The 51,997-nt window shown below is 63.6% G+C and carries 44 protein-coding genes and 1 pseudogene; 16 read left to right on the top strand and 29 right to left on the bottom strand.

Annotation, left to right across the window (positions count from 1 at the left end):
• Positions 1 to 6,485, bottom strand: a 6,485-nt coding sequence (locus AXW67_RS17115; RefSeq protein WP_145927671.1) for an Ig-like domain-containing protein, incomplete at its 3' end; no start/stop codon positions are given.
• A gap of 110 nt (positions 6,486 to 6,595) precedes the next feature.
• On the opposite strand from AXW67_RS17115, the gene AXW67_RS41940 reads away from it, so the two are divergent.
• The 3 genes from AXW67_RS41940 to AXW67_RS17105 all read left to right on the top strand — a co-directional run bounded on the left by AXW67_RS41940 (position 6,596) and on the right by AXW67_RS17105 (position 11,440).
• Complete coding sequence (locus AXW67_RS41940) at positions 6,596 to 6,895, top strand: hypothetical protein (protein WP_145927670.1); 300 nt, start codon at positions 6,596 to 6,598, stop codon at positions 6,893 to 6,895.
• A gap of 119 nt (positions 6,896 to 7,014) precedes the next feature.
• A complete protein-coding gene (locus tag AXW67_RS17110) occupies positions 7,015 to 10,914 on the top strand; it encodes an AAA family ATPase (protein ID WP_161491265.1) in 3,900 nt (1,299 codons plus the stop codon).
• 328 nt (positions 10,915 to 11,242) lie between these two features.
• Complete coding sequence (locus AXW67_RS17105; protein ID WP_063678818.1) at positions 11,243 to 11,440, top strand: hypothetical protein; 198 nt, start codon at positions 11,243 to 11,245, stop codon at positions 11,438 to 11,440.
• A 37-nt stretch (positions 11,441 to 11,477) separates the two neighbouring features.
• Here AXW67_RS17105 and AXW67_RS17100 read toward each other — a convergent pair whose 3' ends face one another.
• The 11 genes from AXW67_RS17100 to AXW67_RS17050 form a co-directional block, all read right to left on the bottom strand.
• Positions 11,478 to 12,521 (bottom strand): uroporphyrinogen decarboxylase family protein, encoded by a 1,044-nt coding sequence (locus AXW67_RS17100; RefSeq protein ID WP_201723678.1) that lies wholly within the window; start codon positions 12,519 to 12,521, stop codon positions 11,478 to 11,480.
• A 35-nt stretch (positions 12,522 to 12,556) separates the two neighbouring features.
• On the bottom strand, positions 12,557 to 13,411 hold the full coding sequence (locus tag AXW67_RS17095; protein ID WP_063678817.1) for a fumarylacetoacetate hydrolase family protein: 855 nt from the start codon (positions 13,409 to 13,411) through the stop codon (positions 12,557 to 12,559).
• A 3-nt stretch (positions 13,412 to 13,414) separates the two neighbouring features.
• Positions 13,415 to 14,080, bottom strand: a complete 666-nt coding sequence (locus AXW67_RS17090) for a polysaccharide deacetylase family protein (protein ID WP_245315586.1) — start codon at positions 14,078 to 14,080, stop codon at positions 13,415 to 13,417.
• A 3-nt stretch (positions 14,081 to 14,083) separates the two neighbouring features.
• Complete coding sequence (locus tag AXW67_RS17085; protein ID WP_063678816.1) at positions 14,084 to 14,881, bottom strand: ABC transporter permease; 798 nt, start codon at positions 14,879 to 14,881, stop codon at positions 14,084 to 14,086.
• Between the two features lie 7 nt (positions 14,882 to 14,888).
• The gene (locus tag AXW67_RS17080) at positions 14,889 to 15,695 is read right to left on the bottom strand and encodes an ABC transporter ATP-binding protein (protein WP_063678815.1); all 807 of its coding nucleotides are present in this window, start codon (positions 15,693 to 15,695) and stop codon (positions 14,889 to 14,891) included.
• Positions 15,674 to 16,429 (bottom strand): ABC transporter permease, encoded by a 756-nt coding sequence (locus AXW67_RS17075; RefSeq protein ID WP_063678814.1) that lies wholly within the window; start codon positions 16,427 to 16,429, stop codon positions 15,674 to 15,676. Before AXW67_RS17075 ends, AXW67_RS17080 begins: the two co-directional genes overlap by 22 nt.
• Before the next feature lie 2 nt (positions 16,430 to 16,431).
• Positions 16,432 to 17,397 (bottom strand): ABC transporter substrate-binding protein, encoded by a 966-nt coding sequence (locus tag AXW67_RS17070; RefSeq protein ID WP_063678813.1) that lies wholly within the window; start codon positions 17,395 to 17,397, stop codon positions 16,432 to 16,434.
• Between the two features lie 52 nt (positions 17,398 to 17,449).
• Positions 17,450 to 18,175 (bottom strand): GntR family transcriptional regulator, encoded by a 726-nt coding sequence (locus AXW67_RS17065; protein WP_063678812.1) that lies wholly within the window; start codon positions 18,173 to 18,175, stop codon positions 17,450 to 17,452.
• Between the two features lie 88 nt (positions 18,176 to 18,263).
• Positions 18,264 to 19,073, bottom strand: coding sequence for an N-acyl homoserine lactonase family protein (locus tag AXW67_RS17060; protein WP_063678811.1), 810 nt, complete (start codon positions 19,071 to 19,073; stop codon positions 18,264 to 18,266).
• Between the two features lie 11 nt (positions 19,074 to 19,084).
• A complete protein-coding gene (locus AXW67_RS17055; protein ID WP_027556923.1) occupies positions 19,085 to 19,474 on the bottom strand; it encodes a carboxymuconolactone decarboxylase family protein in 390 nt (129 codons plus the stop codon).
• Positions 19,475 to 19,502: 28 nt separating this feature from the next.
• Entirely contained in the window at positions 19,503 to 20,879 is a 1,377-nt protein-coding gene (locus AXW67_RS17050; protein WP_063678810.1) for an MmgE/PrpD family protein, read from the bottom strand.
• A 227-nt stretch (positions 20,880 to 21,106) separates the two neighbouring features.
• Here AXW67_RS17050 and AXW67_RS17045 point away from each other — a divergent pair, with 227 nt between their 5' ends.
• The 12 genes from AXW67_RS17045 to AXW67_RS16990 all read left to right on the top strand — a co-directional run bounded on the left by AXW67_RS17045 (position 21,107) and on the right by AXW67_RS16990 (position 33,156).
• A complete protein-coding gene (locus AXW67_RS17045; RefSeq protein WP_063678809.1) occupies positions 21,107 to 22,000 on the top strand; it encodes an NAD(P)-dependent oxidoreductase in 894 nt (297 codons plus the stop codon).
• 30 nt (positions 22,001 to 22,030) lie between these two features.
• Complete coding sequence (locus AXW67_RS17040) at positions 22,031 to 23,422, top strand: MmgE/PrpD family protein (RefSeq protein WP_063678808.1); 1,392 nt, start codon at positions 22,031 to 22,033, stop codon at positions 23,420 to 23,422.
• A 79-nt stretch (positions 23,423 to 23,501) separates the two neighbouring features.
• Positions 23,502 to 24,437 (top strand): branched-chain amino acid ABC transporter permease, encoded by a 936-nt coding sequence (locus tag AXW67_RS17035; protein WP_027556927.1) that lies wholly within the window; start codon positions 23,502 to 23,504, stop codon positions 24,435 to 24,437.
• 2 nt (positions 24,438 to 24,439) lie between these two features.
• A complete protein-coding gene (locus AXW67_RS17030) occupies positions 24,440 to 26,212 on the top strand; it encodes a branched-chain amino acid ABC transporter ATP-binding protein/permease (RefSeq protein WP_201723679.1) in 1,773 nt (590 codons plus the stop codon).
• Positions 26,199 to 26,906, top strand: a complete 708-nt coding sequence (locus AXW67_RS17025) for an ABC transporter ATP-binding protein (RefSeq protein ID WP_063678806.1) — start codon at positions 26,199 to 26,201, stop codon at positions 26,904 to 26,906. The genes AXW67_RS17030 and AXW67_RS17025 overlap by 14 nt, the downstream gene beginning before the upstream one ends.
• A gap of 31 nt (positions 26,907 to 26,937) precedes the next feature.
• On the top strand, positions 26,938 to 28,188 hold the full coding sequence (locus tag AXW67_RS17020) for an ABC transporter substrate-binding protein (protein WP_063678805.1): 1,251 nt from the start codon (positions 26,938 to 26,940) through the stop codon (positions 28,186 to 28,188).
• A 34-nt stretch (positions 28,189 to 28,222) separates the two neighbouring features.
• Complete coding sequence (locus tag AXW67_RS17015) at positions 28,223 to 29,458, top strand: ABC transporter substrate-binding protein (RefSeq protein ID WP_063678804.1); 1,236 nt, start codon at positions 28,223 to 28,225, stop codon at positions 29,456 to 29,458.
• A gap of 31 nt (positions 29,459 to 29,489) precedes the next feature.
• Positions 29,490 to 29,870 carry a carboxymuconolactone decarboxylase family protein gene (locus tag AXW67_RS17010; RefSeq protein WP_008557226.1) on the top strand — a complete coding sequence of 127 codons (381 nt, stop codon included), beginning with the start codon at positions 29,490 to 29,492 and terminating at the stop codon, positions 29,868 to 29,870.
• A 15-nt stretch (positions 29,871 to 29,885) separates the two neighbouring features.
• A complete protein-coding gene (locus AXW67_RS17005) occupies positions 29,886 to 30,656 on the top strand; it encodes an SDR family oxidoreductase (RefSeq protein ID WP_063678803.1) in 771 nt (256 codons plus the stop codon).
• 24 nt (positions 30,657 to 30,680) lie between these two features.
• Positions 30,681 to 31,421: an SDR family oxidoreductase gene (locus AXW67_RS17000; protein ID WP_063678802.1), complete on the top strand. Its 741-nt coding sequence runs from the start codon at positions 30,681 to 30,683 to the stop codon at positions 31,419 to 31,421.
• A gap of 22 nt (positions 31,422 to 31,443) precedes the next feature.
• Positions 31,444 to 32,160: a GntR family transcriptional regulator gene (locus AXW67_RS16995; protein WP_063678801.1), complete on the top strand. Its 717-nt coding sequence runs from the start codon at positions 31,444 to 31,446 to the stop codon at positions 32,158 to 32,160.
• A 21-nt stretch (positions 32,161 to 32,181) separates the two neighbouring features.
• Complete coding sequence (locus AXW67_RS16990; protein WP_027556935.1) at positions 32,182 to 33,156, top strand: tripartite tricarboxylate transporter substrate-binding protein; 975 nt, start codon at positions 32,182 to 32,184, stop codon at positions 33,154 to 33,156.
• Between the two features lie 74 nt (positions 33,157 to 33,230).
• Here AXW67_RS16990 and dhaK read toward each other — a convergent pair whose 3' ends face one another.
• The 15 genes from dhaK to AXW67_RS16920 all read right to left on the bottom strand — a co-directional run bounded on the left by dhaK (position 33,231) and on the right by AXW67_RS16920 (position 45,379).
• Positions 33,231 to 34,220, bottom strand: a complete 990-nt coding sequence (gene dhaK, locus AXW67_RS16985; protein ID WP_063678800.1) for a dihydroxyacetone kinase subunit DhaK — start codon at positions 34,218 to 34,220, stop codon at positions 33,231 to 33,233.
• A gap of 39 nt (positions 34,221 to 34,259) precedes the next feature.
• On the bottom strand, positions 34,260 to 34,691 hold the full coding sequence (locus AXW67_RS16980) for a hypothetical protein (RefSeq protein ID WP_063678799.1): 432 nt from the start codon (positions 34,689 to 34,691) through the stop codon (positions 34,260 to 34,262).
• The gene (gene ptsP / locus AXW67_RS16975) at positions 34,688 to 36,286 is read right to left on the bottom strand and encodes a phosphoenolpyruvate--protein phosphotransferase (protein WP_082907923.1); all 1,599 of its coding nucleotides are present in this window, start codon (positions 36,284 to 36,286) and stop codon (positions 34,688 to 34,690) included. The genes AXW67_RS16980 and ptsP overlap by 4 nt, the downstream gene beginning before the upstream one ends.
• Before the next feature lie 4 nt (positions 36,287 to 36,290).
• A complete protein-coding gene (locus AXW67_RS16970) occupies positions 36,291 to 36,605 on the bottom strand; it encodes an HPr family phosphocarrier protein (RefSeq protein WP_063678797.1) in 315 nt (104 codons plus the stop codon).
• The gene (gene dhaM / locus AXW67_RS16965; RefSeq protein ID WP_027556940.1) at positions 36,598 to 36,999 is read right to left on the bottom strand and encodes a dihydroxyacetone kinase phosphoryl donor subunit DhaM; all 402 of its coding nucleotides are present in this window, start codon (positions 36,997 to 36,999) and stop codon (positions 36,598 to 36,600) included. The genes AXW67_RS16970 and dhaM overlap by 8 nt, the downstream gene beginning before the upstream one ends.
• Positions 36,996 to 37,610 carry a dihydroxyacetone kinase subunit DhaL gene (dhaL, locus tag AXW67_RS16960; RefSeq protein ID WP_027556941.1) on the bottom strand — a complete coding sequence of 205 codons (615 nt, stop codon included), beginning with the start codon at positions 37,608 to 37,610 and terminating at the stop codon, positions 36,996 to 36,998. The genes dhaM and dhaL overlap by 4 nt, the downstream gene beginning before the upstream one ends.
• Positions 37,607 to 38,614 (bottom strand): ABC transporter ATP-binding protein, encoded by a 1,008-nt coding sequence (locus tag AXW67_RS16955; RefSeq protein WP_027556942.1) that lies wholly within the window; start codon positions 38,612 to 38,614, stop codon positions 37,607 to 37,609. The genes dhaL and AXW67_RS16955 overlap by 4 nt, the downstream gene beginning before the upstream one ends.
• On the bottom strand, positions 38,607 to 39,704 hold the full coding sequence (locus tag AXW67_RS16950; RefSeq protein ID WP_063678796.1) for an ABC transporter ATP-binding protein: 1,098 nt from the start codon (positions 39,702 to 39,704) through the stop codon (positions 38,607 to 38,609). The genes AXW67_RS16955 and AXW67_RS16950 overlap by 8 nt, the downstream gene beginning before the upstream one ends.
• A gap of 6 nt (positions 39,705 to 39,710) precedes the next feature.
• Positions 39,711 to 39,923: a hypothetical protein gene (locus AXW67_RS16945; protein ID WP_035688347.1), complete on the bottom strand. Its 213-nt coding sequence runs from the start codon at positions 39,921 to 39,923 to the stop codon at positions 39,711 to 39,713.
• On the bottom strand, positions 39,920 to 40,873 hold the full coding sequence (locus AXW67_RS16940) for a carbohydrate ABC transporter permease (RefSeq protein ID WP_063678795.1): 954 nt from the start codon (positions 40,871 to 40,873) through the stop codon (positions 39,920 to 39,922). The genes AXW67_RS16945 and AXW67_RS16940 overlap by 4 nt, the downstream gene beginning before the upstream one ends.
• Positions 40,870 to 41,829: a carbohydrate ABC transporter permease gene (locus AXW67_RS16935; RefSeq protein WP_063678794.1), complete on the bottom strand. Its 960-nt coding sequence runs from the start codon at positions 41,827 to 41,829 to the stop codon at positions 40,870 to 40,872. The genes AXW67_RS16940 and AXW67_RS16935 overlap by 4 nt, the downstream gene beginning before the upstream one ends.
• Before the next feature lie 101 nt (positions 41,830 to 41,930).
• A complete protein-coding gene (locus tag AXW67_RS16930; protein ID WP_027556947.1) occupies positions 41,931 to 43,280 on the bottom strand; it encodes an ABC transporter substrate-binding protein in 1,350 nt (449 codons plus the stop codon).
• A gap of 385 nt (positions 43,281 to 43,665) precedes the next feature.
• Entirely contained in the window at positions 43,666 to 43,986 is a 321-nt protein-coding gene (locus AXW67_RS41935; RefSeq protein WP_145927669.1) for a hypothetical protein, read from the bottom strand.
• A gap of 57 nt (positions 43,987 to 44,043) precedes the next feature.
• Positions 44,044 to 44,733 (bottom strand): hypothetical protein, encoded by a 690-nt coding sequence (locus tag AXW67_RS16925; RefSeq protein ID WP_063678793.1) that lies wholly within the window; start codon positions 44,731 to 44,733, stop codon positions 44,044 to 44,046.
• A gap of 37 nt (positions 44,734 to 44,770) precedes the next feature.
• Positions 44,771 to 45,379 carry an autoinducer binding domain-containing protein gene (locus tag AXW67_RS16920; RefSeq protein ID WP_063678792.1) on the bottom strand — a complete coding sequence of 203 codons (609 nt, stop codon included), beginning with the start codon at positions 45,377 to 45,379 and terminating at the stop codon, positions 44,771 to 44,773.
• Between the two features lie 92 nt (positions 45,380 to 45,471).
• Between AXW67_RS16920 and AXW67_RS41930 the strand changes: the two are divergent.
• A pseudogene (locus AXW67_RS41930) lies at positions 45,472 to 45,591 on the top strand (aliphatic sulfonate ABC transporter substrate-binding protein); the annotation flags it as partial.
• 150 nt (positions 45,592 to 45,741) lie between these two features.
• Here the strand turns inward: AXW67_RS41930 and AXW67_RS16910 are convergent.
• On the bottom strand, positions 45,742 to 46,557 hold the full coding sequence (locus AXW67_RS16910) for a sulfotransferase family protein (protein WP_063678790.1): 816 nt from the start codon (positions 46,555 to 46,557) through the stop codon (positions 45,742 to 45,744).
• Positions 46,558 to 46,587: 30 nt separating this feature from the next.
• Positions 46,588 to 51,918: a beta strand repeat-containing protein gene (locus AXW67_RS44765; RefSeq protein WP_161491264.1), complete on the bottom strand. Its 5,331-nt coding sequence runs from the start codon at positions 51,916 to 51,918 to the stop codon at positions 46,588 to 46,590.
• Positions 51,919 to 51,997: the final 79 nt, after the last annotated feature.

Below are 51,997 nucleotides of genomic sequence, written 5' to 3'. Positions count from 1 at the left end.
CCGGTGGTGACCGTCACATTGCCGGCGCCGTAATTGTAGGCGTTGATGCCGGAGCCGGCCGCAGCCACGATCGTGGCGTCGCTCTGCACCAGCACGTTGCCCGCGACGGCGCCATTGGCCACGTTCTGACCGCCGGGAGAGTAGCCGGCGACGATGCCGCCGGGCGTCGAGCCATTCGGCGTCAGGAGCGTTCCGGAATGGATCGTCCCGTGGGCGATCACGGTCACGCTGCTGGTGGGATCGTCGGTGGCCGACTGATTCTGCGCATTGATGCCCGAGCTGCCGCCGGTGACGTTGTCGCCTGCCGAAGTCGTCACGCTGACGCTGCCGACCCCGTTGACGAAAGCCTGGATGCCGAAGATCGAGCCGCCCGAGATCGTCGCATTGGCCCCGACATTGACGGCGACGCTACCGGTCCCCTTGCTGTTACCGAAGGCGCCGATGCCGTATTGCGCGCCGGAGACGGAGGTGCCGGCGGCCTCGTTCACGGTCACATTGCCGTTGCCGTAATTGTAGGCGTTGATGCCGTAACCCGCCGCGGCGGTGATGTTGCCGTTGTTGTTGACGGTGACAGTGCCGTTGACGTTGGTATTGGCGATGCCGACGGTGCCCGGACCGCCGGTGGTACCGTAGTAGCCGGCGGCAATGCCCTGGGGCTGCGAACCACTGGGGTTGAGAGTCGTGCCCGAATTGATGGTGGCGTTGTTGGTGACCGTGATCACGCTGTTGGCGCCGGTCCCGATCGATGTCGCGAAGTTGACGAGGCTGATACCTGCGCCGCCGGAATGGATGGTGCTGCCGGGGTCCATCACCACCGATGTGCTGCCGGATCCATATTGTTCGGTGCGAATGCCGAACTGCACCGTCGCGGCTACGGCTCCGCCCGCCTCGACCGAAATATTGCCGTTGCCCTTGTTGACGACATCGATGCCGTCAAACGCGCCGCTGGCGCCGCCGGTCGAAGTCACGTTGATGTTGCCGGCATTGGCCGCGTTGAGGTTCTCGGCGAGCAGGCCGATCGAGCCGGTGCCCTGCCCGGTCACGCTGCCGGTCGCATTGACGGTGACGTTGCCGGTCCCGCTCGCGCTCTCTTCCGCAGTCACGCCGTTCCCGGACTGGGTCGTGACGCTGCCACTCGGGATCACCGTGATGTCCCCGGCCCCATTCTGAATGATCTGGATGGAACTGCCGGCAACGTTGAATCCGCTCAGCGTGACCGCGCTCGTGCCGGCCACCGGCGTGAACGAATTGCCGGCCGCATCAGTGTTGACCGCCAGCGAAGACGTGATGGGGCCGTCTGTCAGCGTGCCGAGGTTCGCCGTATAGCTGGTCTGTCCGCCGGAAACGGCGACCGAGACCTTGTTCGCACCGTCGGTGAAGGTCACCGTACCGGTGTCGTTCGGTTCGAGCCCCGCAACGGTGAAGCTGAAGATCGCGGAGCCCGCCGTGTTCACGTTGGTGTTGGTGACGTTCAGCCCGAGTGCCGCCTGCTCGCCAGTGTCCTGATCGACAATATAGGTCGCACCCGTGTGCGTGCTCTGATCCTTGAAAGCATTGCCCGCAATATCCTGAACAGTGCTTCCGGTGAAGCTCAGCGTCAGGGTGCCATCGCCGACGCCGACCCCGGTGTTGACCGAGATGGTGTACTGCGTGCCATTGCTGCCGGCGACCGGCGTGATACCGGCAATCGACGCGCCCACTAACCCCGTCGTCGCGATGCTGAAATCGCTCGCACTCACGCCAGTGACCGGATCGGAGAACGTCAGCGTGTAATGCACCATCGTGAAATTGTTCGGCGAACCATCCGTCGGCGTCAGGCTCACGAATGTCGGAGCAGCCGGCGCGACACTGCCCACATGCTGTTGTGAGGCATCCGACGTCACGCTGGCGGCCGTGGTATTGTTGGCAAGCGTCGTCAAATCAGTGACACCGGACGTCGCCTGCTGAAGCTGCGTTGAGGTCGTGCCCTGCGCCACGATGGACGTGGCGCTGACGCTGGTGAGAAGAGCCGCCGTGGCGGTGGTGCCGGTGCCGCTGTTCGCAGCGGCGGCCTTGTCCGTTGCCACATTGACCGACGTCACGACGCTGGCGATCGCCGCGGTCTGGTCGCTCGTCAATGACGACGTGCCCGAAGAAGCCGAGGCAATCGTGCTGCTGACGACGGTCGACACCAAATCGGTGCTGGACAGATCGAGCGGTGCGCTGGTCGTGGCGATTTGCGCCGCGAGGGCGGAGAAGGCGCTGGCGGCCGCAGAGGAGAAGTCCGACGCACCGGTACCGACAACGGCCGACGCGACCATCGAGACGGTATTGAGCACCTTGCTGGCGGCGACAAAGGCGCTGCTGTCGCCGGCATAGGCGGCCGCGACGGTGTCGAGGTTGGTCAGATTGACCGTCGGATCGAGCCCAAGAGCCTTGGCGACGGACTGCGAAGCCGCTGCGACATCTCCCCCTTTGGCCGCTGCGACCGACTGCACCAGCGTCGTCAGCGGGGTCACCTGGGTCGACCCCGTCGGCGCCGTCATCACTCCCGTGAATGCGAGGCCGGTCGCGGTGTCGGTACCGCCGACCAGCACTAGCGTGCCCGTTGTCGTTCCGGCACCCAGCGTGAAATGACCCGATTCGTCCGTTATTCCCGACGCTTCACCTGCATCAAGCTTGCCATTGCCGTTGGTGTCGGCGAATACGGTCGCACCCGTGATGTAGCCGTCGATGACGTAGCCCGATGCGGGGCTTACGGTCACGACGTGGCTGTTGCCGGCGTCAGCGACGTTGCCGGCCTCGTCGGTCGCCGTTGCGTGCAAGTTGTTGTAGCTGCCCTGCGCAAGGGTCGTGTCCAGCGCCCACGTGCCATTCGAGACGGTCGCCGTGCCGAGTAGCTGACTCCCGTTGAAGACCTGAACCTGGGTTACGCTGACATTATCGGAAACCGCCCCCGACAGGATTATTCCACCGTCGGACGAATTCGTACCGGACGAGTCCGTCGGATGAGCCAGGGTCACGCTGGTGAAGGTGATGATCGGTGCGGCCGTATCGATCTGGAAGCTCGTCGTTGCGCTGGTGTTGGCTGCGCTCGTGCTGTTTCCGGCTTCATCCGTCGCCGTCGCACTCAAATTCGCGTAGGTGCCGTCGGCGAGGTTCGACGTCAACGTCCAGGAGTGGCTGGTGTTGTCGATGACGGCGTTGCCCAGCAACTGAGAGCCGCTGAACACCTGAACCTGCGACACCGTCACGTCGTCCGCGACGGCGCCCGACATCGTCACGAGGTTGTTGCCGGTAATGCCGTCGTTCGCGACACCGGTGTCGACGTAAGACACCGTTCCAAAAGCGATCGACGGCGGCGTGTGATCGACTTGAAGCGTTTGCGTTGCGTCAGTGTTCGCTGCCGTGCCGGTATTGCCGGCCTCGTCGGTCGCGGTCACGCTGAGATTGCTGTAGACCCCCGCCGGCAGGTTCTGTGTGAGGGTCCAGGTGTGGCTGGTGTTGTCGACGGCCGCGTCGCCCAGCAACTGCGCGCCGCTGAACACCTGGACCTGCGACACCGTGACGTTGTCGCCGGTCGTGCCGGAGAGCGTAACCGTTCCGTCCTTGGTGAAGCCGGCTGTGCCGGTGTGGTCGTAGGAAACCGTGTCAAACGTGACCGACGGCGCGGTGGTATCGACCACGACAGTCGCATGGCCGGTGGTGGTCGAGTTGGTCGCTGCGTCCTTGACGAAAGCCGTGAAATCATGGCCGCCCTCCGTCAGGTTGGCGGCCGTGTAGGTCCAGACGCCGGGGCTGCCCTGTGTCGCGTTGGCGAGGAAGGCGCCGTTGTCGTCGATCTCGACGGACGCAACGCCATCGGCATCGCTCGCGTTGACCGTGATGGTCTCGGTCGTGGTGTTGGTCGCCCCGGAGGCCGAGATAGCAATCGTTGCCACCGGCGCCGTGGTGTCGACCGTGACGGTTGCCAGATCGGTCGTCTTGGTCTGGTTGCCCGCGGCGTCGGTGATCACGGCGTAGTACGCGTGCGCGCCATCGCCGAGGCCCGTCGCGTTGTAGGTCCAGGTGCCGTTGCCGGCGCTTCCAGCGCTCAGGGTTGCACTGCCGAGCGGCTGCGCCTTCCCCTCTTCATAGATCGCCACCGAGGCGACACCATTGATGTCGCTCGCACTCACCGTGATCACGTCGGTGGTCGATTGCGTCAGTCCCGAAACGGACTCCGAGTCCGAGATCAATGCCGGCGGCGTGGTATCGACCGTCACGGTCGCAAGATCGGCCGTCTTGGTCTGGTTGCCGGCCGTATCGACGATGACGGCGTAGAAATTGTGCGCACCGTCGCCCAGGCTGCCAGTGCTGAAGCTCCACGTCCCACTGCTCGGAGTACCGCTGCTCAACGTTGCGGCGCCGAGCGGCTGCGCCTTCCCCTCTTCATAGATCGTCACCGAGGCAACGCCGTTCGCGTCAGTCGCGTTAACCGTGATCGTTTCGACGTTCGACTTCGTCAGCCCCGGGGCGGATTCCGAGTCCGATATCAGTGTCGGCGGCGTGGTATCGACCGTTACCGTCGTCAAATCGGCCGTCGTGGTCTGGTTGCCGGCAACGTCGGTGATGACGGCGTAAAACTTGTGCACGCCGTCTGACAGATCGGTCGCGCCGTACTTCCAAGCGCCACCGTTCAAGGTTGCGTTGCCGAGCAATTTATGCGTCGCGTCATCGTAGATCGCCACAGAGGCGACGCCATTGGCATCGCTGGCCAGGATCGTGATGGATTCGACTTTTGATTGCGTCAGGCCCGAGACGGATTCCGAATCCGAAACGAGAGTGGGAGCCGTGGTATCGACCTGAAAATACTGGGTCGTGCTGGCGCTGACCGAAGTGCCCGCGCTGTCGGTCGCCTGGACATTGAGCTGATTGTAATTGCCGTTCACAAGGGTCGTCACCAACGACCACGTATGGTGGACGTTGTCCACCGTCGCCGAACCCAGCAGCGTATTGCCGTTGAAGACCTGAACCTGCGATACGGTCAAATTGTCCGTCACGGTCCCGGACAGCGTCACATTGCCATTGTTGGTGATGTGGTCACCCTGCGCGCCCGTGTCGGTGAACGACACCGTGTCGAAGGTGACCTTTAGCGGCGCGGTCACGTTGAGCTGAATGGTTTCCGTCACCGACGCCGTAATTCCGGCCGTATTCGTCGCCGTGACCGTCAGGCTTGCCGAGGTCGCGCCTCCCGCCTTCAGCGTCAGGCCCGTGAGCTGCGCCGGTGTCAGCGCCCAGCTCCCGTCCGCGTTCTTGGTGCCGGCCGAGAGCAAGGCATCCGAGGGCACACCCTTGATCGTCAGCGAAATGGTATCACGGGAATCGAACGGTGTTTCCGTGATGCCGAGGGCGATCGTGGCGCCGGAGCCGACCGTCAACGACGTCGGTCCCCCCAGCGTCGGGGCGACAGGATTGACCGTCAGCGCGATCGTCTTCGTAACGAAGTTTCCGGTCGACGTGTCCGTCGCCGTGACGGTCAACGTTCCAGCCGTCACCTCGCCCGCCTTCAGCGTCAAGCCGGCAAGCTGGGCCTGGGTCAAGGTTGCGCTGCCGTTGACGACGGTGATGGCGCCGGCGGTGTCGCTCAACGTCACGCCGGCCGGTATTCCCGATATCGTCACCGATATGTTCGAGGTGGAGCTGACAAAGGAGAAATCGCTGGCGGTCAGGCTGGAAAGGCGCACGCCACTGAGGTCGATGGTGTCGGACGCATCGCCGGTGATGATGGTGTCGTTGCCGATCTGCTTTGCCGACGCCATCACGGCCGCGAAATTCGCAAATTGCGCGGTGCTGAGCTGGATCACGTCTTTGCTGGTGTTGAAACCGACGATCGTCTCCTTGCCGAATCCAAAGCCTGACGAAGCGATGCCGAGCGCAAGCGCAACGGTGCCGTCCTCATTGACCGATAGGCTGGTCGGCGCCGTCAGCGCCAATTGTGCCGACGACGGCAGGACGAACGTATCCTTGCCGGTTCCGACGACGACCAGGTCGTTCTGACCAAGATGGATGGTATCGTTGCCGTTGCCGGCGGTGATCACGCTGTTGGCGCCTGCGGTCAGCGTATCGTTGCCATTGCCGACCACGATCACGCTGTTGGCGCCGACGGTCACCTGATCGTTGCCATTGCCGGCCGTGACGATGCTGTTGTTGCCCACACTCAGCGTGTCGTTACCGTTACCGACGACAATCACACTGTTCGCGCCTGCCGTGACATGATCACTGCCGTTGCCGGCGGTGACGAGACTGTTGCTGCCTGCGGTCACCGTATCGTTGCCAGTGCCGGCCACGACCACGCTGCCAGCGCCGACCGAAATGGTGTCCGCGCCATTGCCGGCAGTCACGATGCTGCCGGCGCCCGCTGTCAAACTGTCGTTGCCGTTACCGGCGACGATGACGCTGGAATTGCCGTCGATTACGCTGGCGTTCTGGTTGCCGACGATGCTGATGACGCCGTCATTCGACATGTAATACCCCTAAAATAAATGGATCTTTTCATTTGAGATGCGGCGTTCGCCGTCGCCGAAACGGATGGATGCTCGCCGCGAGGGAGCAGCGGCGAGCATCTGGAAGGCCAATGCCTTTGCAGGTCCGCGCCAAAATCGATCGCGCGGCCTCTCGCCTGGAAAAGACGACGCACAGAAAAAGCGGTAAAATAAAACCGCGCGACTTCGTCGTCGCGGCCGGCAGTCAAAGTTGCAGGCTCGCTTCGAGCGGCATGTTTTGCCAGAAGCGGCAGGTCTTCAGCCGAAGACATCTCTCGGTTGTGGGAAAAAGGGGCGGAAACGCATTGTCGCAGTTCCGAAAACCTTTCGGCGCCGCAAGACGTCATCCAACCCCGCTCCCCAAACGCGCCAGCCCCGGCGCAGCTTTTTGACGTTTGTTAGCAATAGCTTAATTGCCGAGAGGAGCCGTTGTCAGAAATGTAATTAATATGTAACTGTGAGACATTGTGCCGCACCTATGTCGCTCGCGGGGCTCGAGCGGATTGCTGAAATGAAGAAACGCGTACTGGTTGTTGCGCGAGAGACTACCCTTCGCGCCGAAATTGCACGTGCATTGCACCCTGCCGGCTATTCGGTCGAATTGGCCGCCGGCGAAAAACGCGCGTTGGAACTCATTGCCAACGAGCAGATCAGCACAGCGATCGTGGTGTCCGACCCGGGCGCCGCGAGCTTGGCGTTCGTTCGTCAGCTTGCTGACAAAATTCCTAGCCTCATCGTACTGGCGGAGCGGCCGGAGGATATCGCGAGGCTCAAGAACTCGCTACCTGACGTCCCCCTCTACAAGTCACGGCCGCTCGATGAACCCGCACTTCTCAAGCATCTCACCCGGCTCATGCGGCCGCCGGTACATGACGACGTCAGACCCACCCCCGCCGCGTTGAGCCTGGCGGGCTGCAAGATCGATTTTGCCGGGCGCAGCTTCATTCACGCCGATGGACGCCAAGTCGCGCTGACGCGCGCGGAGGCATCGCTCCTGATCGTGCTGGCCAACAGCCCGGGCGCAGTGCTGTCGCGGGATGAGCTAAGTCGCGCGATCGGCGGGAACGGCGTCGAGCTGTATGGGCGCAGTATCGACGTGCTGATCGGCAGGCTGCGGCGCAAGATCGAGCCTGTTCGGAAAGTACCGCGCTTCATTCTCACTGTTTCAGGCGGTGGATACAAATTCGCCGCCAGCATCCCGGCTATCGATGGCGATTCATCGGCAACGGAAAGATCCGCAGAGAGCTCGCCAGCGCAGCAGCCGGCGGGTTATGCGCCCGACGGATCGGCCCCCGGCCTGCCTCACGCCGGTTCAGAGAGACGGCAGGTTACCGTGCTGTCCTTCGAGTTGATCGGTCCGACCGACGGCGCGAGCAGCGGCGACCCGGAACGTTTCGCCAGCACGCTGCAACGCTTCCAGGATGCCTGCGCGAGTGTCATTTCAAATGCCAACGGGTTCACGTCCGGGGTGGCGGGGCACGAAGTCCTGGCGCTTTTCGGCTATCCCAAGGCCCATGAGGATGACGCGGAACGCGCCGTGCACGCCGGACTGGACCTGGTGACAAAGGTAGCCGAGCTCGCATCGTCCTCGGGAGAGCCGGTTCACATCCGGGTTGGAATAGCCACCGGGCTGGTCGTGATCACCGATCAGCGCGCGGTCGGACAGCCCTCGGCGATCGCACCTCGGTTGCGCAACATCGCATCAACAGATTCGGTTCTGGTGGCGGCAAGTACACAGAACCTGATGGGCAACGCTTTCATCTCCGGCGAACCTCGCGCCCATGAATTCGTGGGTGTTCCCGAAAGAGTGACCGCGTGCCTGGTCACCGGACGCAATGCCATTGACAACCGCTTCAGCGCCAAGCGGGGGCCACGGCTCACCAAATTTGTCGGACGGCAGCACGAATTGCGGCAGTTGATGGCGGCCTGGAAAAACGTGAAGGCCGGCAAAGGTCAGGCAGTCCTTCTGTGCGGCGAAGCCGGTATTGGAAAGTCGCGCGTTTGCGAAGTCGTGCTGCAGCGTATTTGCGCCGAGCCGCATACGACGATGCGGTATCAATGCGCGCCGCACCACGCCAACAGCCCGTTTCATCCGATCATCGAGCAGCTCGAACGAGCGGCGCAATTCGAGCCGGGGGATACGCCAGCCGTCAAGCTGAAGAAGCTCGGTGCGGCCCTGTCCAAATCGGGCACTGCGCCGGCCGATATTTCCTCCTGCGCCAACCTGCTTTCGATCCCCACGCGAGAGACAGCCACGGCAGACCAGACCCCGCATCGCAAAAAGGATCTCGCGATCTCGGCCTTGATCCGGCTGATGCTGGGATCTGCACGAAAAGTACCGCTTGTCGTCGAACTTGCCGACGCCCACTGGGCGGATTCAAGCACGCTGGAACTGTTCAGCATTCTCATTGCGTCAATCAAGTCGGCGCATGTTTTCGTCCTGATGAGCTTCAGGCCGGAATTCTTCCCGCCATGGATCGATGCGCCGCACGTCACGATGCTTCGGCTCGATCGGCTGGGACGCGAGCAGACGGAGACCATCATCCTGGACGTGGCCCGGCGCAAATCCCTGCCGCTCGGCATGCTCGAGCAGATCGTCAGCAAGACCGACGGCGTTCCCTTGTTTGTGGAAGAACTCACCAAGTCGGTCATGGAGTCCGGCCTGCTCCAGGACACCATCAAGCGGCCCGTCGCGAGCAACGAGCTGCCAACGCTGGCGATCCCCGCGACACTGCTGGACTCCCTGACGGCCCGCCTCGACAGGCTCGGCCCGGTCAAGAAGGTCGCCCAGATCGGTGCAGTCATCGGCCGCGAATTCTCTTACCCGCTGCTCGCAGCCGTCGCGCCTTTGTCAGGCCCGTTCCTGGAGGCCGCCCTCGCCCAATTGGCCGCTCCCGAACTCGTATTCGTCCGCGGCGAGCCGCCGAATGCGGTTTACGTCTTCAAGCACGCGCTGGTTCAAGACGCGGCATACGGCACCTTGCTGCGCTCCGAACGACAGCAACTCCACGGCCGAATTGCGGATGCAATCGAAGGCGGCTTCCCCGAGATGGTCGAAAGCCAGCCCGAGCTGCTGGCCCATCACTTCATTCAGGCAGGACTGACCGTAAGGGCGATCGGCTACTTGCGAAGGGCCGGTCAGCGCGCGATCGAGCGATCGGCCACCTCCGAGGCCAAGCGCCATCTCACCCGGGCGCTTGAGTTGCTGCAAGCGCACCCTGAAGGTGCAGCACGCAAGCGTCAGGCGCTTGAGCTGGAAGTCATGCTCGGTCAGGCATTGATCGCAAGCCACGGATATGCCGCCCCCGAGACGGGCGAAGCTTTGTTGCGAGCGAAAGCTCTCATTGACGATTCAACGGACCCTGCGCAGAAGCTTGCGATCCTGTACGGCATATGGGCCGGCTACTATGTCGGCGGACAGGTCGCGAGGCAAACGGAAGCAGCCCTCGAGTTTCTGGCTGAAGCCGAGCGTCATCACGACTCCGGCGCGCGATGCGTTGCCCATCGCATCGTCGGAACGACCTATCTGACCAAGGGAGATTTCAACGCCGCGCTTCCCTACCTAACGAAAGCCAAGGCGCTCTACGACCCGCGGCAACATGCACTGTCGCGCTCCCGCTACGGTCAGGACATCGGAGCGGCGGCGTTATGTTATCTGAGTTGGGCATTGTGGCATCTCGGATTGTTCGAACAGGCCTCGCAAATCGCAGACGCGGCGGTGAATCGTTCAAACGAGCTATCCGACCCGCACACTAGCGCCTTCACCATCTGCCATGCGCGCGGCCTGTTTGAAATTTTCGGGCGTAGCGCCCGGCAGATGCGGACTTACGCCGAACTGGTCGTGACGTCCTGCCGCGACCATGGCTTGTCGCACTGGATGGCTTGCGGCCGCATCCTCGAAGGATGGGCGAGCATCTGTGAGGGTGATTTTGATCAGGGAATTAAACTGCTTCAATCGGGCATAGCCAATTGGCAAAAGGCAGGAGCCCGTCTTTGGCTCCCTCTGTTCCTGGCGCTGGAAGCAGAGGCCCATGCCAAGCACGGTGACCTGGCGTCGGCTCGAACAACGATCGAAAAGGCGATTGCCGTCGCCGAGAAAGGCAGTGAACAATGGTTTCTTGCCGAATTGCTGCGCCTCAAGGCAGGCTTGCTTCCCCGGATCAAGGGCACGGCCAAGCAGATGGAGGCTCTCTACATGACGAGTTTGCAGATTGCCGAACGCCAGCAAGCACGATGCTGGGAACTCCGCACGGCCTGCGATCTTGCATCGTTCTGGCGGCGCAGCGGGCGCGCGGTGGATGCGATAGGGCTGCTGCAACCGATCTACGACCAATTCACAGAGGGCTTTAATTCCACCGACCTGCGGCGTGCGCAGCAAATTCTTCATGAACTGAAATCGGAACAAGCTTAAAGGCGGACGACGTTAGCGTGACCCGACGATGATAGTGCCAAACCTTGATCGCACGCGGAGGTTCGGTCGAACAGCGGCTGCTTGTCGAGATCGCTCCTCAGCCGAAATTGCACACGTTTGTACCCGCTTTGACCTCTCGGTGCACACATAGCGCACACGAATTGGGGAGTGCACACGGCCATGGCACGAGGTCGGCCGGCCCTCCCGATGTTGTTTCCGCCCGCCGATCTCAGTTCTTCAACGACTTGCGGAACGCGCGTCTTATGGCCGGCCGCACGCCGGTAAGGTTCAGGCGTGCCAATCCATCGTCGCCAATTCGCGCGCGGCCGTGCTCGTCGCCGACACGACCAAGTTCGGCCGCAACGCGATGGTGCGAGGCGGCGATCTCGACGATTGCCAGCATCTCTTCACCGACGGTCCCCTGCCCTCCGCCTTTGCGGCGATCGTCGCGAAGTACGGCGGTCGCATTCACCCGACCGACGACGCCCGCGCAGGTTTCGAGCGCCCAGCCACGGCTTGGCGGTGACCTGCAAACGAATAATCCTCGCCGGCCGAACGTTTCTTCAGCCAATCTCCTGCCGGACCTTGGCCGCCGCATCGCACATTGCCTTCAACTTTCCGAACGCGGTCGCGCGCGGCATATACTTCATGCCACAATCCGGCGCCGGAACCAGACGGTCCGGCGAGACATATTTCAGACCGTTGCGAATGCGGTCGGCGACTGTGTCGACGCTCTCGATCGCGGGATCTGCGAGGTCGAGCACGCCGAGCATGATCTTCTTCGACGAGAGGTCCTTGAGCACACCGAGGTCGAGCTTCGGTTGTGCCGCCTCGATCGAGATCTGGTCGGCAATGGTTTCGTCGAGCTCGGCAAGGAACGAGTAGCCGGCTGGCTTGTTCGAGCCTGGCACGACTGCCGCATAGCCGAAGCAGAGATGCACGACGGTGGGCACGGTAATGCCCTTCAGCGCGCGGTTAATCGCCTTGACAGCATAGCGCTTGGCGAGTTCCGGATTGTTGCGCACCCAGGGCTCGTCGAGTTGGATCACGTCGGCACCGGCCTTTTGCAGATCGAGCGCTTCGGCGTTGACAGCTTCTGCCAGCGCCATCGCCAGCTCTTCCTCGTCCTTGTAGAACTCGTTCTTGGCCTGCTGGCTCATCGTGAATGGGCCAGGAAGGGTAATCTTCGCGGCGCGCTCCGTGTTCTTGCGCAGGAACTGCATATCGTGCAGCTCGACCGGTCCCTTGCGCTTCACGGGACCAACAATGCGCGGCACCGGCGTCTGGGTGTTGCCTGTGCGCGCCACGATCATCGCCGGATTGTCTCCGTCGATGCCGTCGAGCGCCGTGGCGAAGCGATTGGAGTAGCTCTCGCGGCGGATTTCGCCATCGGTCACGATGTCGATGCCGGCGCGCTCCATGTCGCGGATCGCGACGATGGTCGCATCGTCCTGCGCCTCCTCCAGATGCTCCGCCGGCAACCGCCACATATCGTGCAGACGGGTGCGCGGCACCACCTTCGACAGCATTGCACGATTCACCAGCCATTCCGGCTGCGGATAGCTCCCGACCACCGTGGTCGGAAGAATATGCGTTGGCATGGGCATGGGGTTCTCCTTCTTATTGTTGTCGACCGCGGCTGTCAGGCCGCGCATCCCTCGTCCTTGATGGGATTGCGCAGGATGCCGATGCCGGAGATCTCGATCTCGACGGTGTCGCCGCCCTTCATCCACAGCGGAGGCGTGCGATAGGCGCCGACGCCGCCGGTCGTGCCTGTGACGATGACGTCGCCTGGTGCGAGCTCGGTGAAGGTCGAGCAATAGACGATCAGAGCCTGGACGTCGAAGACCAGATCGGAGATAGGCGCCCTCTGCACCTCGACACCGTTGAGACGGGTGGTCAGCGTCTGCTTGGTGACGTCGGTCAATTCGTCGGTCGTAACCATCCAGGGGCCGAAACCGCCGGTGCCGGCGAAATTCTTGCCCGGCGCGAATTGCGAGGTGTGGCGCTGCCAGTCGCGGATGCTGCCGTCATTGTAGCAGGCATAGCCGGCGACATGGCCGAGCGCGGCTTCGCACGAGATGCGGCGGCCCGCCTTGCCGATGATGACGGCCATCTCGCCTTCGTAATCGAAGCGCTCCGACTCCAGCGGCCGAATCATCGGCTGGCCATGGCCGACCTGGCTATTGGCGAAACGGGTGAAGATCATCGGATGTGCCGGCGTCGGATGACCGCTCTCCGCCAGATGCGTGGCGTAGTTGACACCGATGCAGAAGATCTTGTCGGGATCGGGCACCGTCGGAAGCAGTGTGACGTCGTGCGGCGCGTAGTCGGGCTTCTCGCCGGCGCGCTTCTTCAATTCGCCGAGCGAGCCATTTGCGAGCAGCGCCTTCAGCGTGGGAAAGGCTTTCAGACGCTTGCCGGCATCGATGATCCCGTTGTCGGTGACGATGCCATAGCTCGCGGTGCCGGCGATCGTGAAGCTTGCAACTTTCATCAGTCAAACACTCTCTTCGATGGAGGAAACGTAGTCATTGATCGGAAGTGCGATCTCGCCGCAGCGGATCGGAACGCATTGCGGCGGGAAATCCTGTCGAAAGCGGGCGCCGGCAGCCTCGGCGCGCTCGAGGAAACGCTCGAGATGGTCCATCGCACCGGTCGGGAGATCGTGCAGCACCATCAGCGTCCAGGGCTGCCTGCTGCACTGATCCAGCGCACGGTCGGTCCAGCCATCAGGATCGTCCCAATCGCGCGGGATCGCATTCCAGAGCACGCAGCTGTGCCTGTTGCGGGTGAGATGGTCGACGACGGACGGTTTTAGCAGCCGCGTATCCAGATTGCCGCCGCCCCCGAACGGCCGGAACCAACGCTGGGGATGCGCGAAGTCGCCGATCGCTGCCTGCGTACGGCCGATCTCGTTCTCCGCAGTGTTGCGATCCTTTTGCTCACCAAGCGGAAGGCTGTGCGTAAAGGTGTGATTGCCGATCCAGTGCCCCTGCTCGTGCGCGCGCTTCGCGAGCCTGCGCCGCTCGGGGTCGGCGAGTTTCTCGCCGATGACGAAGAAGGTGGTCTTGATCCCGCGTTCGCCGAGAATGTCGAGCACGCGCGGCGTCACATCGGGATCGGGGCCGTTGTCGAATGTCAGGGTCAGATCGTACACGCTCATACCTCAGGTCGCCGGCTGCATCGCGCCCGACGCCATCTCGTCATTGGCATGGCCGGCGCGGGTGCCGGTCTGCCAGATCGCCGCCTTGCGCTCGATCCAGCGGATCGCGGCGTTGAAGGTGATGGCAAGGAACAGCACGAGCAGCACGCCCGCGAACACGTGGGGGCTGTCGAGGATCGTACGGTAGCGCGAGATGAGATAACCGATGCCGGCCGAGGAGATCAGCATCTCCGAGACCACGACGCCGACGATGACGAGCGCGCCGCCAACGCGCAGGCCGGACAGCACCGTCGGGATCGCTGCGGGCATGATGACGCGAACCAGCCGCTGGCTCAAGGTCGCGCCCATGCTGCGCGCGGCGAGCAGAAGTTGCGGATCGATGGTCTGGATGCCTGCGGCGGTCGCGAGCATCGTCGGCAGGAAGCCATAGATCGAGGCAAACGCGATTTTGGACTCCGAGCCGATTCCGAGCCACACTGTAAAGACGGGATAGAGGATCACAAGCGGCACCGCATAGAGGCTCGACACCATCGGCATGATCAGCACGCGCGGGCGCGGCAGGCTGCCGACGATGGCGCCGAGCAGGATGCCGCCGCCACAGGCGAACGCCATGGACACCACGACCTCGTAGAGGGTCACCGCCAGCGCATGACCATATTCGGCAGCATCGGTCCACCCCGCTATCAGCGTCGACGACAGCGACGGCAGGAACAGCTCTGGAATGAGCCCGGTACGCGGCAGCAGCTCCCACAGCACGATCAGGCCGATCACGATCAGATGTCGCAGCGTCTTGGCGCTCATCTCTGCCTCACGCCGATTTGCGGATGTGCCGCCAGATGCGGTCGCGCAACGCGCCAAAGGCGTCGCCGCTCAGCATCTCGTAGGTGCGGGGTCGCGGCAGCTGAACCTGGAGATGATCGACGATGCGGCCTGGCCGCGCCGACATCACGATCACCTCGTCGGCGAGATAGACGGCTTCCGTGAGGCTGTGCGTGACGAATACGACGGTCTTGCCGGTTGCCGCCCAGATCCGCAGCAGCTCATCGCCCATGGTCATGCGCGTCTGCTCGTCCAGCGCGGCGAATGGCTCGTCCATCAGCAGCACGGGCGGATCCTGCACCAGCCCGCGCGCGATCGAGACACGCTGCTTCATGCCGCCGGACAGCTCATGCGGATGACGTTTGCCAAAGCCTTCGAGCCCGACCAGCTTCAGGGCATCCTGCGCCTTGGCCCGCCGTTCGGCCTTGGGGACGCCTCGCAACGCCAGCGGAAACTCGACATTGTCCTCCGCCGTCAGCCACGGAAACAGGCTCGCTTCCTGGAACACCACGCCGACCCGGTCAGGGTCGGGCTGCAGTATCGGCGCGCCGCTGATGGTGATCGTGCCGGTGGTCTGCTGGCGCAGGCCCGCCATCATCATCAACAGAGTCGATTTGCCACAGCCGCTCGGGCCGACCAGCACGACGAAGCGGCCGGGCTTGATCTCGAGCGAGACGTCGTCCAGCGCGACGACATCCTGCGACCGGCCCCTGAAGACCTGGCCGACATTCTTCACCTCGATCGCGCCCGCGCGCGCGGCGGGCTTCAACGGTGTCACGTTCGCCAATGGCTGCATCGCGCTTCCACCCATCTGACAAGTTCGTTGAAGGTCATGGCGATCGCGGCGACCATCACGACGCCGGCGAGGAGCTGTTTCATCTGGAAATTCTCGCCCCAGGTCGCGATCTGGTGGCCGATACCGTCGCGCGAGGCGTACATCTCGGCGAGGATCACGCCGGTGAGGTTGAAGATCATGGAGATCCGCAAGGCCTCCAGGAGCACCGGCAGCATGCTCGGCAGATAGACCCGGAACGCGGTCTGCCATGGCGTAGCGCCGTAGGAGCGCGCCACGGTCAGATGCTCGACCTTGACCGACTCCACCGCTGTGGTGGTGGACATGATCACGATGAAGATGGTCGAGAAGAATCCGAAACCGACCTTCTGGGCAAAGCCGACGCCGAACACGAGGATGAACATCGGCAGAAAGATCGACTTCGGGATGCTGAAGGCGAAGAACAGCAGCGGCTTCGCCACATCCGCGAAGTAGCGGTTCTCCGCGACCAGGAAGCCGATAACTGCGCCGAACGGCACGGCCATCGCGAACGCGGCCAGCACCTCGGCCGCGGTCACCATCAGGTCCTTCTGCACCGCCGCGCGCTGCAGGAGATCGCCGAGCGTCACGAACGTGTCGGACGCCGACGGCAGCAGGCGCGGATTGATGATGCCGGTGCGCGACAGCACCTCCCATAGCGCCAGGATCGCGACGATGATCGCGATCCGCGCAAGGTTGATGGCGAACGTGCCCTGCATCGCTATTGCTGGGTTGGGACGGGCTTGAACTTGGTCGAGATCACGTCCTCGACCGGCAGGATGTCCTTGAGACCGCCGAGCTTGGCGAGGTCGAGCGACAACTGCACGGCTGCGTTCACGCCTGCCGCGCCCATGTCGCCGCTCGTTTCGAGCATCATGATGGTGTTGTCGTATTCGAGAGCCGCGATCTCCGGCGGCATCTCGTAGAGCTCGGCGATCAGCTTGACCGTGACGTCACGATTGGCGCGCATGAACCCGACCGCGCCGTAAAGGGCGTTCACCGCCTTCTGCACCAACTGCGGCTTGGCATCAGCGAACTTGTCGAGCACGATCCAGCCCGCAGTGAGGTTCGGCGGAACCGCGCTCGCGTAATCGAGGATGGTCTTGGCCTCGCCGGACTTCGAGATCTGGAAGCTCAGCGGCGAATAGACCACGGCTGCCTCGACGTTGCCGGCGAGGAGATTCGGCACCAGGCCGCCGCCGCCGACGGGGACGCGCGTAAAGTCGATCTTCTTATCCTGGATTGTCCAGAGCGCGAGGAGGTCCGAGCCGGAGCCGGCCGCGGTGATCGCGACCTTTTTGCCGTTGAGGTCCTTGACGTCGAGTGTCGATTTGGTCGGGACCATCAGCTGCCAGCCGAAATTACCCATCGCGGCATTGGCCACGATCCGCGACATCACGCCCTTCTTGCGTCCGGCGGAAACTAGCGACGGCGGATCGAGGATGATGTCGGCTGCGCCCGCAGCCATGCCCTCGAACGTCTCGGCGCCACTGCGATAGATGGTCAGCTCGGCCTGGATGCCTTCCTTCTCGAACAGCTTCTGCCGCACGGCCGTCTCGGCGACCGTCGTCGGCCAGTATGTTTTGGTGGGGAGACCGACGCGAATGGTGTCGGCTGCGCTCGCAGGTCCGGCCAGAATTGCGGCGGCTACGAACCATATGAGCGCGTGACGGCGATCGAGTCTCATTACTGGCTTCCTTCCCGGTCTCTGATTGTTATTTTCGGCGTTCGCTTGATGGTCAGGTTGAGCTGCTGACCTCCGCAATTCGGGGAGCCGCGAGCTCTACGAATTCTTTGGTGACGCCGAAGTGCCTCGACAAGGCGCGAACTGCGGCATCCGCATCGCGTTTCACCACAGCAGCGACGATCGCCTTGTGTTCGGCTTCGACGTCGCGCGGCTTGCCGACCTCTCTGCGGATCGCGAGGCGGCGATAGCGCTCGCTTTGCTCGTGAAGCACGTCGCGGAAGCCAAGCAGCCAAGACGAGCCGCAAGCATTGACTAGTGCACGATGGAAGATGCGATGACGGACGACCCACTCCTCGTAGTGCACCGTCGGATCGTCAGGATAGCGATATGGAACGGCCTTCAGATCCGCCCAGGCCGATTTTACCGAAGCTAGCCAGGCATCATCGCCGCGCTCGATCGAGCGGCGCAGCGCAAGACCCTCGATGTCGATCCGCGTCTGCGTCACGTCGGCGAGATCGGCGAGCGAGACCGGGCTCACGCGAAAGCCGCGCTGGTCGGATGCCTGCACGAGGCCGTCGGCCACCAGACGCGACAGCGCCTCGCGCACGGCGGCAAGGCTCACGGAAAACTGCTTTGCGAGTCCTGCGATGTGCAACTTCTGACCCGGCAGCAGCCGCGTCGCCAGGATGTCGGCGCGCAAGCGTTCGTGCAGCGCCGATGTCAGGCTGCGCGGACCATCTCCGGGGCTTCCGGACAACTGGAACTGAAGCGGACCCATGGCGGGATGATTGCAAGGCAGGGCGCAGGGGTCAATAGAAAATCGAAAATCGATTTTTCTGGTTTATCGGCTCGCCCGTCTCAACGTCCTACGAATGAGCAGGCCGGGACGGCGCGACGTCAAGGCGAACGGCAACACCGTTCAGGTCCGGGCTCGGCGAAGGATAAAGCTTCATGACCAGCGGATCGTGGCCCGGGACGACGTGGTCCACGTCAGGCGCCGCGGCGCGTAGCTTGTCGAAACCGACCAGCATATCGCCGACGTGAAACGCGGTCGTGAAGGGACGCTCGCTGGTCATGTTCTCGTAGAAGTGGCTGACGTCGGAGGCGAGCACGACGGGGCCCCGGCGGGTGTTGGCGCGAACGAACTGAAGACCGGCGGAATGTCCGCCGGCTGCATGGACCGTGAGCCCGGGCGCGATCTCGGCGTCGCCATCGTAGAACAGCACCCGGCGCGCGTAGTTCAGCCGCACGATCCCGCAGACGTCCTCGACCTCGAAGGAATGCGAGAGACGCGGATATTGCATATAGCGCCCGGTGGCGTAGGCGAGCTCCCGCTCCTGAAGGTGAAACCGCGCGTTCGGAAACCGGTCGAAATTGCCGGCGTGGTCGTAGTGCAGATGCGTGAGGATCACATCCTTGACGTCGGCAACGTCCACATCGAACGCGGCCAACGTCTCCACCGGGCAGCGCAGGAATGTCCGCCTGCGCTGCTTGGCGATTTCGGCGTTGAACCCGGTGTCGATGACGAAGGTGCGTCCGCCTCCCTTCGCCAGCCACATGAAATAGTCCATCGGCATCGGCCCGTCATGTGGGTCGCCGCCGATGAAGTGCTCGCTCCGCTGCGCATCCCGCGTCGCGTAGCGGATGGCGAAAAGCTCGTATTCCGGGTCCGCCACGGGACTCGCCCTCAGGAACCGGCCGCGTCGACCTCGTTGAAAGCCTCGCGCGCGTTGCGGAAGGCGTCGATGCCGGCAGGCACGCCGCAATAGACGGCAACCTGGAGCAAAATTTCCTTGATCTCCTCCTTGGTCAGCCCGTTCTTCAGGGCGCCCTTGACGTGCAGCTTCAATTCGTGCGGGCGGTTCAGCGCGCCGAGCATCGCCAGGTTGACGATCGAGCGCGTGCGCCGATCGACGCCGGGCCGGGACCACAGCGCGCCCCAGCAGAATTCGGTCGACCATTCCGCCATGGTGCGCGTGAACTCGTCAGCGCCGGCAATCGACTTGTTGACGTAGTCCTCGCCCAGCACCTCTTTGCGAACCTTGAGGCCCTTTTCGAACAGTTCGGTCTTGCTCATGATCGTCCCTTTCAGGTGTTGAGAGAGTCTAGTTGGAAGAAGTGTGGCGCGGCGCCAATGGCGGGCGCAGCGATTGCAGGAGATTGCCGACGTCGTCCGCCGCATCGAATTGCCAGACCGCGTCAATGACGCGGTCCGCGTCCCAGTCGCTTTGACCGGTGCGCACCCCTTCGCGCAGCTTCTCTTCAATGTCGCTGTCTGAAAGCGGCGCAGCCTGGCTGCCGCGCGGCGAGACGACGGTCTCGGCGAGCACCTCGCCGGACAACAGGCGCAAGGTGACGCGCGCAGCGCCATCCGGCATCTGAGCATCGAGCTCCGCCCTCACCTTCTGCCGCAGTTGCTCGATATCGGGCCGGACCACGGTCTCCTGCGCGAACTCGGTCACACCGGCCGCGCCGAGCAGCAATCCGCAGGCCACGCAATGATGAATGCTGACGCGCGCATCGCGCTCGTTGTTGACGGGGCGATCGCCGCGCGCGAGCAGCAGCGCCGAGCCCTGCACTGTCACGGACTCGATCTGGTCGACCTTGCGGCCGATCCGTTCGCGCAGCAGCAGGCAGGCATCGATGACGGAATGGAACACGATGCCGGCGGGATAGGGCTTGTAGGTGTTCTTGGCGATCTCCCAGCGCTTGCCGAGACCGTCGAACAAACGAGGGAGATCCGGCTCGTCGCCCATGGTGCGCGCCCAACCGAGCGGGCCTTCGATGGCGCGCGGCGCGGCCCCATAGCCCTGCTGCGCAAGCAGCGCGGCGAACAGCCCGTTCCGCGCCGCGTTACCGACGCTGACATTCTTGGCGGCGCTCGGCAGGTTTTCGACATTGCCGGCTGACTGGCTCGCCGCAACCCCGATCGCGTTCGCAATCCCCTCCGCAGGCAAGCCCAGGAGCTTCGCACACGCTGCTGCAGCACCAAAGATGCCGCAGGTCGAGGTGATGTGCCAGCCGCGCGCATAATGACGCGGCGAAACCGCATTGCCGATGCGGCACTCCACATCCACGCCGAGGATGAACGCCGTCAGCACCTCGCGCCCCGACAGTTTTCGCGTCTCCGCAAACGCGAATGTGGCAGCGGCGACCGGCGCTGCCGGATGAATGATCGTCTCGGGATGGGTGTCGTCGAAGTCGAGCAGATTCGCCGAGATCGCATTGAGAAACGACGCGCACAGCGCATCCATCGGCTGCGAGTGACCGATGACCGTCGATGTCGCGGCGCCGCTGAACGGCGCCAGCGTGCGCACCGCTGCAGTGACGACGGGATCGCGTGCGGAGCCGAGCGCGGTTGCAAAGAAATTCAGGATTGATCGTCGCGCCTCAACGCCCTGCGCCTCGACGTCTGCCCATGACGAGGATACGACGAAATCGGCGAGCGTCTTGCTCACACTCGGAGTTGAGACTTGCGGCACGCGGGGCGTCTTCCTCGTTTTCCCGAACCATATGACGATCCGCGGCAAACTGTCGACCCCAAATGTTATGCTTGACAGCTTGTCTGACAATCATAACAATCTCAGTCGCTGGCGCGGGATCCCGCTGCCACGACGACGGCGGCCGACAGGGCCTACCGGCGAAAACGATTGACCAACGAGATCAAGAAGGCGCGCCCGTCACGGGGCCGTGCGACAGGGAGTAGACGATGGCGGGAGAAATCCTCGGCGTAATCGGGACGGGCCGCATGGGCGGCCCCATGGCAGGGCGATTGATCGACGCGGGCTATTCGCTCGTTGTCTATGACACCCAGACAGAAGCCACCCAGCCGTTGGCCAAACGCGGCGCGCAGCTCGGCAAGTCGCCGGCGGACGTCGCCTCGCGCGCCGACATCGTGCTCGCAAGCCTGCCGACGCCCGACATCGTCAAGGCCGTCACGCTCGGACAGGACGGCATCAGCAGCGGTAACCGCGCCAAGATCGTGATTGATCTGTCGACCTCGGGTCCGGGCGCGGCGAAGCTTGTTGCGGAAGGCCTGAAGGCCAAGGGCATGACGCTGGTCGATGCGCCCGTCAGCGGTGGGATCAAGGGCGCCGTCAACGGCACATTGGCCGTGATGGTGTCATGCCCGCAGGCGACCTACGACACCGTGCAGCCGATCCTGAAGAATTTCGGCAAGCTGTTCTACACCGGCGACAAGCCCGGCGTGGCGCAGACGGCCAAGCTCGCCAACAATCTGATGGCGGCGGCGGCGCTGGTCATCACCTCGGAAGCCGTCGCGATGGGCGTCAAGGGTGGTGTCAACGCAAAGGTGCTGATCGACATCATCAACGCCAGCAGCGGGCGCAACAGCGCCTCCGAAGACAAATTTCCCCGCGCGGTGCTGCCCGGTACGTTCGACTTCGGCTTCGCCACCGGCCTTTCCTATAAGGACGTTCGCCTCTGCGTGGACGAGGCCGAGGCGATGGGCGTGCCGATGGTCTGCGGCGCGGTGGTGCGGCAGATGCTCGCGATCACCAACGCGAAATATGGCGCGTCTTCCGACTTCACCTCGATCGCCAAGGTGCTCGAGGAGTGGGCCGGCGTCGAGATGCGCGGCTGATCGCGCAAACTATCGGGGAGAGCGATTGCGATGACGATCGGCCCGACCGGATCAGGCAAGGTCTCGCTCGCCCGCCAGATGGCGCGGAGCGTGCTTGCGCGGGATCTCGGAGATTTCGGGCCCGAAGTCGTCGCCAAGGCAAAGCTCTGCCTGCTCGACTTTTTGTCCTGCGCCTTCGAGGCAGGCAATCATCCCTGGAGCCGCCAGGCCGTTGCGATCGCGCAAGCCGGCGGCAGCACAACGATCATCGGGACCTCGCAGCTCTCCTCACCCGCCGACGCGGCCTTCGCCAACGCCGTGATGGGGCATGGTCTCGTGCGCGAAGACATGCATGCGGCCAGCATCGCGCACCACGGTGTCGTGATCTGGCCGACGCTGCTGGCGCTGTCGGAACAGGCGCCGCTGCACGGGAGCAGGCTACTAGCCTCTGCCATCATCGGCTATGAGGCCGGCGCACGGATCGGCCGCGCGCTCCTGACCTCCGACCTCGCGCGTCTCTATCGCCCGACGGGCCTGGTCACGCCTCCGGGCGCGGCACTCGCGGGAAGCTTTGCGATCGGCCTGTCCGAGGACCAGGCAACGAGCGCCATCGCGATCGCGGCCAACACCTCCAGCGGGCTGAACGAGTGGCCGCATGCCGGCGGGTCCGACATGTATTTCCATCCCGGTTTCGCCGCCAGCAACGCGATCAAGGCGATCGGTCTTGCCACAGCCGACGCTTTCGGCTCGGAAACGATCCTCGAAGGCGAAGCAGGCCTGTTCGCCGCCTATCGCCGCCAGGCCGCTCCCGACAGCATCGCACTCTTCCCCGATGGGGAGAGCGAAATCATGGCCGTCTACAACAAGCCGGTCCCCGCCTGCAATTTCGCGCAGACCGCCGCTCAAGCGGCGCTTCGCGTCTCGCATGAGCTCGCCAGCGCCGACGAAATCGACCGTGTCGTCATTCGCGCGCCCGGTGCCGCGGTCCGCTATCCCGGTTGCGACTCCATGGGGCCCTATCGCAACGCGCTCCAGGCCAAGATGAGCATTCCGTTCAGCGTCGCCGCGACGCTGGCGCGGGGCGAGATCGAGGAAGAGAATTACTCTGAGCTCGACGATGCCGACATCATCCGCCTGGTGGCAGTGACGGACCTCAAGGCCGATGCCGGCTTCACCGCCGCTTTCCCCAGCAAGCAGGGCGCGGAGGTGACCGTTCATCTGCGCGGCGGCCGGACGATCCGGCACACCTTGCCCGACGTCATCGCCGCAACACCTGCAGATATTCGCGCACGCTTCCGCGCTGCTGCTGCCAGAGTCCTCGGCAAGGACCGCGCACATCGGCTCGAGCAACTGATCGACGACTGCGAACAGCTCGGTAATGCCGGCGCCATCGCGGCGCAGTGCCGTCTGGAAACGGAACGGGTTTTACGATCGGCATCATAAGAAATGCCGGAGAGCACGGGGGAAACATGGTCGACCTGGAGACCAGCTTAGAACCGTCAGCAGCGCGGAGGCGGGGCTGATGGAAGGATTTCTGCAAGCGCTCGCCGCGGGCCTGCTGATCGGTGCCGTCTACGGCCTGATGTGCGTCGGGCTCGGCCTGATCTTCGGCGTCATGCGGGTCATCAACTTCGCCCATGGCGATTTCATGATGCTCGGCATGTACACCGCCTTCTACCTATTCACCGCCGCAGGCGTGCAGGCGCTGTTCGGCAACACGGTCGGGCCGTTCGTTGCCATCCTTTTGGCTGGGCCCGTGCTCGCCGTGTTCGGCTATTTCGTCCATCGGGCCTTGATCTCGCATGTGTCGGGGACGCGCACGGCCTCACTGGAAGGCGAAGGCCATTACGCCCAGCTCATCCTCACGCTCGGCATCGCGCTGATCCTGCAGAATGGCGGCCTCATCGTGTTCGGCTCGGTGCTGGCCTCGATCCGCACGCCGCTGTCGAGCTCGGCCTGGGAGCTCGGCCCCTTCCTCGACATGAGCATCTTCCTCAACAAGGCTCGCAGCATCGACGCGATCGTCTCGCTGGCAATGATGATTCTGCTCTCGCTGTTGATCACGCGCACGCGGATTGGCAAATCACTCCGCGCCGCCGCCGATAATCCGACCGCCGCGACCTATATGGGCATCGACGTCGATCGCGCGCACCGCACCGCCTTCGCGCTCGGCTGCGGCATCACCGCGATCGCCGGCGGCCTGCTCGCGACCAACTATCCGTTTCATCCTTTCGTCGGCCTTGAATACGTCATCGTCATGTATGCGGGCGTCGTGCTCGGCGGCATGGGCAGCATCATCGGCGCTTTCTGGGGCGGCATGACGATCGGCCTCGTGCAGCAGATGTCGACGCTGATCCTGCCGACGCAATTGCAGAACGCCGCGATCTTCGCGGTCTTCCTCCTCATCATCTTCTTCCGCCCGCAAGGCTTCTTCGGGCGCATGGTCGAGAGGACGTGACCATGCTTCGAATGCGCTCCTTTCTGCCTCCCCTCCTCTTCACACTCGCCTATGCCGGCATCTCGCTCGGCGTCACCAACTCCTATTACCAGCTCATCCTGACGCTGGTGCCGGTGTGGGCGGTGTTCGGCCTGTCCTGGAACCTGCTCAGCGGCTACACCGGGCTGATCTCGTTCGGCCATGCCGCCTTCTTCGGGATAGGCGCCTATGCGACCGCGCTCGGGCAGATCTATTTCAACATCTCGCCCTGGCTGCTGATCCCGCTCGCCGCCGTGCTCGGCGGCATTGCCGGGCTCCTGATCGGATTTCCGACCTTTCGCCTGCAAGGCCATTACTTCGCCCTCGCGATGCTCGCCTACCCGCTCGCCATTCTCTACGTGTTCGAGTGGCTCGGGTTCCAAGAGGTGACGCTCCCGATCAAGCGCGACGCGCCGATCGCCTACATGCAATTCGCCGATCCCCACATCTACACGCTGCTGGGGCTCGCAATCATGCTGGCGACCATCGTGCTGACGCAGGTTATCGAACGCTCGCGCTTCGGCATGGCGCTGCTCGCGATCAAGCAGAACGAGGCCGCGGCTGAAGCGGCGGGGATCAACACGCTGGCCTGGAAGCTGCGCGCGATCACGCTAAGCGGGGCAATCGCCGCCGCCATCGGCGGGTTCTACGCGCAGGTGCTGCTGGTCGTGACGCCGCAATCGGTGTTCGGCATGCTGGTGTCGGCGCAGGCACTGACGGTCGCGATGTTCGGCGGTGTCGGCTCGGTCTGGGGCCCGGTCATCGGCTCGGCGATCCTGATCCCGCTCGCCGAGATCCTGCACGCCGAAGCCGGAGCACGCATTCCCGGCATCCAGGGCGTCATCTTCGGGCTCGCCATCGTGTGCGTGATCCTGCTGGCACCGGAAGGCCTGTTCTGGAAGCTGCGCGATCTGCTGCGCAAGCGCAATGCTTCCAAACCGGCCGCTAGCGAAACTACGGACGCAGCCGCCGTCAACGTCACAACACTGAAGCCCGCCGCGCGGCAGCGCGCCGCGACCGGCGAAGTCGTGCTTGAGGTCCGCAACCTGTCGCGTTCCTTCGGCGGGCTCAAGGCGGTGCAGGACGTCAGCTTCAAGCTGCACAAGAACGAGATCCTCGGCATCATCGGACCCAACGGCGCCGGCAAGACGACGCTGTTCAACCTGCTCAATGGATTCCTGAAGCCGAGCCAGGGCGAGGTACTGATCAACGGCCGCAACATGTCCGGCCAGCGGCCGCACACGATCTGCGAGGCCGGCATTGGCCGTACCTTCCAGGTGATGCGGCCGTTCCTGCGCATGTCGATCCTCGACAACGTCGTGGTCGGAGCCTATGTCCGCGCGCGCTCTGACGATGAGGCGCGCAAGCTGGCGGCCGATGCCGTCGCCCGCGTCGGACTCTCGGCCGTGGCCGATCGCGTCGCCGGCGAGCTTTCGACCAAGGAGCTGCGGCTGATGGAGCTGGCCCGTGCGATTGCCGGACAGCCGCGCATCCTGCTGCTCGACGAGACGCTTGCAGGTCTCGGCCACGGTGAGGCGGACGAGGTCGTCGCCGTGATCCAGCAGCTTGCGCGCGACGGCATGACCATCGCGATCATTGAGCACACCATGCAGGCGATGGTGCGGCTGGTCGACAGCTTCCTCGTGCTCGACCACGGCGCCGTCATCACCGAGGGCCTCCCGGAGGTGGTGACGCGCGACAGCCGCGTGATCGAGGCCTATCTCGGCAAGAAATGGGTGGGTTATGCTGCGAATTGAGGGATTGAGTGCGGGCTATTCCGCAAAGCCCGTCCTGAACGACGTCTCGATCAATGTCGGCGCAGGACAGTTCGTCGCGATCGTCGGGCCGAACGGCGCCGGCAAGACCACGCTGTTCAAGACGATCTCCGGCATCGTGAAGCCGAGCGGCGGAAGAATCACCTTCGACGGCGTCGACCTCCTTGCGGTGCCACCGCCGCAGCGTGCGCATTTCGGCATCGCGCATGTCCCCGAGGGGCGCCAAGTGTTTCCGTCACTGACAGTGATGGAGAACCTTGAAATGGGCGCGATGACCGAAAGCGGCCGGCGCGACTGGCAAGCCAATATCGAGAGCATCTTCGAATGGCTGCCGGTGCTGAAGGAACGCCGCAATCAGTTTGCCGGCACGATGTCCGGCGGCCAGCAGCAGATGCTCGCGATCGGCCGCGGCCTCGCCTCCTCGCCGAAGCTGCTGATGCTGGACGAACCCTCGATGGGGCTCGCCCCCTCGACCGCGGACTTCATCTTCGAGCGCTTGATCGAGATCCGGCGCCAGTCCGGGCTGACCATGCTGCTGGTCGAACAGCGCGTCGCGGAAGCGCTGGAATCCGCCGACCACGGCTACGTCCTCGAAGCCGGACACGTCGTGCTTGAGGGCAACAACGACACGCTGCGCGCCGACGACCGCGTGCGCAAGGCCTATCTCGGCATGTGACCAACAAAAACAAAGACAAGGGAGAAAACAAATGAACAGGACATCAAAGGGCGAGCAAGCGAACGGATTGACGCGCCGGACCGTGCTGTCCGGCGCCGCCGCCGTCGGTCTCGCCGGCGTGGCACGCGCGCAGACACCGGCCGAGGTCAAGGTCGGGCTGATCGTGCCGCTGTCGGGCATCTACACTCGCCCCGGCCAGGTCATGAAGATGGGCGCCGAGATGGGCATCGACCACATCAACGCGCAGGGCGGCATCAAGGCGCTCGGCGGCGCCAAGCTGAAGCTCGTCGTGATCGATTGCGGCGACACCACCGAGAAGGCCAAGAACGCGGCGCAGCGCATGGTTGCGCAGGAGCCCGATCTCGTCGCCGCTACCGGCGCCTATCTCTCCTCCTTCACCCTCGCCGTCACCGAGGTGACCGAGCGCGCGGAACTGCCGGTGCTGACGCTGTCATATTCGGACCTGCTGACCGACCGCGGCTTCAAATACATCTTCCAGACCGCCGCGACCGCGAGTCGTCAATCCGAGCTCGGCCTGCCGACGCTGATGAAGCTCGCCGAGAATGCATCAGGCAAGAAGCCGAAGACCGTGGCGATGCTGATGGACAATACCGCAACGTCGGTCGCCACAGCCAAGGCGCTCAAGGAAAAGCTGTTCGCGCAGGAAGGTCTCCAGCTTGTCGTCGAGGAAGTCTGGACCCCGCCGCTGTCCGATGCGACGCCGCTGATCCAGAAGGTTCGCTCGGCAAAACCCGACCTCCTACTGTTCATGCCGAATGCGGTGTCCGACGCCAAGCTCGGCCTGGAGAAAATCAGCGAGTTCGGCCTCGGCCAGGGCAAGATCCCGACCGTGTCCTTCAGCATCACCATCGCCGAGCCCGACATGCTGCAGAGCGTGAGCCCCGAGATCGTACAGGGCATCATGACCATCGTCGCCAGTTGGGGTGCGAAGGGTCACGAAGCCCTGATCGCCGAGCTCAAGGCCAGGTACAAGGAGCCCTGGGCAACCCAGAACGTCATCTCGACCTATGGCGACATGTGGGTGATGAAGGAAGCGCTGGAGACGGCCGGCAAGGCCGACCGCAATGCGGTCGCGCAGGCCTTGCGGACGCTGGATGCCGGAGAGTCGAAATATTATCCGGGCGGTCAGCTCAAATTCGACGAGAAGGGCCGCCGCGTCGGTGCCGGCGTCGTCATCGTGCAGTGGCAGTCGGGCGTGCCAGTCACCGTTTATCCGCCCGAGCTCGCGCAGGCTCAGCCGTTCTGGCCGAAGAAATCCTAAGCATCGCGCGATTTTTCAGGGGAGGAGAATTGTCATGACCGGAAAGACCAAGATCACGATCTCGCGGCGAGCGCTGCTGGCCGGTGCGTCCGGTACGCTGATCGCATCCCACGCCTGGGCGCAGCAACCCGCCGAAGTCAAAGTCGGCCTGCTGGTACCGATCTCCGGGCTCTACGCTCGCCCGGGCACGGTGATGCGCGAGGGCGCCGAGATGGCGGTCGATCACATCAACGCGCAGGGCGGCATCAAGTCGCTCGGCGGTGCCAAGCTGAAACTCGTCGTGCTCGATTCCGGCGACACCACGGAGAAAGCCAAGAACGCGGCACAGCGCATGGTGGCACAGGAGACCGATCTGGTCGCGGCCAGTGGCGCATACCTGTCCTCGTTTACGCTCGCCGTGACCGAGGTCACCGAGCGCGCCAGTTTGCCCGTCCTCACCCTCTCCTATTCCGACCTGATCACGGACCGTGGTTTCAAATACGTGTTCCAGACCGCGGCCACCGCAGGCTCGCAGGCGCGGCAAGCATTGCCCCAGATCATCAAGCTGGCGGAGACGGCCTCTGGCAAGCGGCCGAAGACGGTAGCGATCCTCACCGACAACACTGGGGCCTCGATCGCCTCCGCAAAGGCGATGCGCGAAGGCCTACTGGCGGAGAACCAGTTGCAGTTGATCGTCGACGAGACTTTCACCCCGCCGCTGGCGGATGCGACGTCGCTGGTGCAGAAGGTCCGCGCGGCAAAACCCGATCTATTGTTCTTCCTGCCGACGGTGATCTCGGACGCAAAACTGCTGCTCGAGAAGATGAACGAGTTCGGCCTCGGCCAGGGCAAGGTGCCGACGATCTCGTTCGGCATCGCGATCGCCGAGCCGGACATGCTGCAGACCGTGAGCCCGGAACTGCTTCAGGGCGTGCTGACCTGCGTTGCCAGCTGGGGCGCCAAAGGCCACGAGGCACTGATCGCCGAATTGAAGACCCGCTACAAGGAGCCGTGGATGACGCAGAACGCGATCTCCACCTATGGCGACATGTGGGTGATCAAGGACGCGCTGGAGAAGGCCGGCAAGGCCGACCGTGTCGCCGTCGGCGAGGCGCTGCGCACCATGGATGCCGGTCCGTCGAAATACTATCCGCTGGGCGAGATCAAGTTCGACGAGAAGGGCCGCCGCGTCGGCGCCGGCATGACCATCGTGCAGTGGCAGGCGGGCGTGCCGGTGACGGTGTTCCCGCCTGAGCTCGCGCTGGCGCAGCCGTTCTGGCCGAAAAACTGACGACGCCTGGAACAAGAAAACGGAGAACAACATGGACAAGGCGACTTACGACCGCGGTCTCGAAATCCGCAAGAGCGTGCTCGGCAACGAATTCGTGGACAAGGCGATCGCATCCGCGGACGACTTCAATCGTCCGATGCAGGACCTCACGACGGAGTATTGCTGGGGTTACGTCTGGGGCCGCGAAGGCCTGACGCGCAAGACCCGCAGCTTCCTTAACCTCGCAATGCTCTGTGCGCTCAATCGCCCGCACGAGCTGAAGACCCATGTTCGCGGCGCGCTCGCCAACGGCGCCACGCGCGAGGAAATCCGCGAGGTATTCATGCAGGTCGCGATCTATTGCGGCGTACCCGCCGGCGTCGACGCATTCCGGAACGCGAAGGAAGTCTTCGCCGAACTCGACAAGAAATAAGGAGACGCGTCTGCGATGAAGGGCAAATGGGCACTCGTGACCGGCGCGACGGCGGGCCTTGGCCTTGCCGTGGCGGAAGGCCTGGCCGGCGCGGGCGCCAATATTGTCCTTCACGATCTCGTCGCGCCGAAGCAGGCCGCGGACGACCTTCGCGCCCGCTTCGGTGTAAACGTCATCGCGGCAGGCGTCGATCTCACCCAGCGCGGGGCGATCGAGGCCATGATGGCGGACTTGCTCGACCGCTGCGGCGCCATCGACATCCTCGTCAACAACGCCGTTGTCAGGCATTTCTCGGCGATCGAACAGTTTCCGCCCGATCGCTGGGAGCAGGCGCTGGCCGTCAACCTTTCGGCGCCGTTCCACCTCATCCGCCTGGCGCTGCCGGCCATGAGGCAGCGCGGCTGGGGCCGGATCATCAATATGGGCTCGATCTATTCGACGCGCGCCATCGAGGACCGGATCGACTACGTCACCACCAAGACCGCGATCCTGGGCGTGACGCGCGCCGTCGCCATCGAGACGGCCCGCAGCGGCATCACCTGCAACACGCTCTGCCCGGGCACGCTGCCGACGCCCGCCATCCTGAACAAGATCGCTACGATGGCGGCGGACAGCCGACGCTCCGTCGAGGACGTGACCGGCCAATATCTCGGCGAGCGTCAGCCCACACAGCGCTTCATCGCCATGGACGCCGTCGCAGCCATGGTCGTCTTTCTCTGCGGCCCGGCCGCGAACGATATCACCGGAGCCAGCCTGCCGATCGACGGCGGCTGGTCGGTCGCTTGAGAACACTGGAATGGGAGCATTGCAATGACTGAACAATCGGGCCAGACCGTCGTGCTGACGGGCGCCGCCGGCGGAATGGGACGCGCCATCACCAAGGCTCTGCTGGAAAGCGGCCGCCGCGTCGTGCTGGTCGACCGCGACGCCAAGGCACTCCAGGAACTCGCGGCGACGGCCGGCATCGCGGTGTTTCCGATCCAGCTCGACGTCAGCGATGCGCAGGCCGTGGATCGCCTGCCGGACGCTATTCCAGCGCATTTCAAGCCGGTCGACGTGCTCATCAACAACGCCGGGCACGATATCGGCGGGCGAACGCGCTTTGACGCCGGCTCCGCCGACGACTGGTCCAATATTATCCAGACCAATCTGATCGGCTTGATGCGGGTGACGCGCGCGATCCTCCCCGAGATGATTCGGCGCAACGCCGGCCACGTGGTCAACATCAGCTCGATCAACGCGGTCCGGATCGTGCCGGACATGGCCGCCTACAGCACCAGCAAGGCTGGGGTGCACATGTTCACCGAGACCCTCCGGGGCGAGTTGGCGGAAACGGCAATCCGGGTGACCGAACTTCAACCCGGCCTGACCAGGACCAACATCATCCTGACTCGCTACCGCGGCGATAAGCAGAGGGAAAAGGACTATTTCGACCAATTCAGGATGGCGCTCGAACCGGCCGATATTGCCCGTTCCATCGTCTTCGCCCTCGACCAGCCCGCCCACGTTCAAATTGCCGAAATGATGATTCTGCCTGTAAACCGGTACTAAATCACCCACCCAGAGCCCGGACATGGAAAGACGTAGCGAATTGCAGTCGACACTCCGCATCGAGGACGTCCCGACCGTCCGGGCGATGGTCGCGCAAAAGCTGCGCGAAGCAATCATGTCCGGAACACTCAAGCCGGGCCAACGCCTGGTCGAGCGCGAGCTCTGCGAGATGATGGGCGTCAGCCGCCCCTCGATCCGTGAGGCGCTGCGTGTCCTCGAGGCCGATGGGCTGGTCAATACGGTCCCCCATCGCGGTCCAGTGGTCTCTACGATCAGCCTCGAGGAGGCCCGGCAACTCTACGCAGCGCGCGCGGTTCTCGAAGGATTCGCCGGCCGCGAATGCGCTAGGCTTCACGACCCGGAGGTCGCACGCCGGATCGGGAAAGCCTTGACACGGCTGAAGGCGGCCGCGGCCAAGCAAGATCTCGTCGGATGCCTCGAAGCCAAGACCGACTTCTACGCCGCGCTAATCGGCGGCTGCCGCAATGCGTTCATCGAGCGCATGCTCAAGCCGCTCCACGACCGGATCCAGCTGTTGCGGATCACGTCGATGTCGCAACCGAAGCGGATCAACAAGAGCCTGCGCGAGGTCACAGCGATCTGGCGCGCGATCCAGAGCGGCGATGCGGACCTCGCCGAACGCTGCTGCGTCGACCACATCAACGCGGCTGCCGTGGCCGCGCTTGACATGATTGAAAAATCGTCGGTGGCCAAGGAGGCGGCGCCTTCCGACGACTAAAATGCCGCCAGGGAGTGTTCGATGACGTATCTCGTACGATCGCTGATCCTGCTTTTCCTGCTCTATTCCTGCGGCACCGCGATCGCGGACGACTACCCCAATCGCCCGGTCACGATGATTGTGCCCTTCTCCGCCGGCGGTCCCGGCGACGTCATCGCTCGTATCCTCGGCAATGCGATGAGTGCGACGCTGAAGCAGTCCATCGTCATCGAGAACGTCGTCGGCGCCGGCGGCACGCTCGGCACTAACCGCGTCGCCAAGGCGCCCCCCGATGGCTACACGCTGCTGCTGATGCATGTCGGCCAGGCCACTGCGCCCGCGCTCTATGCGAAGTTGCCGTTCGATCCCGTCGGCGACTTCGCCATGATCGGGCTCGTCACCGACGTGCCCATGATCCTGGTGGCGCGGCCGAATTTCCCGGCCAAGGATTTGAGCGAGATGATCACGCGCATCCGCAGTGAGGGCGACAAGATGACCTTCGGCAACGTCGGTCTCGGCTCGGCTTCGCAGCTCTGCGGCCTGATGTTCATGAGCACCACTGATACGAAACTCACGCCGATCTACTACAAGGGCGGCGGACCGGCGCTGAACGACGTCATCGCCGGCCACATCGACGTCTATTGCGATCCCGCAACCGGACCGACGCCCTATATCCAGTCGAACACGATCAAAGGCTACGCGATCACCAGCAAGCAACGTGTCGCAACACTGCCTGACGTGCCGACCTCGGCCGAAGCCGGCGTTCCTGACTTCAATGTCACGACTTGGTACGGCCTCTACGCGCCGAGAGGCACGCCGAAGCCTGTGGTCGACCATCTTGTGGGCGCGTTGCAGACCGCATTGAAGGATCCCGCGCTGATCAGCCGCTTTGGCGAGCTCAGCATGACTCCGGTCGAGCCCGAACGCGCAACGCCGGATGCCCTCGAAGCTTTCTTGAAGTCTGAGATTGGGAAATGGGGACGGATTATCAAAGCGGCCGGAATCGCACCGCAATAGACGTCAGCGTCAAGGAGGCGATTGGTCCGCAACCTGCTTTGAATAATTTGGTCTTGATCTCTCGCCCCAATCCATCAGACACCCCAGCGCAACGCGGCGGTATGCACCGGGGCATCCCACAATTCCTTTGCCTGGTTGTCGAGCACGGAGACGGTGATCGAGGCACCGGCCATGTCGAGGGACGTCACATGAGAACCGGTCAGGAAACGTGTCGCCGTAATCCCTGCCCCCTCCAGAATCCTCTTGGCGCTGTTGACCATCAGATAGAGCTCGATCAGGGGCGTTGCGCCGAAGCCGTTGACCAGTAGGAGGACTTCGCTACCCCTGCCCGGCGTGAGATCACCCAGGATCGCATTGAGCATCTCGGCAGCAATCGCATCGGCAGATGCCAACGGCACCCTGCGGCGCCCCGGCTCGCCATGAATGCCGACCCCCATTTCCATTTCGTTGTCAGCCAGAGTGAAGTTCGGCCGGCCCGCCGCCGGAACGGTGCACGGCAGCAGCGCCACGCCCATCGAGCGGGTGCGCCGATTGACATCATCGCCGAGCACCTTGAGCGCGGCGAGCGGCATGCCCTTCTCGGCCGCGGCGCCGACCATCTTTTCCACGATTAGCGTCCCCGCGACACCGCGACGGCCGGTCGTGTAGGTCGATTTCTCGACCGCGACGTCATCATTGGTCACCACGCTTGCGACTTCGCGCCCGGCCATCTCGGCAGCCATGGTGAAATTCATCACATCGCCTTCGTAATTCTTGACGATGAAGAGCACGCCTGCCCCGGTGTCGACCGACTCCGCCGCCTCGACCATCTGATCCGGCGTCGGTGACGTGAAGACCTGGCCCGGACATGCGGCATCGAGCATGCCTACGCCGACGAAGCCCGCATGGAGCGGTTCATGTCCCGAGCCTCCGCCCGAGATGAGCGCGACCTTGCCCGGCTTCAGGGTGCGGCGGCGTACGAACTTCCGCTCGGCGCCGAGAAGCAGGATATCGGCATGCGCAGCCGCCAACCCGTCGAGACTCTCTTCGAGCACCGTATCGGCGCTGTTGATCAGCTTTTTCATGGCGTTCTCCCGGTTATCCGTTTTTGCAGTCCGAATTCGTCAGCCGATGCTTTCGGTGTAGCGCGCGAGCTGATCAGCAAAGTCGATGATGAGCTGCTCGAGTGCACGATTCTTCTTGTCGTCACCGAGATCGGGCACCGTCACAATAACTGTGCGCGTGCGCGCCTCTCGGTGAGGTGCGCGCAGCCGTCCGGGGTGTGCGCGTCCATAGGCTTCGAGAAAAGCCGCGCGCTCGGCTCCGGAGAGATGGCAGACTTCGAAGATGATCGCGACATGCTTCGCCGGGATCGGCACCAGATAGGCCGGATTGGTGATCTGGCTGACAAAGGAGCGGTTCTTGCCGAGCGCGGCCGCGAGCTTCAGCCGCGTCCCGGATGGCCGGTTGTCGAGGGCCCGCCGCAGGATGAGCTTGTATTCCGCGACATTGCTGTCGCCCGGCCGGCTTGTGTCTTCGCCTGCATCGTCGCTCATGCAGTCACCCCGGCGATGGCCGCTTTGAGCCGGGCCACCGCAATCGGCGAAACCGAAAGAGTCGTCAGGCCCGTCGCCAGCAGCGCATTCGTCAAGCGCATATCGGCCGCGGCATCGCCGCAGAGCGAGACCTCGACGCCGCGCTTGCGCCCGGCCTCGACGGTCCGTGTGATCAGCGCCAGCACCGCCGGATGTCCGGCATCGTTGAGGTCGGCGACAGCGCCGATGTCGCGCGCCGCAGCCATCGTGTATTGGGTCAGGTCGTTCGACCCGATGGAATAGAACGCCGCGCCAAAATCCTCCGCGCAAAGCGCTGCCGCGGGGACCTCGACCATGATGCCGAGCGGCGGCCGGGCGCAGGCGATGCCCTCTGCCTTGAGCGCCGCAAACTCCGCATCCAGCATGGCGCTGGCACGATCGAGTTCCGCGGGAACCGCGATCATCGGCAGCATCACCTTCAGCGTCCCATGGACGGCCGCACGGCACAGCGCCCGCAACTGCACGCGAAACACCTCCGGCCGTGCCAGCGAGAGACGAATCCCGCGCAAGCCCAAGAATGGATTGCGCTCGCCATCGATCGTCAAGCCGGAGATCGGCTTGTCGCCGCCCGCATCAAGGGTGCGGATCGTCACCGGCCGCCCCGCGGCCCAGTCGAGAATGCGCCGGTAGACGGCATATTGCGCATCCTCGCCCGGCAGCCCTCTTGACCCTTCGAACAGAAACTCCGTCCGCACGAGGCCGATGCCGTCGCAGATTGCGGGATCGAGACCCGCGAGGTCTTCGGGCGCAGCGACATTGAGAAGGACAGCGATGCGTCGGCCATCGGCCGTCACCGCCGGTTTGAGGCGGCCGGCATCGGCAGCGATTCGTGCGGCGTTCGCAGCCGCCACGCGGTGCTCGAACAGGCGGCGTGTTTCAGGGTTGGGATCAAAGATCACGGTGCCGGCGTCACCGTCGACCAGCGCCAATGACGGCGGCTGTCCGTTCGATGGCAATGGACCCAATCCGACCACCATAGGAGCGCCGCGTGCCCGCGCGAGCATCGCAACATGCGACGAAGGCGATCCCGCGGCCAGCGCGATGGCGCCGCCGCGGGTCCAGTCGACGGCCAGAAACGCCGAGGGCGAAATGTCATCACCCATGACGACGGAATCGCCGGAGATTTTCGCGATCGCATCCGCGCCGTTCAGGCCGGCGAGCACGCGGTCGCGAATGTCGACCAGATCCGCGGCACGAGCCTGAAAATATTCCTCATCCGCAGCGCGATAGCCGGCAATCTCCGCGTCGAGTGCCGCGCGCCAGGCATCGTCGGCGGCCTTGCCGGCCGCAACAGCTTCGTACGCCCCCTCCGCAAGCGCATCGTCGCCCAGCATCGCGACCTGAAACTCCAGAATTTCCGCGGCTTCGCTATGAACCGTCGCGATCAGTTCGGCGAGTTCCACTGCGGCCCCCTCGATCGCCGCCTTCAGTGCTGCGGCCTCCTGAGCCGGATCGCCCTTCGCCGCTCGGCTCGCCACGACACTCGTCAACACGGCGACCGGGCCGATGGCGAGGCCTGGCGAGGCAGGATGGCCGGTGAGTTGGATCTCGCCCACGATCTCACGCCTCGCCGAAACCGTCATGCACCAGCGCCAGCATGGCCGTGAGCGCCGCCTCGCCATCAGGACCGCTGATGCGGAAATGCAGCGTTGCGCCCTGCGGCGCCTTCACACGCATCACCTTCACGGGACTCTTGGCGTCCGTCCAGGGTCCGTCCGCCGCAAGCGCGATTTCGATCTTTGCGGTAAAGCCTTTCGCGCATTGCGTGAGCTTCACCGATGGCCGAGCGTGCAGGCCGACCGGATTGACGAGGACCGCGGAGGCGGTCAGTGGCGCAAAGATCTGAGTCGCCCGGTGGGCGTTGGTATCATGCATAGAATTCCTCCGCGCTGCGCTTGACGGCGGCAAGCGACGAGCCGCCCGAAGACTCGGTCGCAGCAATCACAGCCCCCTCGACCACCGGGGCATTGCAGACCAGGACGCGCGCGCGCCGGTCTTCGGGAAGCATCTCCACCGCCATCTCCGAATTGGTCTCGGCACCCCCGAGATCGACAAGGATCGCGACGCCTGCCGGTGACCAGGCCGTCTCGATCGCCGCGAGGATTCCCGCAACGTTCGTACCGAGCCCGCCATCGACATCGCCACCGGTCCAGGCCAACGGCACTGCATCTCCGACCATCTGGCGCACCATATCGGCCGCACCTTCCGCTATCTTTGGTGAATGCGACACGATGACAATTCCGACATTGCCGGGACGTAAGCTGCTCATGTATTGACCTCGAACTCCAATGTCTCAACTGCTGCACCGATCAGAAGGGACACCGAGCGCGAGCCGGGGTCCATATGACCGATCGAGCGTTCGCCAAGAAAGGACGCGCGGCCGCGGATCGCCTGCATGGGCGTGGTGCGATCGGCCGCTTGCGCCGCTTCAGTCGCGATTGCCTTGGCATCGCCGCCTCCCGCCAGAACGGCATGGACCGGCACCAGGACATCCAGCAGCGTCTTCTGCCCCGCTTCGGAACGACCGCGCGCCTTGACGGCGTCGATCGCCTTCTCCGTCGCCGCGACGAGATCGGCCCGGCTCGGCTGCTCCGGGAGTGCCTTGCCCAGTTCCATGAAGAAAGTCCCAACCAGCGGCCCAGAAGCACCGCCGACCTTCATGACCAGGGTCATTCCGATCGCTTTGAGCATTTCCGGAAGCAACTTGTCGGCAAGGCCCGGCAATGCCGCGAGCACAGCCTCGAAACCGCGCTTCATGTTCAGTCCATGATCCCCATCGCCAATCGCCTGGTCGAGGCTCGTTAACTCGTCCGCGTGTTCGATCACTGACCTTGCCAGTGCTCGCACCAGTCTTTCCCTGGCTACCCGATCGAGGCTCATGCCGCTACCCTCCAGCCCTTCGCATCGAAAAACAGCGGTTTGTTCAGACGGAGCGACACCACATCCCCGGCGCCAAAGCCCGCGTCGGGATCCGCCAGGGTCACAACCGGCCTGCCGGCGAGGTCGAGATGAAGATGGCTCTGGTCGCCGAGGTGTTCGACCCGTTTGACGGTTGCCGAGACGTTGCCACCACCGCGCGCAATCGTGAGGTGCTCGGTCCGCGCGCCGACCGTCTCGGCACCGGCTGGCGCGCCGGCGAACAAGGCCGCCGGCAGCAAATTGATCGTCGGCTGGCCTAGCCGCGCCGCGACATGCGCGTTGATCGGGTTCTCGTAAATCTCGCGCGGCGATCCGATCTGCATCAGTCGTCCGCCTTCGATCACGCCGATGCGCGACGCCATGGTCATCGCTTCGGTCTGGTCGTGGGTGACATAGAGTATCGTCGCGCCGAGATCGACCTGGATCCGCTTGAGCTCGAGGCGGAGTTCGCTGCGCAGCTTCGCATCCAGCGAGGAGAGCGGTTCGTCCATCAGATAGATCGAGGGCGAACGGACCAGAGCCCGGCCGATCGCGACGCGCTGCATCTGCCCACCCGACAGCTGCGTCGCCTTGTTGTCCAGCTTGGTCTCGATATGAAGCAGACGCGCCACCTCCTGCACCTTCGCGCGAATGTCGGCTTCGGGCACGCGGCGGGTCGGCGCGCGCAACGCGAAGGCCATGTTCTCAAACACGGTCAGGTGCGGATACAGCGAATATTGCTGGAAGACAAAGGCGACATCGCGGTCCGCCGGCGCTTCGCTGGTCACGTCGCGCCCGTCGATGCGGATCGAACCGCTATCCGGCCGATCCAATCCGGCGATCAAACGCAGTGCCGTGGTCTTGCCGGCACCCGTCGGCCCGAGCAATGCGACGAACTCGCCATCGCCGACGGTCAACGACAGATCGCTCACGGCCTGCGTCTTGCCGAATGCCTTGGAAACAGCGTTGATCTCCACCTCAGCCACGCGCGCCTCCCTCATGCAGTGCGGTGCGTATAGCCCGGCCCGACGCCTTGTCGAAGATCGACAGCGTATCAGGCCGGAAGTCGAGCCCGACAGTCTCGCCAGTCCGAAAGGATCTGCTGCTGGGTGAGCGGGCCTTGAGTGCACCGTAATGCGTCGTCACGGTCACGATCTGCGTCGTGCCCAGATACTCCGTCCCATAGACCTCACCGCGGACCATGCCGCGATCGGTAAAGCGCACATGCTCAGGCCGCACTCCGAGCACGAGCTCGCTCTCCGCCATCGCCTCGCGCGCGGCAGGAATTGCGACGTCACGCTCGCCGAGCCGGATTGCCTGTGCACCAGTCTGCAGCCCGCCACGGAACGGCAGAAGATTCATGGGCGGAGAACCGATAAAGTCCGCAACAAACAGCGAAGCTGGCCGGTCATAGATGTCGCGCGGGCTCGCGACCTGCTCGACAACACCATTGTTCATCACCGCGATCCTGTCGGCCATCGCCATGGCCTCGAGCTGGTCATGCGTGACATAGACCGTCGTCGCGCCCAGCCGGTCATGCAAAGCCCGCAGTTCGTGAATCATGGCCTCTCGCATCTCGGTATCGAGCGCACCGAGCGGTTCGTCCATCAGGAAGCACTTCGGCTTGCGCACGATCGCCCGTCCCAGCGCGACGCGCTGCCGATCACCGCCGGCGAGGCCCGACACCGATCGGTCGAGGAGGTGGGAAATCCGCAGGATGCACGCGGCCTCGACGACCCGCCGGTCGCGTTCGGCCGCACCGATGCCCTCGCATTTCAGCGGAAAGCCGATGTTGCGCCGGACATTCATGTGCGGATAGAGCGCGAAGAGCTGGAACACCAAGGCGATGTCGCGCGCCGATGCGCGGTTCATCGTCACATCTTCCCCGTCGAGCCGAATGGTGCCTGCCGTCGGCAGTTCCAGGCCGGCGATCATGCGGAGCGTCGTGGTCTTGCCACAGCCGGAAGGTCCCAGCAGGCAAAGGAACTGGCCGTGCTCCACCGTGAAGCTGGCTGACTTGACCGCATGAAACGAACCGAAGGATTTGTCGAGCGCCTCAATCTTGATCTGTGCCATCGCGCCCTACTCCCGGACTTTCGACACAATGGTGAACATCACGGTGCCGAACAGGGTCGTCGCAAACGACCAGGAATACAGCGTCAGGGAGAACGGCTGCATCAGCATGACGACACCGGCGGCGATGATCATCGTTGCCCCGGCTTCGAGCGGACCGCGGCGCAGGACGCGGTCTGCGAGACCGCGACTTGGGATCGATGGAGTGGCATCGAGACTCATTTGCGAACGGCTCCAAAGGTGATGCCGCGCAGCAGATGCTTGCGCAACAGGACCGTGAACACCACGATCGGCACCAGAAACAGCGTCGTGCCGGCGGCCACCGCGGGCCAATCCTGGCCGCCCTCGCCGATGATAATCGGAATGAACGGCGGCGCCGTCTGCGCGTTGCCCGAGGTGAGAAGCACGGCGAAAGCGTATTCGTTCCAGGCAAAGATCAGGCAGAAGATCGCCGTCGCCGCGATTCCGGTAGTGGCCTGAGGCAGCACCACCTTCACGAACGCCTGGAAGCGGGTATATCCATCGATCATCGCCGCCTCCTCGTACTCGCGCGGAATTTCGTCGATGAAGCCCTTGAGAAGCCAGACCGCGAGCGAGACGTTGACCGACGTATAGAGCAGGATCATCCCGAGCCGGGTATCCGACAATCCGACGGTGCGGTACATCAGGTAGATCGGAATCGCGACCGCAATCGGCGGCATCATTCTGGTCGATAGAATGAAGAACAGGAGGTCGTCCTTCAAAGGCACGCGGAACCGCGAGAAGCCGTAGGCCGACAAGGTGCCAAGCGCGACGGCGAGCACGGTGGAGCCGAACGCGATGATCAGCGAATTGACGAAGCGCGGCACATAGTTCGAGGGACCAGCGACCACCATGTTGCGGCTGCGTGCGATGCTATCGCAAAGCCCCTGCGGCGGTCCCAGTGAGCGGATGAACTCCGGGGTCTGACGCGAGCGTGTCGTGAACAGATTGCAGAAGCCTTCGAGCGATGGCTTGAACATCACCTTCGGCGGATAGGAAATCGCATCGTCGGGCGACTTGAACGCGGTGAGCATGATCCACACCAGCGGGATCATGGTGATGATGGCATAGAGCACGACCAGCGAGCCGGCAAAACGCCTCGTGGTGGCCGACGGCTCGACGACCGAATGGGCTGTTGTGGCTGAGGTCATCGGCTTTTCACCTTGTTCAGCGCCTTCACATAGATGTTGGCAAGGCCGAAGACCGTCACAAACAGGATGATCGCGAAGGCCGAGGAATAGCCCGTACGCCAGCTCTCGAACGCCGCACGCTTGAGCGTGATCGAGGCGACCTCCGTGGTCGATCCCGGCCCACCCCCGGTGAGCAGATTGACCATGTCGAACATCTTGAAGTTCTCAATGCCACGGAAGAGCACCGCCAGCATGATGAACGGCAGCGCCATCGGCAGCGTGATTGACCAGAACTGCCGCCATTTGGATGCACGGTCGACCTCCGCCGCTTCATAGATATAGTCCGGAATAGAACGCAGGCCTGCGAGACAAATCAGCATCACATAGGGCGTCCAAATCCAGGCGTCGACGATGACGATGGCCCAGGGGCTCAGCGTGACGTCACCTAGCATCTGGAATGACGAGGCATCGCGGCCGGTGAAGAAGGCGACCATATAGTTGAACAATCCGATCTGGGGTTGATAGAGGAACGTCCAGAAATTGCCGACGACGGCGGGCGACAGCATCATCGGCAGCAGGATGATCGTGGTCCATAGGCCGTGGCCGCGGAACTTCTTGTCGATGAGGTATGCAAGGCCGAATCCAACGACGGTCTCGATCACCACCGTCCAGATCACGAAATGCGCCGTCACCTGCATCGCCGCCCAGATGTCCGGATCGGTCAGGATCGACTGATACCAGTCAGCCCCCAACCAGATCGTCGGCACATTGGCCCGATTGGCGCGGTAGTTCGTGAACGACAGATAGATCGTCCAGAGCAAGGGAAAGATATTGATCGCGAGCAGCAGCACGATCGTCGGCGTGATGAAGAGCCAGGCGAGCGTCCTGTCTGACAGGCCCCGGATACGACGCGCCACGCCTGGTCGGACCATGACGGCCCGATAGGTAATCCGCGAAGAGGCACTCAATTCATTCATTGCATCGACCGATCCTGGCACCGGGGCGTCGACGATCCGACAGTTCCGGTCATCTCGAAGGAAACCCGGAGCGCGAGCACACGCGCTCCGGGCGGCTCGCATCAGAACTTCTTGCCTTCTTCCTTGAAGATCGCCTTCCAGTCCCTCACCAGACCGTCGAGCGCTTCCTGTGCGGTGCCTTTGTCCGCGACCACATAGTCATGTACGCGCTTCTGCTCGGCCTGGAGCAGCTGGGCGTAGGAGGGCTCGGCCCAGAAATCGACTACCATTCCCATCGACTGCAGGAACTCCTTCGCAAAGGGCGCGCTGTTCGGGAAGCCCGGATCGTTCAGCACGGACTTGGCGCAGGAATAGCCGCCGAGCGCCCACCACTTCTTCTGGACGTCGCTGCCGGAGAACCACTTGATGTATTGCAACGCCTCCGCCTGGTTCTTAGAGTAGGAGACGACCGAGATGCCCTGTCCGCCGAGTTGCGTCGCCTGGGCGGCAGGACCGGCCGGATTGACGAAGAAGCCGATCTTATCGCCGCCGACATTCGGGTCCTTGTGGAGGCCCGGGAAGAACGCGAAGAAGTTCATCTGCAGCGCGACCTGGCCGGACTTGAAGGCATCAAGCCCCTCCGACATGTAGGAGTTGGAGGCGCCGGGAGGCGTGCAGCACTTGTAGAGCTCCTTGTAGGCCTCGAGCCCCTTCACGGCGCCAGGCGAGTTCACGAACCCGTCCATCGCATAGGACTTCTTCGGATCGTCGTATTTGAAGCCGTAGTCGTAGAGATAGTTCGAGACGCCCATGGTGATGCCTTCCGAGCCACGCTCGGTGTAGATCGAGGCGCCGTAGACTTTCTTGCCGTCGATCTCGCGGCCCTGGAAGAATTGCGCGATGTCGCGGAGCTCATCCAGCGTCTTCGGCGCGGCGAGATCACGGTTGTACTTGGCCTTGAAGTCCTTCTGCACGTCCGGCCGCGCAAACCAGTCCTTGCGATAGGTCCAGCCTACCGCATCGCCCATCGCCGGCAGCGCCCAATAATTCGGCGTGTTCTTCGGCCACTCGGAATAGCCGACCACCGTCGCCGGCATGTAGTCGTCCATGCTGATTCCTTCCTTCTTGAAGAAATCGTTGAGCTTGACGTACTGGCCGTTCTCCGCGGCGCCGCCGATCCATTGTGAATCGCCGATGATGAGGTCGCACAACGAGCCGTGCGAATTGAGTTCGTTCAGGAATCGATCAGCGTAATTGGTCCAAGGCACGAATTCGAACTTCATACCAATGCCCGACTTGGCGGTGAAGTCCTTCGAAAGTTCGACCAGCGCGTTCGCCGGGTCCCATGCGGCCCAGCACAGTGTGATGGTTTTGCCCTGCGCCTGTGCGGGCGTGGTCCCCGCTCCGACGCCGAATGCGGCGGCAACAGCCCCGCATGCCACAACAAGCGTCTTCGTTATTGTCCGTTTCATTACATGTTCCCTCCGAGTGGGCCGGCCATCGACATGGCGCGGCTTTCCTACCCGCTCGAGTGCTTCGAGCAGAGCGACACAGTCCGTGACGAGCTGAATAACTAAACTAGCGTTTCCTCGCGCCACCCGGATTCTATAGGTCCGGCAGGCTCGATTTGTTTAGTAAGGCACGATTTACTAAACATTGCAAGCAGGGAAGTTGGCTGCTGCTTCGACACAGCGCCCGATGCCAGCACGCGATCCTTGTCCTAGCTCTGGGGATGATACGAAGCGCCGCGCAATAGCAGGCCGTGTCACGCCGACCCGGCGGCAACCGAAGCCGCGCGTCATACACACCGGGTTCTAAAAAACTGTCGCGGCGCTGGCTCTCTTCGAATGCAGTTCTTCAGCAAAAAGCATGGGCCGCCATGGCCCTCTGTATTGAGAGCCAACAATGGCTTGATCGCGCACGATTGTTGGTGGTTGGGTTGACCTCATCCACCTTGCGCTTGAGGTCGCGGTTCAATTGTTCGAGTGCCTTGCCGTCTTCTTTCTTGCCGCTCGTCCCCGCTCCGGTTCCGCTGCCTCCATGAGGGTCTTCGGGCTCCAGAACATGCGAGGGCGGTTTCACCGTGACAGGCGGTAGCAAGGTTGGAGGTTGCTCTTGCGTCTGGGCCATGGTCACGCGGACCAGACTCAGAACCACCATCGCCAGTATTGCGCGCATTGGCACTGTCATCGTCCGGCCCTCACCTGCATCACGAGCGTGGAGAGCTGGGTGCCATCACCAGGTAACGTATACGTCTCCGCGATCTTCGGTCCAGAGCCCGACAGCATTTCCAGAGTCGATTGCCTCTTTGACGGCGCCGGTCGGTGGCCTGTATCCGGATGTCGACATACCCTGGCCGCCGCCTGGCCCAACACTGTAAGTGACGGTCGTCCTGGTGTTGTAACCCTCCACCTCCGACCCTTTCTGGAATTTCAGAGTGCCATTGCTGATGGCCGATTGCAGGGCTGCTAGCTTGTCAGGTGGAAATCCTGCCAAGCTTCCCTCAAGGGCGTCCTTGTATTTCGCAATGAAGTCGGCATCTGATATTGACGCGTCTCCAGCTCTCGATCCCGCGGTCCACGTTGTCTTGTCCGAGCTGTCTTGCGCGCGCCCTCTCAACTTCTTGAACAGTGAGCCTTGTCCCTTTGAGCCGTCGTGAGAGGCAGTGCTCTTAGCATCAGGACCTTTCAAGGATTGAAGGAACCCACTCAACTTGTCGGCAGCTGCCTGCTCGAGATTTGCGCGTGCAAGAATTTGCTTCGCGCGGTCCGAGAGGTCGAGCACGTCGACCGGATCGCTCGACGTCGTCGGCGCCGACGATTGAGTCGAAGCTGAGGCCGACCCCGGCGCGGCAGACAAAGTTGGATCAAGCAGCGAAGTCAGAATATTGGACGTCGAACTGTTCGTCGCAGTGATCGAACTCATGGCGCAACCTTTCCAAGCAGAAGCAGTTTTTCTGATACTAGTTGCAAGGACGCCACTCAACAACCTGCGAAGATACAATAGAAATCGCGATATCGATGAAGAAAGCGTTAAAGCGGAACGGGCCGCAGATGATGCTGACGTAAGGAGGGTCGACGGGCATGGCACGGTCATGGAAGAAGTGGGCGAGGAGTTGGACCTCGTGAACATAGTTGAACCGCCAGCGATGCCAGTGCTCGTCATCGACGTTAGCGTTGACCGTGAGCAACGCCCGTTCGCCGGCAGGCCCGCGAATCGGAAGGGTGATGCCGTGACGGCCGACGCCATAGCTGGCGGCTTCGGCAAAGAAGTGCCGCGCCTCCTTGGTGTGGTGGTCCAGCCTCATCCAGTCGATCGGTAGAAATCCCGCGCGCCCGGCGCGCACCACGGGGTCGATCTGGAAGTAGTCGCGCTGCACGTATCGCTGGACCCACGCGTCGTCATAGGTCAACAGAAGCAGCGCGTTCGATTTCTCGAAAGCAGGCACCGACACCGCGTGATACACGAGGTGGGAAAGCCCAAGCTCACTCCTCCATTGGCGTAGAAAGCCCGACAACTCGTCAGTTGTTTCGGCCATTTCAATTTTCTGCAGGATAACTTCACGTTGCATGCTTGTTTCCTCGCAAGCATCTTACGCGGCTTCCGGCCGGAAGCGAGGGCCTTATGCTCGGCATCAGCACCAAGTCCGCAGGGGGAAGCGCTGTCACCGCGCCCGGCCTGTCGGAGCAGCAGCGCATCGCAGACGCCTTCTTTGCCGAGGGTCTCATTCCGGTCAAACTGGATACCGGCGCATTGAATATCTGGATTCCCAAGGGGTGCTAGGGCGCCTCGCTTCAGACAAAATCTGCAAAACAACCCCATGCAAAGTAGAACCGCCACCGGCCGGTTGCCGGCGGTGGCGGTTCCTAAGTCGAGATGAGGTTTGGTTGAATCGGCCGGCGGGCGCAGAATCCGAGGTATTCGTACCCTTCCCTAGATCACCCTCACCTGGTTCGGGTTGCGCGCGGGGTCGCCCCAGAACGCATCGTTCTCGTATTTGCGCCAGAGATCGCCCGGCAGCACGGTTTTGCGACCCGGGGATTCCACGCGCTTGCCAACCTTGTGCAGACCGGGCGTACCGATCCTGCGGTCGAACTCTTCGGCGTCGAACTCGATGTTCTGGAAATCATGCGCGAACGGCTTCTCGCCGATGAACTCGTAGACCGCCGCGATCGCCCGTTCCGGCTGGCTGGTCAGCGTCTCGTAGGTCAGCGCCAGCAGGCAGGCGGTCTGTTCGCCGCAAAACGCTTCGCGCAGCGCATTCCAGGCAAAGCCGACCATGCCGTTCGGCGCCGCCAAACCTTCCACGCGCGAATACACCGTGCCGCCCGGCTCGAAATTGAAGATGCCCGACGGCTGATACTTGTTCCTGCGAATGAGCCGCTCGACCGAATCCAGGATCCAGGGAATGTGGCGTACGCAGCAGATCACCTTGGCGCGCGGAAACAGCTCGGTGATCAGTGGCAGCCGCGCGCACCAATTGCGGTTGGTGTCGAAAACCACGTGCCCTTTCGGCAGATCGGCGTAATAGGTCGAGAAGATCGCCTTGATGAGGTCGCGGCGCTGCTCGTCGGTGATGAAGATCGCGGTCTCGTTGCTCATGCTCATGCTGCGCAGCATGCCGTCGACCAGCGAGCCGACCGGTCCAGTCATCCCGGCACGAAAGCGCGGGTTCTGTCGCAATATGGCCGACAGCAGCGTCGAGCCCGCGCGCGGAAGTCCGGAGATGAAATGGATATCGCCTTGCATGATCCTGCAAACCTGACGGAAGATTCGTGACTAGACTACCAGAAAATCCCGCTGCTGCAGCAGGTTCGGGTTGACACCGATCAGCGTGACCGTGTGAAGGGCGTCGAGCGCGATGGTAGTGTCGGCCGGGTTGCCGGCATTGTGGGGGTCGGCGGTGATCGCAGCCAGCGCTGCCGCCGCGTTCGCGTAAGTCGACTGGCTGAGTTGCAGCACGTCGTGCGCCACGTCGAAATTGCCGATGGTCGCTGTGGCTGCCGCCTGCGAATTGAACTGGAACACGTATGTATCGTTCGCACCCGAGGCCGTGAGTGCGGCGTTGGCGCCCTGCACGGTGACCGTGTGCGAGCCGTCATTGTTGGTGACGTCCTGCGCGACCATGGCGCCATTTGCGTCATAGCTGACCAAGGACCTGGCGTAAGGCGCGTTGGCGCCGAGATTGAAACTGGCGACCGTCTCGTTCACCGTCGATGGCGTCAGCAGCGTGTTCAGATGCGCATCATCCGTGGGCGTCGTGTTCTGGAATTCGATTTGCAGCGGGCCTGAGCCGACGCCCTGCACCAGGATATGGGCCGTGCCGCCGGTGACGGTGATCGCGATGTCGGTGTCGTGGCCGCCATTGACCGTCGAGACCGACACCGAATTGGGATCGACGCCTTCGATATGGATGCGGTCGTGCTCGTTGCTGCCGGTTGCCCAGGAGAAGTCGGTAATCTTGTCGGTCACGCCTGCCGCAAGATCGCTGCCGCGGAAGAAGAACACGTCGTCCCCCGTCCCGCCAGTGAGACTATGCGCGCCGCTACCGTAATGGATCACGTCGTTGCCCGAGCGATCCGGTCCCGCGGTGACGGTCGTGGTGTTGGCCGCAGCGTCGTAGGTGAACTGGAAGTCCGAAAGCGAAGCGATGTCGTCGCCGGTCACCGCAAGGCTGACCGATCCACTCGCGCCGCTCAGCACCAGCACGCCGTTGCTGTAGCTGTCGCTCGCGGCATGGAAGCCGTCGACGACGATCTGGTCACGCGTGCCGAAATGCTCGATCGCGTTGACCGGCGCATTGGCGGCGTTGAACTCCAGCGCAGCATGGCCCGCCGCCGAGAAGTCGATCGCGCCGGAGCCGGCCGCGCCGTGTGCGGTGAGGTCGAGCGTACCGTTCTCGATCGTGATGCCGCCGGTGAACGTATTCGTCGTTCCCAGCACCAGCGTTCCGTCGCCATCGAGCACCAGATGTCCCGCGCCGGTCTGGCCGCTGGCATCGTGCGAGCCGGTCATGTCGGCGATCACGTCGCTGATCGTGATGATGTGCGTCGCATCGGGAGCGAAGGTGATGGTCTGGTTGCCCTGGAGGAAGATGCCGCTGCCGAGGCCCGATCCGGAATTGTGAGCGGCATTCGAGCCCGAACCACCGGCAACGCTGTTGTCATGGGCGCCACCGCTGCCGCCGAAGGTCAGCGAGCCACCTTCCTGGACGAAGATCGCGCCGCCCGCGCCGAGGCCGCCGCCGCCCGATTGATAGCTGGCCGAGCCGCGTCCAGCACCGAAACCGCCGGCCGCATCGCCGGAGCTAGAGTAGCCGGCGCCACCGCCACCGCCGAAGCCGCCGGTGCCGCCCGCGCCCCGTATTGAAGCGCCGCCACCGCCGCCGAACCCGCCGGCACCGCCGGCGCTACCGGTGAAATCAACAGGGCTAACGACACCGCCGCCACCGCCACCGCCAAAACCGCCTGCGCCAGCCGACGAGGCGGTACCCGCACTGCCACCGATGCCGCCACCAGCGCCGCCGACATAGCCGTAGAAACCGCTGCCATACCAATTGGTGCCAGTGACGCCACCGCCACCATTGGCACCACCCGCGCCGCCGCCGGGCGCCGCGCCGACGACGATGCCGCGACCGGGACTATAACCGGAGTAGGTCCCGCCGGATGCGGCGAGGCCGACGCCGCCGCCGCCATTGCCGTTGCCCGTGCCGCCCATGCCGCCGCCGCCGGCAGCAAAACCAAGGGAATAGTGTCCATTGCCGCCGATCGCCCGATCATGTGCAAAGCTGACATTGTCGAGCGTGACCGCGCCACCCGAGGCGATGAAGAGGCCACCGCCAAGTCCCGCGCCGCCACCGCCACCGCTTGCGGAGTCACCGCCCCTGGCGACCGCGTTGATGACGCCGAGATTATCGATGTCGATCGTACCGGAATAGACGAACAGGCCAGGAAGTCCGTGGGCGTCCAGCGTGTGGGCATTGCCGTGGATGCTCAGCGTATCGCCCGAGGCGAGATTGAAAGCTGCGAGCTGTGAGTTCAGGACGAGGTCGCCGACGATGTTGAACGTGTAATGCGTATTGGCGTGCGAATACGCGCCGGTCAGATCGATCGCCGCGATGTCCGCCGCAAGGTCCGCAGCCGACGTGATCGTAAAGCTGGTGGCGGTCGTCGCCACATTCACGTTAGCGGCCGCCGATGCTGCGCTGGTCGCCGAGCCCGCGCCGTTCACCAGCGTCTGCGTCGCCGTGATCGCGTGAGCGCCGTCGCCGAGCGCGAGGCCATTGGTCGAATAGATCGCGAAGTGGCCGGTCTGGTCCACCGTACCGGAGCCGATCGCGGTGGTGCCGCCATCCGCATACAGCGTGATGGTGTCACCCACCTTGCCGGTACCGAACGCCTCGACGCGCCCGCCGGGATCGTCGACCGAAACCACCGATGTGATGACCGGCGCGACTGGCGCAACCGTCGCAACGAAGCTCGACGCGCTGCTGGTAAGATGAGCCGCGTTGGTCTCGGTCACCGACACGGTTTGGAGGCCGGGGTTCAAGCCCGAAATCGTCGTGATGTCGAAATGCCCAGTGGCATCGACGATTCCCGAACCAATGGTGGCGCCGCCCAAGGTGATCGTCACGGAGTTGCCGACTTCGCCCGTCCCGACGAACTCGAGCGCACCGCCCTCCACCGCCGTTCCGATCTGCGCGGTGATCGTGGGCGCGATCGGATTGACGTTGACGGTGTATGCCGGCGACAGCGCGCTTGCGACGCCGTCATCGGTTTCGGTCGCGGTGAAGGTGTGCACGGCATCGGCGAACGTCACGCTGGTCGTGATCGAGAACGTGCCGTTGGCGGCAACCGTGCCGGTGCCGACCGCCGTCGCGCCGCCATCGGCGTAAAGCGTGATGGTGCCGCCGACGTGCTGGGCCGTGCCCTTCACTGTTACGGTGGTGCCGTTGATCGGCTGGCCGACCAGCGCGGTGATCGCTGGCGCATTGGGCGTGACATTGACCGACATACCGCCGGAGATCACACTGACCAGGTTGGCGGCGTTGGTTTCGGTGGCACGGATGGTATGCGCGCCGCCGAGGATATTGGCGAAGATGTCGAAATGGCCGGTCGCATCGACCACCCCGGTGGCCAGCACCGTCGTGCTGCCGTCGGCGAACAGCTTGATCGTCTCGCCGACCTCGCCGGTGCCCTGCACCTCGATGCGCTGCGTGGTGCCGGAGACGGGAAGCACCGCCGAGATGACCGGCGTGTCCGGAATCACGTTGACGGCGAATTGCGACGACACCGGGCTGACGAAATTGGAGGAATCGGTCGCCGTCGCGGTCAGGCGATGCACGCCGTCGGCAAAGATCAGCGTCGTCGTGATGTCGAAATGTCCGGTGGCGTCGGTGACGCCGGTGCCGACCGGCGTCGCACCGCCATCGGCATAGAGCGTGACGGTCTGGTTGGGCTGGCCCGTGCCCTTGACCTCGATGGTGCCGCCATTGTCGGGTTGACCGACCAGCGTGGTGATGACCGGCGCCGACGGGACGACATTGACCGAGAAGCTGTTCGACGCCGTGCTGGACAGGTTCGAAGCGTCGAAGGTGACTGCCGTCAGCGTGTGGACGCCGTTAGAAAGCCCCGACGTTGTCGTGAAATCGAAATGGCCGCTGCCATCGGTGTTGCCGGTGCCGATCACGGTCGTGCCGCCGTCGGCAAAGATCTTGATGATCCGGTTGGCTTCGCCCGTCCCCCTCACCTCGATCGGCCCGCCATTGAAGGGGCTATTCACCACGGCTGTGATCGTGGGCACGGTCGGATTGACGTTGACGATGAAGCCGGCCGACAGCGGGCTCACAAGGCCCAGGCTGTCGGTCTCGGTTGCCCGGATCGTATGGCTGCCGTCGATCAATGCCGGCGTGACGATGTCGAAATTGCCGTTCGCGTCCGCAGTGCCGGTCGCGAACGCGGTCGAGCTGCCGTCGAGATACAGCTTGATCGTCTGGTTGGGCAGCGCAGTGCCCTTCAGCTCGACGGTGTCGCCGTTGATCGGATGGCCGATCTGCGTCGTGATCACCGGTGCGCTCGGAAGGACATTGACCGCGAATCCGGCTGATGTCTGCGACGACGTTCCCGTCTGCGATACCGCCTGGAATGTGTAGACGCCGTCGGCGAGCGGCGAGGTGATGACATCGAAATTGCCATTGCCGTCGACGATGCCGGTGCCCAGAACGGTCGAGCCGCCATTGGCGATGATCGTGACCGTGGTGCCCGGGGCGGCCGTGCCGCGCAGTTCGACGCCGCTGCCGTAGACTGGCTGGCCAACCACGCCGGTGATCCCGAACGGCACGCGATCCGTCACCATCACGCCACCGCTGTAGGCGGTGACGTCGAACGTGAACAGCGAGAGATTGAGGCCGGGATTGAGATGCAGATCGACGGAATGGACGCCGTCAGTGACGGTCAGGACGTTGTTGGCGCCCAGCGTCGCCGTCGCATTGGCGGCAAAGCCGGCCAGCTTGATCGTATCGCCCGGGTTGAAGCCGTTGATCTGGTTGGACACCGTCACGCCCGCTTCGATGACCAGGGTCGCGCCGGAATTCGGCATGAAGGTGATGACGCCGCTGCCGATCGAATTCACCGAGGCGAGATCGATGGTGCTGCTGCCGCTCAACACCATGCCACCGGTCAGCAGATTGTTTCCGGTGATGGTCAGCACCGACGTGCCAGATGTGCTGATGGTACCGCCGCCCGTGATCTTGTTCGCCAGCGTGATGTGCGCCGAGCCCGACAGCGAGACGGAATCGTTGATGAGATCACTGGCCGGCAGCGACACGGTGCCGGTGTTGGAGATGTCGATTGTGGTGCCGGTAATGGCGCCCGACAGCGTGACGTTGCCGGCTCCCGCGACATGGATGACGCCGACGCCTGCACCCCCGATCGTGTCCGAGATGGTCAACGTGTCGCCCTGTAGAGGCGCAAGGGTGACGTTCGGCGAGGCCGCGAAGAGGCCCGAACCGATGCCCTGCCCGTTCGTGCCCGCACTGGCACTGGTGTAGGACGCGCCGCCGAGACCGCCGACAGCCGAGTTGCCGCCGATCGAGCCGCCCCGGATCGTCAACGCGCCTCCCGCGCCAACGAAGACGCCGCCGCCAAGACCGGCGCCGCCGCCGCCACCTCCGGATGGAACGTTTAGCCCG

Origin of the sequence: Bradyrhizobium neotropicale, from assembly GCF_001641695.1 — a bacterium.
In the GTDB taxonomy this organism is placed as follows: Bacteria; Pseudomonadota; Alphaproteobacteria; order Rhizobiales; family Xanthobacteraceae; genus Bradyrhizobium; species Bradyrhizobium neotropicale.
The sequence above is the reverse complement of the archived record's forward strand: the minus strand, read 5'-3'. Positions and strand labels throughout refer to the sequence as shown.

Bases quoted from the DNA above. Each gene is read 5' to 3' on its own strand.
- AXW67_RS17055 (WP_027556923.1), bottom strand. From the start codon at position 19,474: ATGAGCAAGACCGAACTGTTCGAAAAGGGCCTCAAGGTTCGCAAAGAG.
- dhaM (WP_027556940.1), bottom strand. From the start codon at position 36,999: ATGAGCAGCTTACGTCCCGGCAATGTCGGAATTGTCATCGTGTCGCAT.
- AXW67_RS17035 (WP_027556927.1), top strand. From the start codon at position 23,502: ATGGAAGGATTTCTGCAAGCGCTCGCCGCGGGCCTGCTGATCGGTGCC.
- AXW67_RS17025 (WP_063678806.1), top strand. From the start codon at position 26,199: ATGCTGCGAATTGAGGGATTGAGTGCGGGCTATTCCGCAAAGCCCGTC.
- AXW67_RS17015 (WP_063678804.1), top strand. From the start codon at position 28,223: ATGACCGGAAAGACCAAGATCACGATCTCGCGGCGAGCGCTGCTGGCC.
- AXW67_RS16910 (WP_063678790.1), bottom strand. From the start codon at position 46,557: ATGCAAGGCGATATCCATTTCATCTCCGGACTTCCGCGCGCGGGCTCG.
- AXW67_RS17020 (WP_063678805.1), top strand. From the start codon at position 26,938: ATGAACAGGACATCAAAGGGCGAGCAAGCGAACGGATTGACGCGCCGG.
- AXW67_RS17000 (WP_063678802.1), top strand. From the start codon at position 30,681: ATGACTGAACAATCGGGCCAGACCGTCGTGCTGACGGGCGCCGCCGGC.
- AXW67_RS16995 (WP_063678801.1), top strand. From the start codon at position 31,444: ATGGAAAGACGTAGCGAATTGCAGTCGACACTCCGCATCGAGGACGTC.
- AXW67_RS16930 (WP_027556947.1), bottom strand. From the start codon at position 43,280: ATGAAACGGACAATAACGAAGACGCTTGTTGTGGCATGCGGGGCTGTT.
- AXW67_RS17010 (WP_008557226.1), top strand. From the start codon at position 29,490: ATGGACAAGGCGACTTACGACCGCGGTCTCGAAATCCGCAAGAGCGTG.
- AXW67_RS17075 (WP_063678814.1), bottom strand. From the start codon at position 16,429: ATGCAGGGCACGTTCGCCATCAACCTTGCGCGGATCGCGATCATCGTC.
- AXW67_RS16925 (WP_063678793.1), bottom strand. From the start codon at position 44,733: ATGAGTTCGATCACTGCGACGAACAGTTCGACGTCCAATATTCTGACT.
- AXW67_RS16945 (WP_035688347.1), bottom strand. From the start codon at position 39,923: ATGAGTCTCGATGCCACTCCATCGATCCCAAGTCGCGGTCTCGCAGAC.
- AXW67_RS17095 (WP_063678817.1), bottom strand. From the start codon at position 13,411: ATGAAAGTTGCAAGCTTCACGATCGCCGGCACCGCGAGCTATGGCATC.
- AXW67_RS16980 (WP_063678799.1), bottom strand. From the start codon at position 34,691: ATGAGCGACGATGCAGGCGAAGACACAAGCCGGCCGGGCGACAGCAAT.
- AXW67_RS17040 (WP_063678808.1), top strand. From the start codon at position 22,031: ATGACGATCGGCCCGACCGGATCAGGCAAGGTCTCGCTCGCCCGCCAG.
- AXW67_RS41935 (WP_145927669.1), bottom strand. From the start codon at position 43,986: ATGCGCGCAATACTGGCGATGGTGGTTCTGAGTCTGGTCCGCGTGACC.
- AXW67_RS17090 (WP_245315586.1), bottom strand. From the start codon at position 14,080: ATGAGCGTGTACGATCTGACCCTGACATTCGACAACGGCCCCGATCCC.
- dhaL (WP_027556941.1), bottom strand. From the start codon at position 37,610: ATGAGCCTCGATCGGGTAGCCAGGGAAAGACTGGTGCGAGCACTGGCA.
- AXW67_RS41940 (WP_145927670.1), top strand. From the start codon at position 6,596: ATGCCTTTGCAGGTCCGCGCCAAAATCGATCGCGCGGCCTCTCGCCTG.
- AXW67_RS17085 (WP_063678816.1), bottom strand. From the start codon at position 14,881: ATGAGCGCCAAGACGCTGCGACATCTGATCGTGATCGGCCTGATCGTG.
- AXW67_RS17030 (WP_201723679.1), top strand. From the start codon at position 24,440: ATGCTTCGAATGCGCTCCTTTCTGCCTCCCCTCCTCTTCACACTCGCC.
- AXW67_RS17045 (WP_063678809.1), top strand. From the start codon at position 21,107: ATGGCGGGAGAAATCCTCGGCGTAATCGGGACGGGCCGCATGGGCGGC.
- AXW67_RS17070 (WP_063678813.1), bottom strand. From the start codon at position 17,397: ATGAGACTCGATCGCCGTCACGCGCTCATATGGTTCGTAGCCGCCGCA.
- AXW67_RS17080 (WP_063678815.1), bottom strand. From the start codon at position 15,695: ATGCAGCCATTGGCGAACGTGACACCGTTGAAGCCCGCCGCGCGCGCG.
- AXW67_RS16970 (WP_063678797.1), bottom strand. From the start codon at position 36,605: ATGCATGATACCAACGCCCACCGGGCGACTCAGATCTTTGCGCCACTG.
- AXW67_RS16940 (WP_063678795.1), bottom strand. From the start codon at position 40,873: ATGACCTCAGCCACAACAGCCCATTCGGTCGTCGAGCCGTCGGCCACC.
- AXW67_RS17100 (WP_201723678.1), bottom strand. From the start codon at position 12,521: ATGCCCATGCCAACGCATATTCTTCCGACCACGGTGGTCGGGAGCTAT.
- AXW67_RS16935 (WP_063678794.1), bottom strand. From the start codon at position 41,829: ATGAATGAATTGAGTGCCTCTTCGCGGATTACCTATCGGGCCGTCATG.
- AXW67_RS17065 (WP_063678812.1), bottom strand. From the start codon at position 18,175: ATGGGTCCGCTTCAGTTCCAGTTGTCCGGAAGCCCCGGAGATGGTCCG.
- AXW67_RS16950 (WP_063678796.1), bottom strand. From the start codon at position 39,704: ATGGCACAGATCAAGATTGAGGCGCTCGACAAATCCTTCGGTTCGTTT.
- dhaK (WP_063678800.1), bottom strand. From the start codon at position 34,220: ATGAAAAAGCTGATCAACAGCGCCGATACGGTGCTCGAAGAGAGTCTC.
- AXW67_RS16990 (WP_027556935.1), top strand. From the start codon at position 32,182: ATGACGTATCTCGTACGATCGCTGATCCTGCTTTTCCTGCTCTATTCC.
- AXW67_RS17005 (WP_063678803.1), top strand. From the start codon at position 29,886: ATGAAGGGCAAATGGGCACTCGTGACCGGCGCGACGGCGGGCCTTGGC.
- AXW67_RS17110 (WP_161491265.1), top strand. From the start codon at position 7,015: ATGAAGAAACGCGTACTGGTTGTTGCGCGAGAGACTACCCTTCGCGCC.
- AXW67_RS16920 (WP_063678792.1), bottom strand. From the start codon at position 45,379: ATGCAACGTGAAGTTATCCTGCAGAAAATTGAAATGGCCGAAACAACT.